We start from the raw sequence: 43,086 nt of genomic DNA, 5'->3' as shown, positions 1-43,086 counted from the left end.
TTATATAAGTTGAACTCTCTAAATTAATGACTCTCCAATTGGGTAAAGAAAGAGTAACGACTTGGAGAGAGGAAGATTTCGATGAAGGTTGAACAAAAAATCGAGCAGTTGACTGAAGCGATGAAAAACACGACAAGCACCCGGATGTACGAACGCTATCTAGCCGTACGACTTCATTTGGAAGGCCGCACCCTGAGCGAGATCGCGACGATTTTGGGACGCTCCTTTCCTGCCATTAGTGGGTATTGGAACAACTACCGTAAGACGGGTTTACAGGGACTGGAGTTTCATCCGCGTACAATCCGTCCCAAGAAACTGACGGACGAGCAAGAGGAGCAACTCCGTCAGTTGATCGCAGAAAAACGTCCTGTCGATGTTGGTTTTGAAGCTAGGTACACGTGGACGCTTAAGCTCATCCAGACCTGGATTCATCGAGAATTTGGCCCGTCCTATACGCTTCGAGGCGTATCCAAACTGCTTGCCCGACTCGGCTTCAGCTACACCAAAGCTACGTATACCTTGGCTCGGGCCAACCCAGACCAACAAGAGCATTTTCGCAACGTGACCTTGCCGGAGCTGAAGGACCAGTTGGATCAGGGCGAAATCGATCATTTGCTCTTCGAAGACGAGTCCTCGATCCGTGCTTATATGGCGCTGCAGTATAATTGGTTTCCGAAGGGACAGCAACGTAAAATCCCCACTTACGGTCAGCATCAGGGAGCGAAGCTGTTTGCTGCATTGGATTACGAGAGCGGCCACATCCTTCATCGAGAAGAAGAGGTTATGGATGCGACGGCTTTCCAACGATTCCTAGGCGCTATTCTAGAGCACTATTCGGGCAAAATTGTTGTTGTTCTGGATAACGCCCGTATTCACACCGCAGAGCAAATCCGACCTTTTCTTCGTCAGCACCCTAGACTTCGTCTGGTTCCGCTTCCCAAATACAGTCCTGAACTTAATCCTACGGAAGGGTTATGGAAGTGGATGAAGCAGGATGTGGTGAACAACGTCTTTTTTCAGAAGTTCTATGTTATTCGTTCTCACGTAACAGCATTTATCAATCGGGTGAACCACTCGCCGCTGGAAGTCATCGACCGATTACTCGTTCGAGTATAAAGATTTAAAGTTCAACTTATATAGTATGAGAATATAGATGTGCTCAAGCGCTACAATTCCGACTAATATAGAAGCAATAATGGACAATACCTCCTTGGATGATTGGTATTTTATTTTTCCATTAATACTAACATAATATTCAAAAGTCTAACAGCAAGATCACATCACTTTATAAAGTCTGTTATAAAAGCAGATCGAGCAGATCCTTGTTGCCCAGCTTTTGCGCGAGCTCCAGTGGAGTCTCTTTCGCGGTTGGATATACTTTCTTCGGATCTGCGCCTTTCTCCAGAAGCAGCTTCACAATTTCCAGAGACTCCGCATCTACCGCCTCATATAGAGAATTGTCCAGCTTAGGATCAGCCCCGTATTGCAGCAGCAGCTGTACAGCATGGAGACTCGGTTGGTAAGCGATACTCTCATCCTCTGAGTCATACAGCAGTCCACTCGCATACTCAAGCGGCGTGTATTCCTTGGTTGTATCACAGTTGCAGTCATTGGCGTCCGCACCGTTTTTCAGCAGCAGCTCGATCATCTCAACTGCGCGATTACCTTTGTCGTCTACAAAACTTGTTGCAGCAAGCAGCGGAGCACTGAACTGCTTCAGTCCATCCGACTTGGCGCTTACCCCTGCCGTAATCAGCTCTTGGACAATTTGCAGCCGGTTGGAATTGACCGCCGTCCATAACAGACTGCCGTTTTCCTTCTCGAGCGCTGCGAAATCCGGCTTAGCTGCCAACATCATTTTCAAAAGCTCCAAATCAGATGCTTCCGTTGTCTCAGGGTAGTCGCCTTGGGCTGTCTCACGGTAAGGCAGCGAAGCTACCTCCAGCAGCGCGAGCGTCTCTTCATCTTCCATGGAAACGAGCAAATTGACGTTTGCTCCGTTGTCGAGGAACAGCTTAACGATGTCCTTATTTTTGGTAAACACACTGTTCATCCATGCTTGCTCGCTCTGCGCAGGCTTCCAGCCTTGATCCAGCATCTGATTGAGTTTATCCAGCTTACCGGCCCAAACAAAGTTATCCGCCTTAACCGCCCAGCGCGCCTGCAACTCGGTGCCTGTGAGCGGCGCCACTGAAACTTGTTGTTTTGAAGCGTTCCAGCTTACCTTGCTGTCGAGCGCCTCACCGATGAAACGAAGCGGAACGAGCGTACGTCCCTTCAGCACAAGCGATGGCTGCGAAAGGGTAACTTTCACGCCGTCAACGGTAGCCCAATTCTGACCGATCGTATGGACGATTGTCGTGAAGCCCTTCGTAGCGGTAATCTGCTTGCCGGTTAAGGATACTTTAGCGCCGAGTCCTTCAAAAATGCCGCGAAGCGGAACGAGCGTCGCCCCGTTCACGATGATGGGCGGCTGATCATAGGTTTGTTTTTTGCCGTTCAGCATGACGCTAATGGCTGGCTTGGCAGGAGCAGCACTTGCGGCAGCAGCGCCCAGACTCGCCGTAATAATAGCAGCGGCGCCAACAGCTACTACTAGGAATTTCAATGATTTCATAAACAATATCCCCTAACATTTTTATGTAAGTAGTCCACCAACTGGAAACTCCTCCCCTATTATCACGGGTTAAGCCCTTCTTGTCTATTGGAAAATCGAGAGGGCTTGTCTCTATTTCGTTGGATGAGCTTCTTGCGACCGAGCGCCGTGCAAATCTATAGCCAAACGAACCATATCCACGCAAGGAATACCGTTCTCTACAATTGGCTCCTCATAATGCCGAACGAAAAAGTCCCGATCCACGCCAACGATGCGAAAGCCGCATTTTTGATAAAGCCCCAGCTGGCCAATGCTGGAATTGCCTGTGCCGATTTCAAGCGTCCACGCTCCCAGCTCCTGCGCCCGCCCAATGGCATGCTGCACAAGTCGTTTTCCTAGTCCTTGCCCATGCCGCTCCTCCAGTACGGCTACGTTGACCAGTTCCAGCGTGCCGGGCCGAGTAGGAATTAAGACATATACGCCTAACACGGCTTCTCCCTTTTCCGACAACGTCCAGCATTCTCCGCGGCCAATATAAGAGGCAATCATGGCCTCCGAAGGATCGGCGAGCAGCAACAGCTCCATCGGAAGCTCCTCTTCCGGCGTAAGCTTTTTAAACATGAACATCTAACCTTCCTCCTCTAATCAATGGCTCAACATAGGAAAGGCGGAACGCCAGCCGGATGATGAGAAAATCCAGAACAACGATGAGGACATACCAATAATCAACATATAAACCCATACTGATGCCTCAAGGTTAAAAATAAACGGATAAAAAATTTGCATCCCCATGCCCACTACGCTATAAGAAATTCTACGGACACGAATCGATCCCTGCAAATCCCGCTCATTTGCCTTATCCGCTATTCCATCCATCCCCCAGCAAATTAACAGCATCAATAGAAGATGCAGCAGTTGCATCGCCTGAATATAAATGTGCGCATAAAGAGGAATCAGCTCATATTGTTCGATATTTCCCAGAAGACCGGGTTGAACAAGAATTAATCCAGGAATTTCCCCTGCCGCTAGCAGCAGGGCTAAAGTACGAGCCGAGCGCATAGTTCGATAAGTGGAGCTTGCCTCAGACAAAGCAGATGCTGCCAGCAAATAACCGATAACATCAGGGGAAAAATCAAATCCGCCGATGCGAAAATCAAACCAGACAAGCGTCAATCCCCATCCGAGACGCCGAAGCCATTTTGTAGATGCAGCGCTCATGGTGACTTCCTCTCGGCTTTGGCTAGCGCATAAATCTCACTTTCGGGCAAGCTCTCAAACGTGTGAATAAACTCAATCCGTTGTACGAGCTTTTGGCCCTCCTTGTTGGAGAAACTAAGCTGAATACTAGATTCATAATAGGAAGCTGCCATCGCCGCATTTCCGGCAAATTCAAAGTTGTAGCTTAAAGATAGAGGCTCTCCCTTCGCCAACTCAAAAGGAGGCTTGATGTCCTTCCCGCCAAACCCAGTCAGTTGGACTTCAACAAAACGTTTAAGCTCCTCCCCATCCGGCAAAAGCTCGATTTTCTCCAATATAAGATCCTCAGTCGCCGTTCCACCGCCCCTGCTGGTTGATTTAATTTTAATCGGCTGTTCATCGTTTTTGACCACGTTTATGTAACCTGTCGGTATTTTTTCCCAGCTTCCATCGCTATAGTTCACTGTTAAAAACTGCTGCCCTGACGGGTAGCGATTTGATGTCACTTCGTTCGGCCTCCACTCTGCCAAAGCTATCATTTGCTTTTGATAGTTGGATGGCATACTCTCACTCAGATGAAAGCGAAATTGAGGATATTCATCAAGCCCCACGGAAATTACCGTTACACCGGCATTATTATCCTCCAGATAGCGGAAGCTCAAGGAACCTTCACTGCCTTCATTAACTGTAAAATAATGCTGAAAAAAATAAGGTTTACCGAGCTGCATGCTGCTCCAATAAAGAAGATTGCCGGTCCAACTGGCAGCTATGAGCACCGCTCCGACGGCAGCTGTTATTTTCCAATTGAAAGTTTTGAGCTTGTTGAGCTTCATAGAGCCGCCTCCTTGTTCAATACAATAATACCAGTATTAACCTATTTATAGGCAGGATGGAGTCATTTATTTTGAGGATTGGATGTGGGCGGGTAGAGCGGCCATGTAGTATTGGCTACTTGAGTGAGGCCGCGGGCGCTGATTTGGCTCATTCAAGTAACTTTGACTACTTGATCAGGGCCGCGGGCGCTCAATTAGCTCATTCAAGTAACTTCGACTACTTGATCAGGGCCGTAGGCTCTGATTTGGCTCATTCAAGTAGCTTCGACTACTTGATCAGGGCCGCGGGCGCTGATTTGGCTCATTCAAGTAACTTCGACTACTTAATCAGGGCCGTAGGCTCTGATTTGGCTCATTCAAGTAACTTCGACTACTTGATCAGGGCCGCGGGCGCTGATTTGGCTCATTCAAGTAACTTCGACTACTTGATCAGGGCCGCGGGCGCTGATTTGGCTCCTTCAAGTAACTTCGACTTCTTGCTCGGGGCCGCGGGCGCTGATTTGGCTCATTTAAGTAGCTTTGACTACTTGCTCGGGGCCGAGGGCGCTGATTTGGCTCATTTAAGTAGCTTTGACTACTTGCGCAGCAAAAAAAGGCATCCCCTCGTCATCTTCCGATGACTTATAGGGACGCCCCATGTAACTTTACTAAGCTATCCGCGAGTCGGCCGACCGCCGTGATTTACCGCTCGCCTACCTATCTATCTATCTATCTACCTACCTACCTACCGTAGCTCGCCGACCGCTGCGGTTTCCGCTCCCCTACCTACTTGCCGTAGCTAGTCGGGTCTTCGCGCCAAGCTTGCAGCGACGCCAGTTGGCTGTTCGCCACAATGCCGCGCTCGGCAGCGACGTCAATCAGCGCTGAGTAGTTGGAGAGCGTCTGCAGCGGCACGCCTGCCTCCGCGAACGCACCCTCCGCGCTGGCAAACTGATAAGTAAAGATCGCCACGACGGCCAGAACTTTAGCGCCCGCCTCGCGTACAGCTTGGGCCGCTTTAATGGAGCTGCCTCCAGTAGAGATTAAATCCTCGATGACAACGACTTTTTGCCCTTCGGTAACTTGGCCTTCGATCAGGTTCTGTTTGCCATGACCCTTCGCCTTATCACGGACGTAGATCATCGGCAAGTTCAGCTTCTGCGCAACCCATGCAGCATGCGGAATACCAGCCGTCGCTGTGCCAGCAATAACTTCGGCATCCGGATATTGCTCACGAATAACTGCTGCGAAGCCCTCCGCCACCAGCTCGCGAATATCAGGGTAGGACATCGTCAAGCGGTTATCACAATAGATTGGGGACTTCAGTCCAGATGTCCATGTAAAAGGCTCCTCCGGACGAAGCGCAACCGCGCCAATGTCTAGCAGCTTGCCGGCGATCTCGCTCGGCAATTGATTCAGGCTTTTCGTTGTCATGCTTGGATCAGCTCCTCAATAATGGATTCCAATGCAGCCCTTGGATCAGTTGCCTGAGTAATCGGGCGGCCGATGACCATATAGTCCGTGCCAGCCTTTAGCGCATCCTGCGGTGTCATAACGCGGGTCTGATCACCGATGTCGGCTCCCGTTGGGCGGATGCCGGGAGTTACCGTTTGGAAAGTCGGCCCACAGGTATCTTTGACCCGCACAACTTCATGCGGCGAAGCAACTACGCCATCGAGGCCGGATGCAATGGTAAGCATGGCATAACGAGTGACTGACTCCGCAACCGTACCGAGAATACCGATTTCGTCGTTTAGTACTTCGTCGCTAGTGCTCGTCAGCTGCGTCACAGCGATGACGGTCGGGCGGACGAGCGACGGATCGGCGACAAGAGCCTCTTCCACACCATCCATCGCCGCTTCCATCATGTCGCGTCCGCCTGCAGCATGCACATTGAACATGTCCACGCCGAGACGGGTGACGCTGTTTGCGCCGCCTTTGACTGTGTTGGGGATGTCATGCATTTTCACGTCAAGAAACACGCGATAACCGCGCGCCTTGAGCATCCGCACAAAGTCCGGACCAGCCGTATAAAACAGCTGCATGCCGACCTTCATGTAACAAGGAATGCCCTCTAGCTGCTTCAACAACGCCTCGGCCGAGGCGGCGTCAGGATAATCCAGCGCCACCATCACTTTGCCGGCAGCCTGCTCGCGGCTCAAGATTGTTGTACTCATCGCTTGTTCCTCCTAGAAATTAACCTTGGCATAGAGAAAGGCCATCCGCCGGGAGGACGGCCTGCCGTCCCTGCTTTCGGGACTTGCAGGCCGCGAGCTCCGGCGCTGGCCGTACATCTAGAATTATTGCAGAACCGGCATTGGGTTCGAGCTGAAGTTGATCGTTTGCAGCATGTTCAGCAGCGCACGGACCGTATCAAGCGACGTCATGCAGACGATGCCATTCTCGACCGCTTCACGGCGGATGCGGAAGCCATCGCGCTCCGGCGTTTTGCCCTTGGTCAACGTGTTGAACACGAACTGCGCTTGGCCGCTGCGGATGAGATCGAGGATATTCGGTGTACCCTCGCTCAGCTTGTTGACGCGTTGCACGTTAATGCCCGCTTGCTCCAGCGCGGATGCTGTACCGCCCGTGGCGATGATTTTGTAGCCGATTGCGTAAAAGCCTTTGAGCAGCTCAATCGCTTCATCCTTATCCTTGTCGGCTACGGTAGCGATGATCGAGCCCTTCAGCGGAATTTTCATACCCGCTCCGATAAGACCTTTATAAAGCGCTTTGGCATACTGCTCATCGCGACCCATAACCTCGCCAGTGGACTTCATCTCCGGTGTCAACGTTGGGTCGACGCGGCGCAGCTTAGCAAAGCTGAACACCGGAACCTTGACGGAGACGAAGTTATCTTCCGGCCACAGGCCGTCGACATGACCGAGCTCAGCCAGCTTCGTGCCGAGAATCGCGCGCGTCGCCAGATTTGCCATCGGCAGATTTGTCACTTTGCTGAGGAATGGAACTGTACGCGAGGAGCGCGGGTTAACCTCGATCACATACGCCTTCTCATTATGGATGACGAACTGGATGTTCACCAGGCCGATAATGTTCAGTGCTTTAGCGATTTTGATCGTGATCTCAATGATCTGCTCCTTGATGTCCGCTGACAGCGACTGCGGCGGATACACCGCGATGGAGTCACCGGAGTGGACGCCTGCACGCTCAACATGCTCCATGATGCCCGGAATGACAACCGTTTCGCCGTCGCAGATCGCGTCGACTTCAGCTTCTTTGCCAAGCATGTAACGGTCGATCAGCACCGGATGCTCCGGATTGATTTTGACCGCTTCCTTCATGTAACCGACCAGTTCTTCATCGGAGTAAACGATCTCCATTGCACGGCCGCCTAGTACGTAGGACGGGCGAACTAACACTGGATAGTTGAGACCGTTTGCGATCACGAGCGCTTCCTCAAGGTTCGTCACTGTGCTGCCTTCCGGCTGCGCAATGTTCAAACTGCGAAGCAGCGCTTCGAACTTCTTGCGGTCCTCGGCCATGTCGATGCTCTCCAGGCTGGAGCCCAGGATGCGCACGCCGGCTTTGGCCAGCGGAGCAGCCAGGTTGATCGCCGTTTGGCCGCCGAATTGTACGATGACACCAATCGGTTTCTCCTGCTCGATGACGTTCATAACGTCTTCCAGGAACAGCGGCTCGAAATACAGCCGATCGGAAGTGCTAAAGTCGGTAGATACCGTCTCCGGGTTGTTGTTGATGATCACAGCCTCATAACCGGCCTTTTGGATCGCCCATACCGCATGCACAGTGGAGTAGTCGAATTCGATGCCTTGGCCGATGCGGATCGGGCCAGAGCCAAGTACGAGCACCTTCTGCTTATCGGACTCGATAACTTCGTTCTCTACCTCGTAGGTCGAGTAGTAATAAGGCGTGCTCGCTTCGAACTCGGCGGCGCAGGTGTCGACCATTTTGTATACCGGACGCATCCCCTGCTCCAAACGATAAACGCGAATGCTATGCTCGTCGATCATCGTCGTTTGGCCACCTTCGCGGCGCAGCTCGGCGATCGAACGGTCGGAGAATCCTTTGCGCTTCGCTTGGTAAAGCAGCTCGTTCGTAAGTCCTGGCGCGCGGCGCAGCTCGTCCTCAAAGGCAACGATGCCTTCGATTTTGTCGAGGAACCACCAGTCTACCTTCGTGAGATCCTGAATATCGGACAGCGCCCAACCGCGGCGGAATGCCTCGGCGATCAGGAACATGCGCTCGTCATCCGGCTTTTCCAGACGAGTGCTGAGCGTCTCATCGTTCAGCTCATGCGCATCCTTCAGATGGAAGCGATGGGCCCCGATTTCCAGTGAACGAATCGCCTTGTGCATCGATTCCTCGAACGTCCGGCCGATTGCCATAACTTCGCCAGTCGCCTTCATCTGCGTGCCGAGCTTGCGATTCGCGCCAGTGAACTTGTCGAAAGGCCAGCGCGGGATTTTGCTTACAATGTAGTCCAGCGTCGGCTCAAAGCAGGCGTAAGTCTGGCCTGTAACCGGGTTCACGATCTCGTCGAGCGTATAGCCAACAGCGATTTTTGCAGCCATCTTGGCGATCGGGTAGCCCGTTGCTTTGGAAGCCAGCGCCGAGGAGCGGCTGACGCGCGGATTCACTTCGATGACGTAGTATTGGAAGCTGAACGGATCAAGTGCAAACTGCACGTTGCAGCCACCCTCGATATTCAGCGCACGGATGATTTTGAGCGAAGCGGAACGAAGCATCTGGTACTCGCGGTCCGACAGCGTCTGGCTCGGCGCCACGACGATGGAATCACCTGTATGCACGCCGACTGGATCAAAGTTCTCCATATTACACACGACGATACAGCTGTCGTTCGCGTCGCGCATAACTTCGTACTCAACTTCCTTCATGCCAGCGATCGATTTCTCGATTAGGCACTGGCCGATCGGGCTGTAGCGGATACCAGCAGCAACCGTCTCAAGCAGTTCTTCCTCAGTGGCGCAAATACCGCCGCCAGTACCGCCGAGCGTATAGGCCGGGCGCACGATGATCGGGTAACCAATCTCGCCCGCAAAATCAACCGCTTCCTGCACAGTCGTCACGATCACGCTCTCCGGAACTGGCTGCTCCAGTTCGCGCATCAGATCGCGGAACAAGTCGCGATCTTCGGCTTTTTCGATGGCCGACAGCTGTGTGCCGAGCAGCTTCACATTCTCGCTCTCCAGTACGCCGGCGCGTGCCAGCTCCACAGCCATATTGAGACCCGTTTGTCCGCCAAGCGTTGGCAGCAGGCCGTCAGGCCGCTCCTGACGAATGATTTGGGAGACAAAATCAAGCGTAATCGGCTCGATATAAACTTTGTCCGCCATATTCGTGTCGGTCATGATCGTAGCCGGGTTGCTGTTAATCAGCACAACCTCATAGCCCTCTTCCTTCAACGCCTGGCAAGCTTGCGTGCCGGCGTAGTCGAACTCTGCGGCTTGGCCGATGACAATCGGGCCGGAGCCGATAACGAGAATCTTTTTGAGCAGGTTATTTCTGGGCATACTGCAGCTCTCCTTTGGACGCTTCCGACAGCTGGGCTTGACGCGGCTTGGAAGGGTTAATGCGGCGATGGTTGCGGATCAGCTCCAGGAATTCGTCGAACAGGTAGCTGGAATCGAACGGCCCCGGGGCCGCCTCCGGATGATATTGGACCGAGAAAGCCGGATACTCATTATGTTTCAGGCCTTCAACCGTTTTGTCGTTGTTGTTGATATGGGTCACGCTCAGCTTCGTGCCGGCGATGCTCGCCTCAGGTACGGTATAGCCGTGGTTCTGGCTCGTAATATAGCAGCGTCCAGTAGCCAACTCTTTCACAGGGTGATTGCCGCCGCGATGGCCGAACTTCAGCTTCTCCGTGTCAGCGCCGCATGCGAGAGCGAACAGTTGGTGGCCGAGGCAAATGCCGAAAATCGGGTACTCTCCAAGCAGCTCACGGATCGTTTCTACCGCATGAGGAACATCCTGCGGGTCGCCAGGGCCGTTGGACAGCTGAATGCCATCCGGATTCAGGCGGCGAATCGTATCCGCGGAGGCGTCATGCGGCACAACAACAACGTCGCAGCCGCGCTTGGTCAGCTCGCGCAAAATACCGCTTTTGGCACCGTAATCGATCAGTACGATACGCTCACCATAACCAGGGCTTGTGAACACTTGCTTCGTAGAGGTGCGTGCAACTTGGTCGCGCATTAACACTGTGCTAGTCAGTTGCTCCAAAATCTCCTCCACACGCTCGTTGCCGGTCGTGATGAGACCTCTCATTGTGCCGAAGTGACGCAACTTGCGGGTAAGCATACGCGTATCGATTTCGCTAATCGCCGGAATGTCATGCTCCTTGAGCAGCCAGTCCAGCGATACTTGAGCGCGCCAGTTACTCGGGATCGGCTCGTGGCGGCGTACCGCAAAACCATGAATGAATGGAGCTACCGTTTCAAAATCGTCGCGGGTGATGCCATAGTTGCCGATAAGTGGGTAGGTCATCGTCACGATCTGGCCGCAGTAGGATGGATCGGAGAGCACCTCCTGGTAGCCTGTAATGCCTGTATTAAATACGACCTCGCCGGGTTTGGAAGTTTCTGCACCGAACGACTGGCCCGCAAATACGGTTCCGTCCTCAAGAATCAGTCTCGCTTGCATCCGTATCACTCCTTATGCTGTATGGTGGGACCAGACGACGCTACCGCCGACCACGGTGGCTTGGGGCCAACCGTAGAGCTTCCATCCGCCGAACGGCGTGTTATTGCTTCTGGATTTAAAAGTTGCTGGGTCGACTGCACGCTCTTGCTCAAGGTCGATAATCGTTAGATCGGCGGGAGCTCCAAGCTCCAAGCAGCCCGAATCGAGACCGAATACCGAGGCAGGAACCTTAGTCATGCGATTCAAAAGGAAACCGAGCGACCATTTGCCGGTGCGCACAAACTTCGTGTAGAGCAGTGGGAAGGCCGTCTCGAAGCCGACGATGCCAAATGGCGCGAGCTCCATGCCGCGAGCTTTCTCCTCGGCGCTATGCGGTGCGTGGTCGGTGACGATCATGTCGATCGTGCCGTCCTCCAGCCCTTGGATAACTGCCTCAACGTCGCGCGGGGTGCGCAGCGGCGGGTTCATTTTCCAATTGGAGTCCATGTCGGGGATATCCTCATCACTCAGAACAAGGTGATGGGGGCAAACTTCAGCTGTAATTCTCACTCCGACCGACTTCGCGAGGCGAATGAGGCGCACCGACTGCTCGGTGCTTACATGGCAGACATGGTAGTGGACACCGGTGGACTCTGCCAGCAGTGCATCGCGGCCAACATGAATCGCTTCGGACTCATTCGGAATGCCCTTGATGCCATTGTCACGAGCGAATTTGCCCTCAGAAACGTACAGGCCTTCAACCAGACTATCATCTTCGCAATGCGCGATTATCGGCATTCCCAGTGACTGAGCGAGCGTCATGGCGTCCTTCATCATCTGTGCTCGCTGCACGCCGACTCCGTCATCGGTGAAGCCGATAGCTCCGGCTGCTTTGAGTGCGGCAAAATCCGTCAGCTCGCGACCGAGCTGGTTTTTGGAGATGGCGGCATAAGGTAGTACCTTTACACCGTTGCCCTGCTCGCGCGCCTTGTCCAGAATATATTTCACCGTCTCCGGCGTATCGATGACTGGACGTGTGTTCGGCATGCAAGCGATCGTCGTGAAACCGCCTGCTGCTGCGGAAGCCGTTCCGGTGATGATATCTTCCTTATGCTCAAAACCCGGATCGCGCAGGTGCACATGCATATCGATAAAACCCGCAGACAGGAGCTTTCCAGCTGCATCCAGCGTTTCTTCAACTGCAACTGCGGGAGCCTCGCCTACTTTGATCTCCGCAATTAAGCCATCCTCAATCCGAATATGCCTAGTTTCCAGCTCGCCGCTCTCCTGGTTCCAAATCCGTCCGTTTACAATCCACTTTACTGCTGCCATTCGGTTTGTTGTCCCCTTTCCGTACCGTGAAGCCGTTCGCCATTCAATTCCGCTTAACCATTCTGCTTGTATATCTGTCCATAGTTTACTTGTATAAGTTCACTTGGTCCGAGCTCCTCCTGACTGAGACAGAAACCCGTGCCAAGCTGCATTTTTCTTCTATCCTCTTAGCGCCCGCTCAATGACAGCCATTCGTATCGGAACACCGTTCGCCATCTGCGGGAAAATGCGGGACTGTGGATGCTCCACCAGATCGCTGTCGATTTCAACATCGCGGTTCACTGGAGCCGGGTGCATGATAATCGCATGTGAAGCAAGCTTGGCCGCCCGCTCTACCGTCAGCCCATACTGCTCGCGGTATTCCTCTGCCGAGCGAATCATTCCGCTCTCATGGCGCTCCAGCTGCACGCGCAGCATCATTACGACATCCGCCTTCAGCGCTTCATCGATGCTGATGTAAGGTACATTCAGCTCATCCGCCCGCATACTGTCCGGTGCGCAGAAACTTACTTTTGCGCCCATCGCTGTCAGCCCCCAGTAGTTGGAGCGAGCTACGCGGCTATGCTTGACGTCACCGACGATCACTACGTTCAGTCCGTTCAAGCTGCCGAACTGTTGGCGCATCGTGTAAAGGTCAAGCAGCGCCTGCGTCGGATGTTCATTGTTGCCGTCGCCTGCGTTGATCAGCGGCACCTTGATGCGCTCGGCCAGCTCTTGCAGCACGCCAGCTGGCTTCAGCCGGATGATGCCGGCGTCGATGCCCATCGACTCCAGCGTTTTAACCGTGTCGTAGATCGATTCGCCCTTCTGTACGCTTGACGCCGCTGCGCTGAAGTTCAGCACTTCGGCTCCCAGTCGCTTCTCCGCAACTTCAAAGCTGAAGCGAGTGCGGGTGCTATTTTCGAAAAACATGTTAGCCACGAATCGCCCCGCCAGTACCGGCTGGACTTTCTCTGACTGCTGTTCCCAGTAAGCGGCCCGAGAAAGGATCGCCTCAATTTCCTCTCGATTCAGCCCCTTCAGGCCGAGCAAGCTTTTGTGTTGTACCTGCATGGTTGACATGTGCCTCATCCTCCTTGTTGCTCTGTGATGGTCACGTTGTCTTCCCCGTCCACTTCCTGAAGGGATACGCGGATACTCTCTTGCTTGGAGGTTGGCACATTTTTACCCACGTAGTCGGGCCGAATCGGCAGCTCGCGATGGCCGCGATCCAGCAGCACGGCTAGCTGAATCGACTGCGGCCTGCCCAGATCCATCAAGGCATCCATAGCTGCGCGAATCGTCCGCCCGGTGTACAGCACATCGTCGATCAAAATGACGCGTTTGTCGTGGATGGACAGCGGCTGGCCGGAGGTATCCGCCATTGCTGCATTGGCGCTGCCGCCCTCGCCGCGACGATCGTCGCGGTAGCCGGTAATGTCCAGCTCGCCGCATATAACCGGCGTGCCCTCGATTTCGCGGATCTGCTCCGCCAGACGGTGGGCCAGATAAACGCCTCTCGTCCGTATGCCGACGAGGACGCAGCCGTCGATTCCTTTGTTCTTTTCGACAATTTCATGGGCGATCCGAGTTAGTCCCCGGCGAATTGCCGTCTCGTCCATGATGGCGCGTTTTTCTCCTGCTAGCATAGGATTTCGAGCTCCTTCGACGTCCGCTTGTGCGCACGCATGGGTTGGTATGGCCTTATCCTCCCTCAGCTGGGCAAAAAAAATCTCCCTGCCGAGTTGCTCAGCAAGGAGATAGGGGGAAGGTATAAGCCGCGCGGAAGCCGCCCAGCGGTCGCGGATATGAACATGTACGGCTCGGCAAGCGCAACAAGGCGCTGCCAGCGGACATGGTTCACACTCCGTGCTGGTCAAAAGCTACTTCCGGACGACGGCTTATAATCACGCTACCTTGCCAGCCTCTCTGGACTGAGTTAAAGGTACTGCCGTTATCGGTACTGATTATCCCATGTGAAGGTTAGCGAAGTCAACCCTATCTCGCGAGAAGAAATGGTGTATAATTATTCATTATACTGAATGTTTATATGTATGTAAAGAGAAAAATGGGGCTGCTCCCAGCGTCATTAACCTGACATCTGGGAGGGCCCCATTTTAAGAGGTTGTTCAAAAAGGCCACCATTGATCACGATGTAAACCAGGAAACGAACTCGACATCGAATCTTGTATTCACCTTCGAAGTCCGGTGCTCATGTAGTTTGCCTACATTCCGCTCCTCCTTCTTCTGGTTCATACAACCTTCTCGGTGCTGATTGGCGACCTTTTTGAACACGCATTTTAAAATTAAAGACTAAGCTTGCGAATGCGCTCTACTGCTTTTTCGGTATTCTCGCGGCTGCCAAAGGCAGTCAGGCGGAAATACCCTTGACCGCTGCGGCCGAAGCCCACGCCAGGTGTACCGACGATGTTCGCCTCAGACAACAGCTTGTCGAAGAATGCCCAAGAATCAAGACCGTTTGGCGTTTTGAGCCAAATGTAAGGAGCGTTAACACCGCCAAATACTTCCAGACCGAGCGAACGCAGACCATCACGAATAATTCCAGCATTGGTCATGTAGTAATCAACGAGGCTGCGGATTTGCTCCTTGCCCTGGGCTGAATAGATCGCTTCCGCACCACGTTGAGTCACGTAGGATACGCCGTTGAACTTCGTCGTGTGACGACGGTTCCACAGATCATTGATGAATACAGTGTTGCCATCCTTGTCAAAACCTCTCAGCTCGCGCGGCACAACGGTGTACGCACAACGTACGCCAGTAAAGCCAGCTGTTTTGGAGAAGCTGCGGAACTCGATAGCTACCTCGCGCGCACCTTCAACCTCATAAATGCTATGTGGCACATCCGCTTCCGTAATGAACGCCTCGTAAGCCGAGTCGAACAAGATCAGGCAGTTGTTTTCGCGTGCGTAGTCAACCCATACCTTGAGCTCGTCTTTTGTCAACGTCATGCCAGTCGGGTTGTTAGGGTAGCACAGGTAAATAAGATCAACTTTGCGGTCAGGCAGCGAAGGCTTGAAGTTGTTCTCCGCCGTGCAGTCGAGATAAACGATATTCTCGTAACGGCCGATGTCGCTGTTGAAGGGACCGGAGCGGCCCGCCATAACATTCGTATCTACATAAACCGGATAAACCGGATCTTGAACAGCTACGACTGCATCTTGGCTGAAAATTTCTTGAATATTGCCGACATCGCATTTGGAACCGTCGCTGACGAACACTTCGTTCGACTGGATATCCACGCCGCGAGCCCTATAGTCGTTCTCGATGATTGTATTCACCAAGAAGTCATAACCTTGCTCTGGGCCATAACCGCGGAAAGAACCCGGCGCAGCCAGCTCGTCGATTGCCGCATGCATTGCTTTGGTAACAGCATCCGGAAGACCGCGTGTCACGTCGCCAATGCCGAGGCTGATAATTTCTGCCTGCGGATTTTCCTCGATAAACTTAGTGCGCCGCTTGGCGATCTCAGAGAACAAATAGCTCCCTTGAAGATTAAGGTAATTGGAGTTAATGGAAGTCATAGGTCAAATCACCTTTCCTTATTTCAAAATAAACCCGGGCGATCAAGCGCCCGGGTCATAATCGCATTATTTAAGCATAGCGCAGGCAAGCCTGCATGCTAATAGAACATTGCGTGGAAAATTTGCATTTTTACGATGCAGCTGCCCTGACGTTCAAGTATTCACGTATGGACGGTGGTCCATGCATGAAAGTCATTTTAGCGATTACGCAGATTGGTCAGCACATGCTGCATATCTCCTGGAATCGGCGCTTCAAACTCCAACCGCTCTCCGCTGCGCGGATGGGTGAAGCCAAGCAGCGCAGCATGCAGCGCTTGTCCTTTGAGCGCTACCGTTTTGTTGCGGCCGTAAATCGGATCGCCTGCCAAAGGATGGCCGATATACTTCAGATGAACGCGGATTTGATGCGTGCGTCCCGTTTCCAATTGAAGATCAACCAGCGTGTAATCGCCCAGTCGTTCGATGACCTGGAAATGCGTCACCGCATGTTTGCTGCCTTTTATAGTGACGGTAAACATTTTGCGATCCTTGTCATCGCGCCCGATAGGTGCATCGATTGTTCCGATATCATGCTGAAGATTATCATGAACGAGCGCAATATACTTGCGCGTAACAGTATGCTCCTTGAGCTGCTCCGCCAGCGACAGATGCGCCAGATCATTTTTAGCGGCCATAAGCAGGCCGGAGGTGTCTTTGTCGATTCGGTGGACGATTCCCGGACGCATAACACCGTTAATGCCGGACAAATCCTTACAATGATACATTAGCGCGTTTACGACAGTCCCGCCGGAGTGGCCAGGAGCCGGATGCACGACCATACCTCGAGGTTTGTTGATCACGATCACATCGCTATCCTCGTACACAATGTCCAGCGGAATATTTTCCGGAACGATCTCCGCCGCCTGCGGCTCAGGTATAATAACAACAAGCTGATCGCCTGCAGCAAGCTTTTGGTTGGCTTTTACAGTGCGACCACCAATCGTAGCCGCCCCAGCGCTAATCCAATCTTGCACCTGGGTCCGAGAGATTGCAGGGTCGGCCAGCTTGTCCGTAATAAATTTGTCCAAGCGCTGTTTAGCCTCGCTGCTCTCAATCGTCCATTCCAACTGATTATCGCTTTCCTGCTCTTCTACGGATTCCGCCTCGCGGCCTAAACCCGCTTCTGTTTCTGTATCTTTCACTGTCATTATTCAGTCCTCTGTGTGTAGTATTTCCTTCGGTTGATCTTTGCCCTCGTTGTTACGGGCAGCCTTCCTTGCGCGGCGATCCTCAAGCAAAGTGTCCACAATGATCATAATCACGCCAATCGTAAGCGACGTGTCGGCCAAATTGAACACTGCAAAGGAATACGAACCGAAGTTGAAGGAAAGGAAATCAACCACATGGCCGTAAAGCAGCCGATCGATAAAATTGCCTATCGCACCTCCGAGCACCAGACCCAGCGCTGTAAACAGCCAAGTGTTTCCTGATTTGCGTTGTTGATGGATATACCAGGCAATTCCCGCAACCACCAGCGGTGTGATAATGAGGAAAAACAGCTGCTGGCCCTCCAGGATGCTGAATGCAGCTCCTGTGTTTCGAATCGAAGTAATAATAAAGAAATTTCCAATTACTTTAATTTGCTCATACAGCTCAAGCCGATTGATAATAATCAATTTAGCGAGCTGATCCACCAGAATGGCTGCGATCGCAACCAAATATGAATACCCCTTAATCTTCAAGCCTTTCCCTCCTCGTCCGTCTCATTGTAGCATAACCATTCCAGGCGGAGCCAGCCTTCCAAGGGCAGTCGTGACATGAGCTTTCAGCTTCTGAATGCCAGCTTTTTCATAATCGAGGAACTAGATTTGCATGTGTCTCATCGTGCTTTTTGAAGGGGAGCATTTCTTCCATAGAAGCCCATCTGTAAAGCAGGCCCAACTCGTCCACACTAACACCAGTAAAAAGAAACCGCCAGCCGTTTGCAGCGGCTGCTGAAAGGTGTGTGCAAAACGATGACTCATTCTCCAGCCTTTATCGACCGGATGAAGCAGCGGCTTCTGCTTGAACGGGAGGAGCTTATCCGCCACAAAGAGCAATCCGAGCATAGCGGACTTCAGAATGCCTTGCGCGATGAGACCGGCGAGCTCAGTACAATCGACAATCATCCCGGTGATGTCGCGACGGAAATGTTCGAGCGAGGCAAAGACCTGGCACTGGAAGAGCAATTCGATCTTCATCGCGACCGGGTGGAGGCCGCACTGAGCTCCATTGACAATGGCAGCTATGGACTTTGCATCTCCTGCGGAAAAGAGATCCCTGAACAGCGGCTTGAGGCGCTTCCAGACACACAGTACTGCGTTGATCATTCTCCACGCCAGCATACGTCTCATCGCCGGCCTGCAGAGGAAGCTGTGCTCTTGCCTCCTTTCGGAGATTCCGACCGGGACGGCAAAGACGATCCAGGTTTTGATGGTGAGGATGCCTGGCAAGTTGTCGAGAGCTGGGGCAACTCGGATTCTCCTGCGATGCAGGAGCAGCCTGGTGATAATTATGATCGGCTGGGCATTGAAGCAGTGGAGAATGACGGCTATGTGGAGGATATGGAGAGCTTCCTGGCGACGGACATCACTGGCCGCCATGTGAGCGTGATCCGCAACCGGGAGTACAGCAGCTACATGGAGCGCGGCGAAGGTGAGGAACTGGGCGAGGAGTAGCTGTCTCCGCTACATGTAGGGTAAATACCGCTTCGCGGAAGAACCGTGCCACCGTCCAGGACAAATACCGCTTCGCGGACAGACCCTCCTTCCGATTCTCTGGAGCCCAGATTCCTTTGATTCCATACCCCGCTAGGGTAGGAATCCGGCCTCCAAGTGAACCGCTGCCGCTTCTACAGGAGGGTTCCGTCCGCTTCGCTCCACTGTCCTGAAAACCCTGCTTCCACCCCCTTTTTTATAGGGGTGGGCTCATCTTCAGATACGCCTCTGAAGCTTCGCTGTTGCCGAGCTTCGCTCGGTGAACAGCCTTTCTTTCAGCCGCGAAATCTCGGCTGATAAAAATTGAGCTGTTGTTTTCAGAGAAGAAGAGCCACGGGTTATTACTCGGCTGCCAATGCGAGATGTGTGGCATATGTGGCTATACAAACTCAATACTGCTTGCCGTCCAGCTGAATTTGCACGATTCTCACAATATCCGCAATATAATCGCCAATTATTGGCAAATTGAGCTGTCCAAGAGCTTGCAGTATATATAAAATTGCCGTTGCAAAAAAAGCTAACCCAATCACGGAACCGATGCCTCTGGCAATGCCGACCATCAGATTGCGCCAGATCAGCGTGAGCGGACGGTTTAGAAGTTCCACATACTCCGCCATCTGCGATTTTTCCAGATCGGCGGCTATTTTTTCTAGCCGGTCTTGCAGAAAACTAATCTGCTCCCGCTCGCTGACAGCCTCTCTTCGTGTGTCTTCACCCATCTAAACTTCCCTCCATTCTGCTCATCTCCAACCTAATAAAGCCTCCCTATCCATCCGTTAGCAAAAGCGGAAGGCCGAAGAGGCTTATTTCTGTCTTCTCCAGCCTAAAGGCTAGTATGTCCCGTAACAGTTGGATAATTCTTACTACCAGGATGCCTTGGACAATGACTGTAGCTGCAGTTGATGCAGTCGCAGTCCAGATCCAGTTCCAATCCCAGCTCCAACTTCATCTCCAACTCCAACTCAAGTTCCAGTTCCAGTTCCAGTTCCAGTTCAAGCTCCAGCTTCTTCTCCAGTTCCTTCTCCAGTTCCAGTTCCAATTCAAGTTCCATCTCCAGCTTAAGTTCAGTCCAGTCCAATCCAGTTCAGTCCAGTCCAGTTCCAGTTCCAATTCAAGCTCCAATCCAGCTCCAGCTTCATCTCCAGCTTAAGTTCAGTCCAATCCAGTTCCACTTGCAGTTCCACTTGCAGTAGTGCTTCGCACCACCCGCCGCGGCAAGCGGCATGTCGCCTTTTACGTATGCAAAAGGCGCCCCCCACCCCAATAAAAAAACAGGGGTGAGAGACGCCTATGAGAGAGCTTGTGCGGCGGAGCGGAGGGAGGCGAATCCTTTCGTAGAAGCGGTAGCGGTCCTCTTGGAAGTCGGATGCCTACACTTTAGTGTGTTAGGCGATCAGGGCATCCGACTTCCAGAGGGATCGGAGAAAGGATCGGCTCCTGTAGCGACGTTCCGCACTAGCTCTCGAATCCCGCACCAGCTCTCGAATCCCGCACTAGCTCTCGAATCCACTCTACTAACTCGCGGATATCACCCCTGAATCAGAACGCCAAACTCACGCTCACCCAGCGAAACTCTTTCCATACCAGCTTCACTTCCAAACCTAACGCTGTTCAGCAGAACGCTGTCCTGCAGCAGGCCGTCATAGGTTTTAAGAGCCTCGGTCAGGCTTTCATCTGTATCAAGCAGCAGGTCAACACGCTTCTCGATCGGCAGATCGAGCTTTTTGCGCGTATCTTGAACGGCGCGGATAACCTCGCGGACCCAGCCCTCTTGCTCCAGCGCCGGCGTAATGTCCGTGTTCAATGCCACGGTCAGGCCGCTACCGGAAGCGGAAGCGAAGCCAGCTTTGGCCTGCTTCTCAACAAGCAGCTCATCCAGCGCGACAGGAAGATCTTCGCCGTCCGGCGTTGTGAAGACGAAGCTGCCAGCCGTCACGATTGCCCGTGTTCCAGCAGCGTCGAGACCTTTGAGATACGCCTGGACTGGGCCGACGTTTTTGCCGAATTTTTTGCCCGCAACTTTGAGGTTCAGCTTCAGGGTGAAGTCGACAAACCCGCTGTCGGAGTCCTCAACGACGATTCCCTTCACGTTGATCTCGTCCTTGATGATTTCCTCGTAGTCCGTCAGCGTGAACTCGCCGCTCAGAGAGACAATCAGCTCGGACAGCGGTTGGCGAGTTTTGATGCCGGTTTCGTTACGCACATTACGCGCAAGCTCAACGATCATACGCGCCGTCCCCATGTCACGCTCCAGCTCTGCATCGATAGCAGACTCGTCTGCAACAGGATAATCATCCAGATGCACGCTTCCTTTGCCGCCAAGGTTGCCGTAAACTTCCTCTGCGAGCAGCGGAGCATACGGAGCGATCAGGCGGGACAGCGTCAACAGCACATCGCGCAGCGTGCAGTAAGCATCCAGCTTGTCGTCCGTCAGGCCGCTTCCCCAGAAGCGATCGCGTGAACGGCGGATGTACCAGTTGCTAAGCTCGTCGACGAATGCCTCGATAGCTTTGGCGGAATTGAGGAAATCCCAGCCTTCGAGCCCGCTAATGACTGTGCGCACGAGCGAGTTAAGGCGGGAAACAATCCAGCGGTCCAGCTTGACGGAAGATACGCGGCCCTGATGCTCAGTCGGATCAAATCCATCGATGGTTGCATACAGCGCGAAGAAGGCATGTGTGTTCACGATCGTATCGATGACTTTGGACTTCGCCTCGCCGACGATTCCGCGCGAGAACTTTTTGCTGTTCCAAGGCGCACTATCAGCAAGCAGCGCCCAACGGAAAGCGTCTGTGCCGTATTCGTTGATGATTTCCCAAGGGTCGATGACGTTGCCTTTGGATTTGCTCATTTTTTGGCCATTCTCATCGAGAATGTGTCCGGTGGAAATGACCGACTTATACGGCGCTTTGCCGTTGTACAGTGTCGATACAGCCAGCAGGCTGTAGAACCAGCCGCGCGTCTGATCAATGCCTTCGCAGATCATGTCCGCCGGATATTGCTCAGCGAAGCGCTCTTCATTTTCAAACGGGAAATGCTGCTGGGCAAACGGCATCGAACCGCTGTCGAACCATACGTCGATCACTTCCGGAGTCCGAGTCATGATGGCGCCTTCCGCAAATGGACTGCGCAGCTTCACTTCGTCCACATAAGGCTTATGCGGCTCAAAATCTTCCGCAAGCTCCGTCACGGAGCGCTCGCGCAGATCGGCAAGGCTGGATGGCGCATATTCCTTGCCTGTCGCCTCGCAAACCCATACGTTGAGCGGCGTTCCCCAATAACGATTGCGACTGATGTTCCAGTCAACCAGATCCTCCAGGAACTTGCCAAAACGACCCTCGCGGATGTGGCCTGGATACCATTCCACCCCATTGTTGTTGGCGATCAACTGATCTTTAACGGCCGTCGTCTCGATGAACCAGCTCTCGGTGGCGTAATAGATGAGCGGCGATTTGCAGCGCCAGCAAAACGGATAGCTATGCTCGTACTTCTCTTTGGAGAAGAGCAGACCTTTTTCGCTGAGCATTTTGACGATCTCGATATCCACTTCGCCATCTTTGACAAAACGGCCCGCGAGATCCGTCACTTCATCGATGTAACGACCCTGGTTGTTGACGACTGCCAGCAGGCTGATGCCGTTTTTGCGAGCGGTTTTGTAGTCATCATCACCATGTGCAGGAGCGATATGAACCATGCCTGTACCGCTTGTGTCGCTGACAAAGTCGGCGCCGATGACAACATGGCCTTTTTCAACTGGTACGTAGTTAAACGGAGCCTTGTAAGCAAGTCCGACCAGCTCAGCTCCCTTAACGCTGCCGACAATCTCAGGCTTCTCTTCGCCCTTGAACACACTTTCTACAAGCGCTTCTGCGACAAAATACACTTCGCCGTCACGCTTCACCTTGGCATACGTCAGCTCAGGATTGACGGCAATCGCCGTGTTGGCTGGCAGCGTCCAAGGGGTCGTCGTCCAAGCGAGCAGGAAGCCTTCACCGTTCTCCAACGGGAACTTGGCGGTGGCGCTGAGATCCTTGACATCCTCGTAGCCTTGAGCAACCTCATGTGAGCTGAGCGTCGTCTGGCAGCAAGGGCAGTATGGGCTAACACGGTGACCGCGGTACAGCAGACCTTTGCCATGAATCGTGGAAAGGATATGCCATACGCTCTCGATGTAGCTCGTTTTGAGTGTGACATACGGGTCATCCATGTCGGTCCAGTAGCCGATCGCTTCGGTCAGCTCGCGCCATTGGCGCTCATATTCAAACACACTATCCTTGCACTTTTTTATAAATTCCTCTACGCCGTAGTTCTCGATCTCTTGTTTGCCTGAGATACCGAGTTGCTTCTCAACGCCAAGCTCGACTGGCAAACCGTGGGTATCCCAGCCAGCTTTTCGCACAACGCGATAGCCGGACATCGTTTTGTAGCGGCCGATGAAATCTTTGATAACGCGTCCAAGCACGTGACCGATATGTGGCGCACCATTCGCGGTTGGCGGTCCTTCGTAAAACACGAAGTTCGGCTTGCCTGCACGGTTCTCGATGGATGCTTTGAATGTTTTTTCTTCATTCCACTTATTCAATACGCGTAGTTCGCGACTGCGCGCCTTTTCTTTGACATCGACTCTCTGCATGCCTCAACACTCCCTTAGGTAAATAAAAAAAGCCCGCCCCTGGAAAGGGGCGAGCGTAAACTCGCGATACCACCCTAGATCGAACGCGGGTCCATAAACGCTACTGCAGGCATCCCATAAACGGGTGCGATTGTAGTGGAAATGGGGCGTTCCTCGGCAGCGGATCGAATTGTAACCGGTCCGCGTTCCCTGTAACGGAGGACATCCGGCGCGGCTTACTGTGGCTGAATTCCATTTGGAAATCCAGACCGCTTCGGCAGCGCTTCTCGGAGAGGATACATGGCTGGGTTCCGAACGCCGACTTGCAGCACTATGGCCGGCTCTCTGAGGGACTTCCCCGCAGCTTGCTTGTTCTCGTCAATGAAGTTGATGTTCACATTGTTGGTCAAACATAAGCTTTTCTATACTACTTTATACCCTATTGGGTTAAAAGGTGTCAACCGCCAGAGGCACGACCCAGCCGAAACCTGTATGCACTATAAAAAAATCCCCCATTGTCGGGGGAAAATAAATTAGCGGTTAGACTGCTCAAGCGACAAGCTGCTAGATGCATTCTCCAGCTTATCCCAGCCATCCTGGGAGAGCAACTCCAGCTGAGCTTCAACCAGTGTACGGAAACGTGTACGGTAAATGGAAGCCTGCTTTTTGAGCTCCTCGACCTCCAGCGAAACTTTGCGAGACTTCATCAGAGAATCATTGATGATGCGGTCCGCGTTCTTCTCTGATTCCTTGATGATGAGCTGAGCCTCTTTCTTAGCATTTCCCCTCACCTCATCAGCTGCTTCCTGGGCAACGATGATCGTCTTGCTAAGCGTCTCCTCGATATTGGAGAAGTGGTTGAGCTTCTCCTGAAGATTGAGGATCTGGTTCTGCAAATCCTTGTTCTCACGGATCAGCGCTTCATAGTCCTTGATGACCTGATCCAGAAACTCATTGACCTGGTCCTCGTCATAGCCGCGGAGTCGTCTTCCAAACTCCTTGTTATGTATGTCCAATGGCGTCAGCGGCATTGGGGCACCTCCTGCTTGAATGGATTCCTGATGTTTGGGCCGTCCATGGTGTGGCTTATTCAATTCGACAGGTACAGGCAATTTCCTGCAAAGTTCACATGCCGCGAAAAAAAAAGACGTCTTCCTCCTATATCGGCAGAACTCATCTTTTCATTCAGGCCATGAACACTGTTAAAAAAAGGATGAGCCCGTCCGCCGGGGCGGAGCGCCCATCCTTATCCCTGTACTCGCCTAGACAAACTTGCCTGCGCGTACACGGATGCGCCCCTTCTTGGTTACGCCATCTACCTCCAGTAGCTTGAATCTGCCGAGTCCCTTGATCGACACGACATCTCCTTCACGCAGCTGTTTAGAGGGATCTTCCTCCGCTTTCCAGTTAACGCGGCAGCGCCCGGCGCGGATTGGATCGACAATTTTAGCGCGGCTGATGCGATACACATCGCTGGCGATGCCATCTAGCCGCATTGAGGCAACAGTGAACGCCATCTCCTCCATAGTAGCCGTCACGGGTCGAAGCTCGGACAACGGCCGTATGGCGGTCATTACGTTCACCCGATGCACCTGGCGCAAATGAATGTTAAGGAACTCTGCGATCTCCGCTGCTACAAGCAGCTGTGCTCCTTCTTGGCCGACATGAATGTCGCCGATTCGATCACGCTTGATGCCGAGACCAAGTACAGAGCCCAAATAATCACCGTGATCCAAATCCAGATGGCCGCCAGAGGGAGCTTCAACGTCCAACACGACGATGCTCATATCCTCCGCTTCGAGATAACGATACTCCGGGGCGATCAGCGCCCGCCTGCGCTCCGCTCCCTCGTAACCTCCATCAAGCCGGATTGTTATGGAAGGCTCCCGATTGGCAAGCGACTGCAAAATACTTTGCTGGCGTGGATCTAAAAAATCGGTCCGCTTGAGCTCATGGAGCCCAGCGGACCTCTCGACCCATTCCAGCACACGATCCACGAATGGCCGCTCCTCCGGAAGGAAGTGTTCAAAAAAAACTGACATCTAATCAGCGTCCGAACAAGAAGTCTAAAACTCCGATCAGACCAGCCGCCACAAAGCGAAGCGCGAACAGGGCCACAATCGGGCTAATATCAAGCATGCCACCAATCGGCGGGATGAAACGGCGGAAAATGCTGAGGTAAGGCTCGACAATTTTGCCGAGGAATTCGCCGATGAAGCTCTCTCGGGCGTTGGGGAGCCAGGAAAGCAAGATGTAACCGATAATCAAGAAGCTGTAGATCGTCTCAAGGGTTGAAATTAGGCTGACGTAATTGAATCCCAACGGTTAGGTCACCTCATCTTTGTCTGTAGTCTTCGTCTGCTAGCATTTCCGTTATGGTGCCCTGAACATCAACCGAATCCGGCGTGCACAAGAAAATATTTGGACCCAGCTTGGAGATATGGCCATTCAGCGCATAAACTGTACCGCTTAGGAAGTCCACGATGCGGACTGCAAGATCGGTACGTACACGCTGCAGGTTCACGATGACCGAGCGGCGGTTTCTCAAGTGATCCGCAATCTCCTGCGCCTCGTCATAGGAGCGCGGTTCGCTCAGTACGACACGCATATTTTTCTGGGAATGAATGCTGACGATGTTGCTGCCTTTGGATTGCTTACGCAAATCTGCCGGGGAAGTTTCAACTTCCTGCTCGTCCTGTGATTGCACCGTCTCGCGCTCGATTATCTCTTCCTCATCCTGTAAGCCAAGGAAATTCATGAACTTGTTCATCACCTTCACATCAGCTCCTCCTCTTTGCCCACCAGAATGGTTCCGAGTCGAACCCGGGTGGCGCCTTCTTCAATGGCCACTTCAAAATCATTGGACATGCCCATCGATAGCTCGGCCAGCGGCTCTAAAAACCATCCCAGCCTATTGGCCTCATCCCTCAGCTCCCGCAGCCGGCGGAAAACCGGGCGCGTCAGCTCCGGGTCTTCCTCATGCGGCGCCATCGTCATCAATCCAATCGGCTGGATCGACGGATAGTCGCGCAATCCCAGTGCCAGCTCCTGCAAGCCATCCGGGGTCAGGCCATGTTTGGACTCTTCCCCCGAGACGTTAACCTGGATGAAGCAAGGCACCGTGATGCCCAGACTGCTGGCCTTGCGGTGTATCGCTTCCGCAAGCGGAAGCCTGTCCAGCGAATGAATATATGTAAATCTGCCTACGACGTCCTTAGCCTTGTTCGTCTGCAGAGAGCCGATGAAATGCCAGATCGGTGCCTTGCTCCCGTTCTCGCTACCGCCCTCTCCATACTCATCCGCAAGCGCCAGCCACTTCTCCCGGGCATCTTGCCAGCGATTCTCACCCAGATGCCAGCAGCCTGCGGCAAGCGCCTCCTGCGTCCGCTCTAATGACACGTACTTCGTTACGGCGATCACGCCAACCTCGGAAGGATCTCTCCCAACCCGGCGGCATGCCTCCGCAATCCTTAACTCTACATCCGCCTTGCGCTCCGCGAGCGTCATCAGCGTCACCTGCCCTCCATGCCGATCCAGCTAGCCATGCGGCCCGCTCGCCCTCCCTCCATGCGGTGGGAGAAGAACAGATCGCGGCGGCAACCGGTGCACCAATCCGATAATTCGATATGCATCGGCAAAATTCCTGCTTTTATCATAATCTGTCGGTTCAACTCTTTCAAGTTAAGGAAGCCATGTCCGGGTGTGGAGTCTGTTATTACCTCCGCAAAAACTTCCACGTCCGCTTGCCGCATCTCCTCCAGCAACGGGCGAACCCGCGATAATACGTTCTCATCAACCTCATAACAGCAATCTCCGATTGACGGCCCGATGGCCGTACGGATATTCTGGGGTTTGCAGCCATAGCTGCTTCCCATTGCCTCGATCGTCCCGCGACCGATCTCCAGCACCGTGCCCTTCCAACCGGCATGGGCAAGAGCGGTCACGCGCCGCACGGGATCCCAGAAGTAAAGCGGCACACAATCCCCATAAAAGGAAACAAGCAGGACGCCAGGCTCATCGGTCATGAGTGCGTCCGTATCTTGAACGGCCGTAGTTCGGCTGTCCCGGCCGCTGCCAGCATCGGCGGGTCCCACCGCCTGCACGGCGCAGCCATGGACCTGCTCGCCGCAGGTGAAAGCCTCGAAGCTCCAGCCGATCGCTTCCGCTAGCCGCCTGCGATTTTCGAGAACTGCGAGATCGTCATCTCCGACATGCAGCCCCATATTCAGCGAAGCCCATGGCGCGACGCTGGCGCCTCCTTCACGGCCAGTGAAACCAGCTGTGAGGCCTCCTCCTTCTTTTACCCACGATTCCAACAAAAAAAGCGAAGCCTCCTTCGCCTTATCCAATCTATGCTTGGAAACAAACGGTTCCATCCGATTCTCACCTCGTGTCCAGTGTACCATGAGCCCATAAACGCTGGAAAGCCGCGCTAACGCCGGGTTAATCCCGTCGCTGCAACGGCTTGACTTGAAGGTCCTCATCTTCCAGATAAACTTTGCCGCTTGCGCTTTCCATTCTGACCAGCACAACATCCGCACCGATCTTCACAATGTTGCGCCAGGGAATGACTAGTTCTGTTCCGTTGCCGAACATGCCAAAAAATTTCGTGAGATGCGGCACTACGATGGAATCAATCCTACCCTGGCGAAGATCGATTTCCATATCGCTGATCTGGCCCAGCTTTTTACCATCCACGATATTGATGACATCCTTCGTCTGAAAGTCGGAGATTTTCATGATCATAAGCCGCACTTCCCGTCCTGGGGTGTAAGTTGCCTATTCCAGTATATGAGCAAGGACAGGGGAACAGCCCATAAAGGCATGAAAAAAGGCGCCGATCGGCGCCTTGAGTTCTCCTGCTATTAAAGCTGGACAAGTTGAACAACTGGCTGTTCAAGTTTTGACATGTTTCTGCAGCTGCTGGATGGCCGACTTCTCCAGACGAGAAACTTGAGCCTGGCTAATGCCGATTTCGTCGGCAACCTCCATCTGCGTTTTGCCCTCGAAAAAGCGCATCGAGAGAATCATTTTCTCCCGCTGATTCAACTTGTGCATCGCTTCGCGCAGCGCAATTTCTTCGATCCAGCCAACATCCTTGTTGCGATCATCGCTGATCTGATCCATCACATAGATGGGATCACCGCCGTCATGATAGATCGGCTCGAACAGCGACACCGGATCTTGGATGGCGTCCAGTGCAAAAACAACATCTTCTTTGGGCACGCCAAGCGCTTCGGCAATCTCAAGAATAGTCGGCTCGCGTGAGTTTTGATTCGTCAGCGCGTCCCGTACTTGAAGCGCCTTGTAAGCAATATCGCGCAACGAACGAGAGACGCGGATCGGGTTATTATCACGTAGATAACGGCGAATCTCGCCGATAATCATCGGCACAGCGTAAGTGGAGAACTTTACATTTTGGCCCAGATCAAAATTATCAATGGCCTTCATCAGTCCGATGCAGCCGACCTGGAACAGATCGTCTACAAACTCTCCGCGGTTATTGAACCGCTGAATGACGCTGAGGACCAGCCTAAGGTTTCCATTTACCAGTTTCTCTCTGGCAGACCACTCATTTTTCGTCTGAAGAGCAGTGAATAGCTCTCGCATTTCGACATTGGTAAGGACGGGGAGTTTGGCGGTATCCACTCCACAGATCTCGACTTTATTTCGGGTCAACGTGACTACCTCCCAAGGAGAAACATTAATAAGCATTATCTCCTTGGGCTTCATTTTTATTCCTCCAGCGGAAGCGTCAGACAAGCGGTGACAGACCCTTGGAAAGCGCATCCAGCCAACAGGATACAGGGAATTTTCGACATTATCGGGTAATAAAAAAAATGCCGCAGGCTTGGCCGCGGCAGATTGTAGGAGATCAGACTTATTTCCCTATATAGTTGAGTCTGAAATAAGAATACAGTGCGTCAGCTTTGGGATTAGTCTTCTTGACCAATCCTCTGTATGCGACGGCACGGGTCGCCTCTTCGTAAACAATCACATTGGTAACACCTTCATCACGGAAGCTTACGTAGATGAATCCATCCCCAAATCTAATATATCTTGAACCGGCTTCACCGGCCGGCAGAGAGAGCGGCTCTGCGGCTTGTTTGCCCGTTTTTGGGTCCATGAAATGGATTGTCGAACCAGAATAGTTACCTTTGTACATAAATAGCTTGCCTTCATGAAGCGTAGGCTCCAAACCTTTTTTGATCAGATCTAGCCCTTCCTGAGGCAAATTCCACGTTTCACCGCTGGCGTAATCATAACCCATGATTCGCCATTCCTTAAGTGAATCCGAGCCGCTTGAATCGGTTTTAATTGTTTTGATATTAAACATAATGATAGGTGAAGCGGCCAGCTCCCTGAATTCGGCCTTAACATCCATACTCGACCGTAAAAAGACATCAGTCGTCTCCTCTGGAACATAAATAACTTGGGACTCGACAACAGTGCCGCTCTTACGGTCAACAACATAATCGGTATATGCCCAGCCACTATTCGTATAGTCACTTACTAACAGATGAATTCGATTACCAATCAATTGAATGTCCTGAACGATAATGTTGAGATAGACTCTTTGACGCATGCTATCGTTACTTTTAACGGGAACCTTGAACTCCCTCACTTTGGAATCGGAGCGATTCAATATTCGAACTAGAACCTCTGACTTTTCTTTGTCAGCGTCTGCTCCAATAATTACTTGCTCGTCCCGATAGTAGGAATCATCCCGCTGATGGCCTCGCATGAAAGAACGATAGTCAGCAATCAATTCATTGCGCTCGCCATCATAATTATCCGTGTCCAATGAATCCTTATATCCGAAGGAAAGAAGGTTACGTTCCATCCATTGTCTTCCTCCGTCAGACGTCAACTGCGCTCCCATTCCTTGTAGTGCATACCCTCGCATCACCTCAGCGTTGCCCTCCTGCGTGACCAGCTCAAAGAGAGGTTTGCGCTCAGCAATTGCCGCTCCGGCAAAAACAATAAGCACAATCAGGCTCAGTCCGACTAATCCGATACTGTAAAAATATTTTTTCATATGTCCTCCTTCAAACCATAACCTTCGTACGGAGCAGCCATCTGCCAAGCCATAACGATAACGCCGTATTGCCGAGCATGAGTGCGATCGTAACAAGCAGCAGCTCGGAAGGGAAAAGAAAAGATCCATCGGATTCAGCCATTGACCACATCCAAGCAACCAGCGCAAAGGTAACAAGCGTATAACTCAGCCCAGCAATTAGCCCCTTCAAGCGGTAACTGCGTTCCAGCAGCACCGTCGTGAACATCAGCAGAACGAAGACAGAACCAAAGCCGTACAAAAGCAGAAATTCTTGCAGTTGCAGAGGAATGTAAAAGAATGTTTCCGAAAATCGGATTATATCGACTAGTGACACCGGGACCCGCAGTTCTTCCGGCACGCGGAAGAAATACAACATCATCTGCAAAACAACAATGATAATCTGCAGCGCCAGCAGGCTGAATATGAACACCATAAGAGCGGTAAACTTCGACAAATAAAGAGTGAACCTTGGGTAGGGGAGCATCAGCAGCCGGTAAGCAAACGTCGACTTGCCGAACCAGTCCCGATACCAGATCAAGAAAATATAAAGACTGATCACCACAATGCACATTATGACCGGTACTACCATCCAAGCTTCAGTAGTAGAGTATACCTCTCTCATTGGAAAGCTATATTCCGCGCCTAGCGATTTGCCCTCGCGGGCAGCTGATTCGTAGATTGTTTTCAGACGGTCTGACAGAAAAATCTGAGTCCCGAGCAGTTGAACGATAGCTGTCAACGCCATCAAGCCGCCCAGGATGAAACGGAACCGGTAAATTTCCATATGTACCAGCTTCAAATACGTTTTCAAGTCCGGTAAACCTCCCTCATCACGTCGATGACCGACTTGCCTTCCTCGCTGCGCATGTCTTCACAATTGAAATCACGGATGACATGACCCCCCTGCAGCAGCACGGCGCGGTCAACCAGATGCTCGATGTCGCCGATCTCATGGGTTGTAATAAGTACGCCCCGATCCTCCACGAGCTGGCTTGTGAACACATCGGCAATCATCTCACGGCTGAACATATCGATTCCGGAAAATGGCTCATCCATCAGCACATAGTCCACATCCTGCGCCATGCCGAGTACGAGGTTGAACTTTGCCGCTGTGCCCTTGGACATTCTGCCGATCCGCTCCCCACGCTCCAGCCGGAAAAAGCTCATCAGATCTTCCGCTCGCTCTGCGTTCCAGCGGGGATAAAAGTCCGCCATGAACTGCAAGCCATCGCGCAGCTTCATCGAGCCCGGCATCGTAAGCCGATCCGGGATGAAAGCAATTGTGTTATATACTTCCGGCGTCAAAACCTGACCGCCGATGCGAATGCTGCCGCCATTCAGCGGTGTAAGTCCCATAATTGCCTTGAGAATAGTAGATTTGCCGGCGCCGTTAAGACCGATTAGACAAGTAATCTGCCCTTTCTCGGCTTTGAAAGATACGCCGTTCAATACCTTCTTGCGGCGGTAAGTTTTGCGAATATCGCTGACTTCGATCATGCTCCGCCTTCCTTTCCGTTCTCAAACTCCGCGCCTGTCGGCTGCGGATGCCTCTCGTATTTCTCACGCACCAGCTCCACTAGCTCATCAACAGGAGCTTCCAAACGGCGAACGGACTGCACAAACGCCTCCACCGCCTCGCCTAACAGCTCGGAACGGATTGCCCGAAGTGTCGTGGCATCACTTGTAATCCGGCTTGGGGAATTGCCCTCGGTCACGATCAATTTCTGTTCCTCCATTTCCTTGTAGGCTTTCTGCGCCGTGTTCGGATTAATTTTCATTCGGGAAGCAAGTTCACGCCGGGACGGTACGGTCTGCCCGGCTTTCAGCCAACCAGTAGCTATTAGCTCCTTGAAATGGCGGACCACCTGCAAATACACCGGATCTCGGCTGCCAAAGGCCGCTTCCGGCCATTCTTCGTTGTTCATCTCACACCTCGCCTATTAAGTGTGTGTACTAAGTAGTTCATACACTTGATAAGTGTATTATGCCCTTCATACACCTAACTGTCAATAGTTGTTTATTTCGGATATTGCTGTATTTATAGTATATTGTTAAAACCTCCACCTAACTTCTCGGCTCTGTATTCGCCCTGCGATTCAAACCTGATTTGCTTGTCTACAATAAAAGGGCGATTCAAAACAACAATCGCAACTTACAAAGGGGATTTAGTTTAAAAATGAAGAAATTCAAGAGTTTTTTGAAATGGATTATACTCCCAATCACGATACTTATTATATCCGCATGCGGAGCTACGAACGAGACAACAACGCCAAAACCTACACCTACATCTACAGCTGCTTCTACAGCGCTTCCTTCTGCATCTCCGACAGTAACGCCTTCCGAAGACGTTGATTTCCCAAGACTTTTGCTGGATTTAGCACGGGAAGGAAAAGCAGCAGACAACGAATTTATTGTTGGCAGAAATACAATAAAGCAAGTACGACAAGAATGGGGAGAACCAGATAAGGTCGACGCGGTCGGATCGGGTATGTACGTAACGTATAACGGATATGCTTCTTCCTTTGGCTATAACCAATCAAGCGGGTTGTTGTTCGACGCTCGTTCTTACGATCTTCGACTGCAGAAGCTGACACTTGAAAGTATCCTAAAGTCCATTGGCAACCCTGACAAAACAACCGAAACCGGAACGGACGATATTTACGTTTACAACGTTAAACAAGACATTCAGTTAAAATTCATTATCCCAAAAGGAGCAAATTCGGTCGACCATACTTCCGTATTTTCGGCAGGAAGCGTCCAAAATGTATCCGAAGAAAATTATGTATTGGATATTGTGGGGAAATCAAACGCGTTATCGTCAAAGGCTTGGACGACTATGCTGGATTGGCGCAAAAGAACTAAAACTTTCGCCAAAACACATAAAAACAACGTATTTCTTAACGGTCCCAACGAGAAGAGGGTCGCCCTAACTTTTGACGACGGTCCTGATGATCAGACAACGCCGGCTATTCTTGATTCGCTGGAGAAGCATAAGGTAAGAGGAAGCTTCTTCTTTATCGGTAAGCACGTCAAACAATATCCGGATGTTGTAAAAAGAGCCTATGAAAATGGTCATTTGGTGTTAAGCCACAGTTACAATCACGTTGATTTAACTAAAAAAAATTCGGATCAAATTCATTCCGAACTGAAAGAAACCGAAGATGCAATTAAAGAGATTATTGGTAAGGCACCCGCTATGTTGCGAACACCATACGGCGAAACAGATGACAAGGTCGTATCCGCGGCGAAGCAGGACGGTTACTCCATTGTGCTTTGGTCAATAGACACGCTGGATTGGTCGCAAAAGGAAATGGACAATATCGTTAATAATGTGGTTTCTAACGTAAGAAACGGAGACATCATTCTTATGCACTCTACGAAGGAACAATCGGAAACTGTCAAAGCGCTTCCGTACATTATTGAGGCGTTACAGAAAGACGGCTATAAAATCGTCGATTTGGAAACTTTGTTGGGTATCCAAGCTTATAAGTAATTTTTCACACTATGTACCTTCCTGACTTTCTTCTGAAAGTCAGGAAGGTACTTTTAATTTACAAAGCATCTTAATGACCGTCGCACAATCAAAATTACGGACGCTCAAATTAATTATCGCTTATAAGTTATTGCTTATACGGCTGCACGGGACGAATTGGCTTCCCATCCAGCCAAGCTGCAATATCCTCGACCGCATCGGCAAAATACAGCTTATAATTACTGTCCGTCACATAGCCAATATGCGGAGTTGCCAGCACATTGGGCAAAGTCCGATACGGATGATCCGCAGGCAGCGGCTCCGTATCGAACACATCGAGACCGGCGCCGGCGATTCGCTCCTGCTGCAGATGGTCGATCAGCGCCTTCTGATCTATGATGCCAGCTCGGGAAGTATTGATCAGATAAGCGGAAGATTTCATCCGCTGCAGCTCTGCTCTACCGAGCAATCCCCTCGTCCGCTCGCTCAAAACAAGATGGACTGATACATAATCACTCTGTTCCAGTAGCGCTTCCTTAGATGACGCCAGCTCCACTCCTCCATCAGCAGCCTTCTCCGGCGTCAAATTCTGGCTCCACGCCATGACACGCATGCCGAACACTCGGCCAATCTCCGCCACGCGGCTGCCGATTTTACCTAGGCCGAGCAAGCCGAGCGTGCGGCCATTCAAATCACTGCCAACCGTGCTCTGCCAAGAGCCGCCGCCGCGCAAAGCCTCATTCTCGTGCCGTATCTGCTTGGCTAATCCGAGAATAAGCGCCCAGGTCAGCTCAATTGGCGCCTCGGATGTCCCACGCGTGCCGCAGACCGCGATGCCGAGGCGCTCCGCCGCTACCAGATCAACGGAAGCATTACGCATGCCGGTTGTCACAAGCAGCTTCAACTTCGGCAGTCGAACGAGTAACTCCTCCCGAAACGGCGTCCGCTCGCGCATGATGACAATGATCTGCTCGTCCTTTAGCAGCTTCACCAGCTCATCAACGGAGTCATAATGATCATGGTGTACACGTAGCTTAATACGTTTTTCCAATTGGCTCCAATCTCCATATTTCTTCGCTGCAAGCTGATAGTCATCCAGAATGGTGCAATTAATCTCGCTCACGACATACCCTCCTTCAAATGTTTAACTTCAGCGCTCTCTCATTCCAGTGTACAAGATAGCTGCAGACAAGCTCAAATAAGAAAAAACCGCTGCGAGTCGATAACGACTTGCAACGGTTAGAACAATCGGGGCAGCTTAAGCCTGGCTTGCTTGAGCAACATGCAGTCGGCTGTAAATGCCACCAGCAGCAATCAGCTCCTGGTGACGACCCTGTTCGGCAATACCGCTCGTATTGACGACCATAATGCGGTCAGCGTTTCTGACTGTGCTCAGACGATGTGCAATTACTAGCGTTGTGCGGCCGACAGACAGCTCCGCAAGCGCAGCCTGAATAGCTGCTTCCGTCTCGGTGTCGAGTGCGGAGGTCGCCTCATCCAAAATAAGAATCGGCGGATTTTTAAGGAACATGCGGGCAATAGACATGCGCTGCTTTTGTCCTCCAGACAGCTTCACGCCACGCTCGCCGATCACCGTGTCCATGCCTTCTGGCAAAGAGCGAATTAGCTCATCGAGCGACGCCCGGCGCGCCGCATCCCAGATTTGCTCGTCTGTCGCATCCAGATCGCCATAGGCGATATTTTCGCGAATCGTACCCGAGAACAGGAACACATCCTGCTGCACGATACCGATATTGCGGCGCAGCGATTCCACGGTGACATCGCGAATATCACGACCGTCTACTTTAATCGAACCTTCATTTACATCATAGAAGCGCGGCAGCAAGCTGCATATGGTCGTTTTACCTGCGCCGGAAGGCCCAACAAAAGCAACAGTCTCCCCTGGCTTAATGGTGAAATTGATGTTTTGCAAAATGGGACGCTCCGACTCATAGCTGAAACCGACGTTGTTGAACTCAATCGAGCCCGTGACACGGTCAATCTCCACTGCGTTGGGCGCATCCTTAATGTCCGGATCCGTGTCCATAATCTCGCAATAACGGGTAAAACCGGCAATGCCCCGCGGATAGGTCTCGATGATCGCATTAATTTTCTCAATGGGACGGAAAAACACATTAGATAACAACAGGAACGCCAGGAACTCGCCGATCTCGATGCGGCCATCAATGTAGAACCAGGCACCGAACAACAGAATCAGAATCGTAATGAGGCGCATCATCATATAGTTGAGCGTCATACTTGCAGACAGCGTTTTGTAAGCCACAAGCTTTGTTTCACGATAGTTTTGATTTTCAACGGCAAACAGCTTGTTCTCATGCTTCTCGTTGGCAAAAGATTGAACAACACGGATGCCGCCAACATTGTCTTCGATACGTGCATTGAAATTGCCGACATTGCCAAACATTCGCTCGTATGTACGGCTCATGCGTTGACCGAAATAGATGATCATCCATGCCAGCACGGGAATGATGACGAAGGTGATTATCGCCAGCTCCAGGTTGAGATACGCCATCAGGCCGAACGAGCCAATCAGCGTCATGACGGCGATGAAGGCGTCCTCTGGCCCGTGATGCGCTAGCTCTCCGATGTCGTTGAGATCATTGGTCATACGGCCGATAAGATGGCCTGTTTTGTTGTTGTCAAAAAAACGGAAGCTAAGCTTCTGGACTTTAGCGAACAAGTTGCGGCGCATGTCCGTCTCGATATTGATCCCAAGCATATGGCCCCAATAGGTGACGATATAATTGAGCAGCGCTGACAAAACATAAACTGCCAACAAACCTATGGAAGCCCAAACGATAAGGCTCCAATCGCCTCCAGGCAGTAGATCATCCACAAAGCGGTTAACAGCTAGCGGGAATGCCAGCTCCAGGAGGCCGGCGACAACGGCACAAGTGAAGTCGAGAATAAACAATCCCTTGTAGGGTTTGTAATGCGAGAAAAATCGGCGGAGCATCTCTTCACTCATTTCTGCATTTCTGCTTGATTTATGCAATAAAAACCTATATAAACCATTGTAGTGATAATCTTTCTCACCGTCAAATAATAAATGTAAAAAAGAGGGGCCGCTTAGCCCCTCTCCTCGTTATTTTGCTCCTGCTTGCACCAATAGCTGTACGATTTCGTCGAAGCCTCTTTGCCGCGCATGTTTCAGCGGAGTGACCCCTTCTTCATCGGGCAGATTTACATCTGCTCCATGCTGGATCAATAGCCGCACTGTCTCCTGCTGATTGGCATTGCCGTTATTTAACACAATTGCTTCCATCAAAGCGGTCCAGCCAAGACGATTGACATGGTTCACATCAATTTTGGTGTTCGTCAGCAGCTCCTGCACAACACCCGTATAACCGTGCTCCGATGCCGGAATCAAAGCGGTTCCGTTGTAGCGATTCGTAATGGTCGGGTCTGCCCCCGCAGCAATGGTAAGTTTTAAAATTTCAAGATTTCCTTCTGCACCTGCATATAGAAATGGGGTGTTTTTCATCTCATCTTGAATGTTTACATCAGCACCTGCCTCGAGAATAACTTTGGCCGATGCAATATCGTTATTGTAGGTCGCGATCATTGCAGCCGTTCTACCTTTGGAATCCTGAGCATTGATGTTGGCGCCGTCTTTAATTAACTTTTCGAGTGTTGCCGCATCTTTACGTTCTGCAGCCTGGAGTAATTGTTGATCCATAGTTGCCGTTTCCCCTCCTTCATTTTGTGAAGAAATTCTATTTTCCGAGGAGCAGCCCTGTAAAAAGAGCGTACAAGCTAAGGCGATAATGAGCCCAATCCTCATGAAATCATCCTCCATTCGTTCCTTTTTTGTTGCCCGCTTCTATAGAATAAAGGACAAAAAGAAACTGCAACCAGAGAAAAGATAAACAAAATATAAACTGCAGCTAATTTTTTTGAAAACCTCGTCTGAGAAGCAAGTTTCGTGCAATCAATTATGCAAAATTAGCGCCGAAAACCGTGCTTTAGCTGCCGAAGGTCCACAGTTTCTTCCTCGCATGCTAAAATAACAAAAGCTTGGCCGCTTTTCAGAACGGTACACCGCGGGAAGCGATAAGGAGGACGTTTTTTTGTACGACGTAACGATAATAGGTGCCGGTGTGGGAGGCATCTTTGCTGCTCATACATTGATGGAAAAGGGCGGCTGCCGTGTGCTGCTGCTCGATAAAGGTAAAGCACTGAATGATCCCCGCTGCCTGCGTAAGCAAAGTTTCAGATGCGATTGCAGCGATTGCTCCGCTTATTACGGCTTCGGCGGCCTCGGACGCTCCGAGGGTAAATACAACTTCACCGGCGACTTCGGCGGTGAGCTGGAGTCCATGCTCGAGACCGATGCGCTGCAGACGCTGATGAGCGAGGTCGACCGGGTGCTATGCCTATACGGTGCTGCAGAAGCGGAACCATACCGAACCCATAGCGACAAGCTAGCCCGCCGAGCCACTGACAGCGGACTCAAGCTGCTGGCCTCGACGGTCCGTCATCTCGGCACAAAGCTGTCCTATAAAGTGCTGGATGGATTCCAGCAAGCACTGGCCTCATCCATTGAAATGAGATTTGAAATCAATATCGAGTCCATCTCCAGAAACGGAGAAGGCTATCGGCTGCGCATGGTCAGTGGTGAACATGTAGATACGCACAAGCTGATTCTGGCAACCGGACGCAGCGGCAGCGGCTGGCTGACCAGCATCCTCCGTCCACTTGGCCTGGAACCAAGCGTTACCCGACTGGACCTGGGCCTCCGCTTGGAGATGCCTGGGGGACAGCTCCATTCAATATTGCAAGACACCTTCGAGACCAAGCTCCGCTATGACGGTGAAGGCTTCAGCGCGACCACCTACTGTATGAATCCAAGCGGCCGCATCATCCGCAAACACCAAGAGGGCTTGGTGATGGCCGACGGCCAGAACTTCCGGGAGCAAGGGGGCAAAAGCGGCAATCTGAATTTCAGCTTGTTCGTTCCGCAGCTGTTCCCTAGTTTAGAGAAGGCTAACGAGTACGCTCGCGAGATGATCGGAGCGATAAATCGAGGTGGCGAGCGGATTGCTGTCCAACGGCTCGCGGATCTGAGGGCAGGCCGCGCTACCTCCACTCTCACGCTCGAGGCTAACCCAGTCCGGCCTTCGCTGAAAGCTGATCCGGCGCAGCTTACGGAGGAAATGCCGGAGCTTTATATCCGGGCAACACTTGAATTTCTAGATGCGCTTGAGCTGCTGCTCGGCTGCCCCGTGGATGAGAACACGCTGCTCTATGCTTTGGACAGCAAGTTTTATGCTCCGCGCCTGGAAACCGATTCTAACTTCCAGACGGCTCTGCCCGGCCTATACGCTATCGGAGATTGCTCCGGCCGTACCCATTCCCTTTCCCAAGCAGCTGCCAGCGGTATTCAGGCGGCGCTTAGTCTAATGTGATTCCGCGTTCGTTCGTGCCGAGATTAGCCGACCTCACAGATAGACTCGGAAATAAAAGAGACGCAACTGATTCCCGGTTTAGGGAACTCAGCATGCGTCTCTTGTCGATTTCGGTGTGCCTTGCGTGATGCCTCACACCATCTTATTGAACTCCTTGCGGAGCCGCTTGATGATCCTCTTTTCCAAACGGGAAATGTAGGACTGCGAGATACCCAGCTGATCCGCGACATCCTTCTGGGTTTTCTCTTCTCCGTCGGCCAGCCCGAAGCGAAGCTCCATGATGATCCGCTCCCGCTCGGTTAATTTGTCGAGCGCTTTATGCAGCAGTTTGCGGTCGACCTGCTCCTCGATATTACGATAAATCGTATCATTCTCGGTTCCTAGCACATCGGAGAGCAGCAGCTCATTGCCGTCCCAGTCGATATTAAGCGGCTCGTCGAATGACACCTCTGTGCGAGTTTTGCTATTGCGGCGCAGGAACATTAGAATCTCGTTCTCGATGCAGCGCGAGGCGTACGTGGCCAGCTTGATCTTTTTCTCGGGATCAAAGGTGTTGACCGCCTTGATTAAGCCGATCGCACCAATCGACACCAGATCCTCGATGTGGATGCCAGTGTTCTCAAACTTACGCGCGATATAAACGACGAGCCGCAGATTTCGCTCGATCAGCATCGCGCGAATCGCGCTGTCGCCGGAGGGCAGCCGCTCTAGCAGATACTCCTCTTCCTCGCGGGTAAGAGGGGGAGGCAGCGCCTCGCTGCCACCGATATAGTAGATTTCCTGACTTTTGAGACCAAGCAGGAACAACAACCGATAATAATACAATTGAAAATTTAAGCGCAGCTTCACCATCATGGGATCCATCTCCTCGATTCAAGATCGTTCAGCCCGCCCGGTTCTCTACCAGGGAGGGATGTATAATTGCGCGGTACGAACCGTCCGCGACCAGCTTGCCGCCATCGAGCCCGATCAAAACTTTACTGGATTCACTGCGAATCCCTTCTCTTTCAATAACTACACCATCCGGCTTGATCGCCAGCATGAACTGGGTTCCCTTGTTGATTCCTCGGTAAGGGACCAGACGAATGCGATCCTGCCACTTGAACTCGTCCTCTCCGAGACCAGACACGAGCCGATCCACCTGACACTCGCGAATTCCCTTCATCCATCCCGGAGGAATATCGTCCTCCCAAAGTGAAGCTTCCATAACCATCACAGGCGTACGCGACAGCGGGTCGTACAGCTGGTTGCCCGTATCTACCAGTCCGATGCAGTGATATTCGCTTTCTCCAATAATGATCGTAACTTCAGCCAGATGAGTAAGGACAAGTTCCTTTTGCCTGCGGCCGGCAACGACAGATTTTAACAAGTACAAGCCGATGCAGACGACACAGATGACGAACCAGGCCCCCATTTCCAGCTCAGTCGAAATTCCGTTCTGCAAAAAGCGCATCGTGTTCCATACCTCGTCCGATCCAGAAAGAAGCAAATAATGGATACCGAGTACAGCCCCTGCCGCAACGAAATTGACCGCATAAAAAGCTCCGATATAACGCAGAAAGCTGCGGGTATCCTGAAAGCCGAAAGCTACCAGCAGCATGGCAAAAGAGATTGCCACCTTAACAACTACGGTGAAAAGAAAAGACAACGGCGGAAACAGCATCAGCACAACGTACACGGCTCCAATCGCAGCCGCAGCCAGCACGCGCAGCGGTCTGGCCCTCACTCCCCGAATCCAGGCTGTCAGCAGCAGCATAGAGCCGTCTACGAGCATCTCTCTCAAAAATAGCACGTCAACATATACGGCCAGCGAGGCTCACCTTCCTCTATTCGCTGTTCGAGCATACCCGGAGAACGAATGAACTCAGTATAGTTCGCCACAGGCTCAATGTCTGTCTAAACCTGCCGCTCAAAGCGCTCTATTTTTGTCGATAGCCGGGGGCTCGAAAAAAGGAAAAAACCGCCTCTCCCTGAAGGGAAAGGCGGTTCTGGAATAGATATGAGAACTAGGACTTGCGAGCCTTCATCTAGCGGTCGCCGCGCGGGCGATTGCGGAGGAAAGCTGGAATCTCCAGCTGGTCGCTGGAAGAATTGTTGAACGGCTTCGGAGTTGCAGCCGGCTGGCGCTGCTCTGGAGCCTCAGGAGCAGAGGATTGAGCGGTCGGACGGCGCATCGGCACTGGGGCTGCCTTGTGCTCGAAGCCGGTAGCGATGACCGTAACCTTAATCTCATCCTTCAGATCCTCGTCGATGATCGCACCGAAAATCATATTCACTTCAGGGTCGGAAGCTTCGATTACGATCTCAGCCGCTTCATTGACCTCGTACAGCGAAAGATTCGCGCCGCCGGTGATGTTCATGATAACACCGCGAGCGCCGTCGATGGATGTCTCCAGAAGTGGGCTTTGAATCGCCTTGCGGGCGGCTTCAGCAGCACGGTTCTCGCCAGTGGCGATACCGATGCCCATCAGCGCGGAACCGCGCTCGGTCATAATCGTCTTAACGTCAGCGAAGTCAAGGTTGATCAAGCCGGGTACGGCGATCAGGTCGGAAATGCCCTGAACCGCTTGACGCAGTACATTGTCGGCTTCGCGGAATGCTTCAAGCATCGGCGTCTTTTTGTCGACAATTTCCAGCAAACGATCATTAGGAATGATGATAAGCGTGTCGACTTTTTCCTTAAGCGCTTCGATGCCAAGCTCTGCTTGGTTGGAGCGCTTGCGGCCTTCAAAGGTGAACGGCCGGGTTACGACACCTACCGTCAGAGCGCCGCATTCGCGGGCAATCTCAGCGATAACTGGAGCTGCTCCCGTTCCGGTACCGCCGCCCATGCCTGCCGTGACGAATACCATGTCAGCGCCCTTGAGCGTGCTGGCGACGAGGTCGCGGGACTCTTCAGCAGCTTTTTTGCCGACATCAGGATTGGCACCCGCACCGAGACCACGCGTTAGCTTGTCCCCGATTTGGAGCTTATGCTCCGACTTGGCGAGATGCAGCGCCTGGGCATCCGTGTTCACCGTAATGAACTCTACTCCCTTGACGCCGTTGTCGATCATCCGGTTCACCGCATTGCTGCCGCCGCCCCCGACACCGATGACTTTAATTTGTGCCAGTTGTTCTAGGTCAATATCGAACTCCAACATTCTATTTCCCCCGATCAGATGAATTCACTGAACATATTCTTGATTCGTTCAATCATGCCGGGTTTAGCGGGGGCTGCGGTTCCCGTCTTGCGGCTTGCCTGCTTCTTGACCGCTCCCGAGCTGTGAATCGTCATGTGCTTGCTAACGTACTGGATCATGCCGACACCGCTGCCGAATGCCGGATCACGCACGCCGATGAAGTCCGGTACGGCAATCCGCACCGATGATTCAAGCTCATGCTGAGCTACGGTAAGGGTGCCCGGCAGATTGACGGAGCCTCCTGTAAGTACATAGCCTTGAACTTTGCTGCCATATCCAAGCCGACGCACTTCCTGACGGATCAGGTAGAAGATCTCAGACATACGCGGTTCAATAATGTTGGCCAAGTCCACCTGGGAAAATTCCTTCTCCACGTTGGAGCCAAGCCGCGTAATCTTAAACCGCTGATCTTCGGCAGAATCCGACACGGATGCGCAGCCGTATTTGAGCTTGATTTTCTCAGCCTGCTCCGTTTGTGTGCGCAGTCCGTAGGAGATGTCGTTGGTTACGAATT

Annotated in this window: 41 protein-coding genes (1 of these 41 running past the window's edge); 5 read left to right on the top strand and 36 right to left on the bottom strand. The window is 52.2% G+C overall.

The genetic code is table 11. The annotated features are described in order from the left end of the window. Nucleotides 1-81: 81 nt before the first annotated feature. Entirely contained in the window at nucleotides 82-1,116 is a 1,035-nt protein-coding gene (locus tag CGZ75_RS03060) for an IS630 family transposase (RefSeq protein ID WP_089522815.1), read from the top strand. A gap of 181 nt (nucleotides 1,117-1,297) precedes the next feature. Here the strand turns inward: CGZ75_RS03060 and CGZ75_RS03055 are convergent, their stop codons facing one another. The 4 genes from CGZ75_RS03055 to CGZ75_RS03040 all read right to left on the bottom strand — a co-directional run bounded on the left by CGZ75_RS03055 (nucleotide 1,298) and on the right by CGZ75_RS03040 (nucleotide 4,626). Then, the gene (locus CGZ75_RS03055; RefSeq protein ID WP_089522814.1) at nucleotides 1,298-2,617 is read right to left on the bottom strand and encodes a stalk domain-containing protein; all 1,320 of its coding nucleotides are present in this window, start codon (nucleotides 2,615-2,617) and stop codon (nucleotides 1,298-1,300) included. 111 nt (nucleotides 2,618-2,728) lie between these two features. After that, entirely contained in the window at nucleotides 2,729-3,223 is a 495-nt protein-coding gene (locus CGZ75_RS03050; RefSeq protein ID WP_089522813.1) for a GNAT family N-acetyltransferase, read from the bottom strand. An 18-nt stretch (nucleotides 3,224-3,241) separates the two neighbouring features. Then, nucleotides 3,242-3,814: a hypothetical protein gene (locus tag CGZ75_RS03045; protein ID WP_089522812.1), complete on the bottom strand. Its 573-nt coding sequence runs from the start codon at nucleotides 3,812-3,814 to the stop codon at nucleotides 3,242-3,244. Continuing rightward, the gene (locus CGZ75_RS03040; RefSeq protein ID WP_089522811.1) at nucleotides 3,811-4,626 is read right to left on the bottom strand and encodes a hypothetical protein; all 816 of its coding nucleotides are present in this window, start codon (nucleotides 4,624-4,626) and stop codon (nucleotides 3,811-3,813) included. Before CGZ75_RS03040 ends, CGZ75_RS03045 begins: the two co-directional genes overlap by 4 nt. Nucleotides 4,627-4,745: 119 nt before the next feature. Between CGZ75_RS03040 and CGZ75_RS03035 the strand changes: the two genes are divergently transcribed. Further along, the gene (locus CGZ75_RS03035) at nucleotides 4,746-5,246 is read left to right on the top strand and encodes a hypothetical protein (RefSeq protein ID WP_141136644.1); all 501 of its coding nucleotides are present in this window, start codon (nucleotides 4,746-4,748) and stop codon (nucleotides 5,244-5,246) included. Nucleotides 5,247-5,391: 145 nt separating this feature from the next. On the opposite strand, the gene pyrE is transcribed toward CGZ75_RS03035, so the two are convergent. The 10 genes from pyrE to lspA all read right to left on the bottom strand — a co-directional run bounded on the left by pyrE (nucleotide 5,392) and on the right by lspA (nucleotide 17,797). After that, nucleotides 5,392-6,039: an orotate phosphoribosyltransferase gene (gene pyrE / locus CGZ75_RS03030; RefSeq protein WP_089522809.1), complete on the bottom strand. Its 648-nt coding sequence runs from the start codon at nucleotides 6,037-6,039 to the stop codon at nucleotides 5,392-5,394. After that, on the bottom strand, nucleotides 6,036-6,782 hold the full coding sequence (pyrF, locus tag CGZ75_RS03025) for an orotidine-5'-phosphate decarboxylase (RefSeq protein ID WP_089522808.1): 747 nt from the start codon (nucleotides 6,780-6,782) through the stop codon (nucleotides 6,036-6,038). Before pyrF ends, pyrE begins: the two co-directional genes overlap by 4 nt. A 123-nt stretch (nucleotides 6,783-6,905) precedes the next feature. After that, on the bottom strand, nucleotides 6,906-10,118 hold the full coding sequence (carB, locus tag CGZ75_RS03020) for a carbamoyl-phosphate synthase large subunit (RefSeq protein ID WP_089522807.1): 3,213 nt from the start codon (nucleotides 10,116-10,118) through the stop codon (nucleotides 6,906-6,908). Beyond that, nucleotides 10,105-11,250, bottom strand: a complete 1,146-nt coding sequence (locus CGZ75_RS03015; RefSeq protein WP_089522806.1) for a carbamoyl phosphate synthase small subunit — start codon at nucleotides 11,248-11,250, stop codon at nucleotides 10,105-10,107. Before CGZ75_RS03015 ends, carB begins: the two co-directional genes overlap by 14 nt. A 12-nt stretch (nucleotides 11,251-11,262) precedes the next feature. Further along, nucleotides 11,263-12,561: a dihydroorotase gene (locus tag CGZ75_RS03010; RefSeq protein ID WP_089522805.1), complete on the bottom strand. Its 1,299-nt coding sequence runs from the start codon at nucleotides 12,559-12,561 to the stop codon at nucleotides 11,263-11,265. A 159-nt stretch (nucleotides 12,562-12,720) separates the two neighbouring features. Continuing rightward, a complete protein-coding gene (locus CGZ75_RS03005) occupies nucleotides 12,721-13,623 on the bottom strand; it encodes an aspartate carbamoyltransferase catalytic subunit (RefSeq protein WP_089522804.1) in 903 nt (300 codons plus the stop codon). Between the two features lie 5 nt (nucleotides 13,624-13,628). Continuing rightward, a complete protein-coding gene (gene pyrR / locus CGZ75_RS03000; protein WP_089522803.1) occupies nucleotides 13,629-14,189 on the bottom strand; it encodes a bifunctional pyr operon transcriptional regulator/uracil phosphoribosyltransferase PyrR in 561 nt (186 codons plus the stop codon). 657 nt (nucleotides 14,190-14,846) lie between these two features. Next, a complete protein-coding gene (locus CGZ75_RS02990; protein WP_089522801.1) occupies nucleotides 14,847-16,082 on the bottom strand; it encodes an LL-diaminopimelate aminotransferase in 1,236 nt (411 codons plus the stop codon). Between the two features lie 197 nt (nucleotides 16,083-16,279). Beyond that, nucleotides 16,280-17,269, bottom strand: coding sequence for an RluA family pseudouridine synthase (locus CGZ75_RS02985; protein ID WP_089522800.1), 990 nt, complete (start codon nucleotides 17,267-17,269; stop codon nucleotides 16,280-16,282). Nucleotides 17,270-17,272: 3 nt separating this feature from the next. After that, nucleotides 17,273-17,797 carry a signal peptidase II gene (lspA, locus tag CGZ75_RS02980; RefSeq protein ID WP_089524527.1) on the bottom strand — a complete coding sequence of 175 codons (525 nt, stop codon included), beginning with the start codon at nucleotides 17,795-17,797 and terminating at the stop codon, nucleotides 17,273-17,275. A 279-nt stretch (nucleotides 17,798-18,076) separates the two neighbouring features. On the opposite strand from lspA, the gene CGZ75_RS02975 reads away from it, so the two are divergent. Beyond that, entirely contained in the window at nucleotides 18,077-18,778 is a 702-nt protein-coding gene (locus CGZ75_RS02975) for a TraR/DksA C4-type zinc finger protein (RefSeq protein ID WP_089524526.1), read from the top strand. Between the two features lie 428 nt (nucleotides 18,779-19,206). On the opposite strand, the gene CGZ75_RS02970 is transcribed toward CGZ75_RS02975, so the two are convergent. From CGZ75_RS02970 to CGZ75_RS02900, 15 genes are all read right to left on the bottom strand, one after another. Further along, nucleotides 19,207-19,536 carry a DUF5665 domain-containing protein gene (locus CGZ75_RS02970; RefSeq protein WP_089522799.1) on the bottom strand — a complete coding sequence of 110 codons (330 nt, stop codon included), beginning with the start codon at nucleotides 19,534-19,536 and terminating at the stop codon, nucleotides 19,207-19,209. 104 nt (nucleotides 19,537-19,640) lie between these two features. Next, complete coding sequence (locus CGZ75_RS24360) at nucleotides 19,641-19,895, bottom strand: hypothetical protein (RefSeq protein ID WP_141136643.1); 255 nt, start codon at nucleotides 19,893-19,895, stop codon at nucleotides 19,641-19,643. 450 nt (nucleotides 19,896-20,345) lie between these two features. Beyond that, the gene (gene ileS, locus CGZ75_RS02960; protein ID WP_089522798.1) at nucleotides 20,346-23,450 is read right to left on the bottom strand and encodes an isoleucine--tRNA ligase; all 3,105 of its coding nucleotides are present in this window, start codon (nucleotides 23,448-23,450) and stop codon (nucleotides 20,346-20,348) included. 512 nt (nucleotides 23,451-23,962) lie between these two features. Then, a complete protein-coding gene (locus CGZ75_RS02955) occupies nucleotides 23,963-24,460 on the bottom strand; it encodes a DivIVA domain-containing protein (RefSeq protein WP_089522797.1) in 498 nt (165 codons plus the stop codon). 231 nt (nucleotides 24,461-24,691) lie between these two features. Then, nucleotides 24,692-25,471, bottom strand: a complete 780-nt coding sequence (locus tag CGZ75_RS02950) for a YlmH family RNA-binding protein (RefSeq protein ID WP_089522796.1) — start codon at nucleotides 25,469-25,471, stop codon at nucleotides 24,692-24,694. A 4-nt stretch (nucleotides 25,472-25,475) separates the two neighbouring features. Continuing rightward, nucleotides 25,476-25,751, bottom strand: a complete 276-nt coding sequence (locus CGZ75_RS02945) for a YggT family protein (protein WP_089522795.1) — start codon at nucleotides 25,749-25,751, stop codon at nucleotides 25,476-25,478. A gap of 13 nt (nucleotides 25,752-25,764) precedes the next feature. Next, nucleotides 25,765-26,208 carry a cell division protein SepF gene (locus CGZ75_RS02940; protein ID WP_089522794.1) on the bottom strand — a complete coding sequence of 148 codons (444 nt, stop codon included), beginning with the start codon at nucleotides 26,206-26,208 and terminating at the stop codon, nucleotides 25,765-25,767. Continuing rightward, on the bottom strand, nucleotides 26,205-26,936 hold the full coding sequence (locus CGZ75_RS02935; RefSeq protein WP_089524525.1) for a YggS family pyridoxal phosphate-dependent enzyme: 732 nt from the start codon (nucleotides 26,934-26,936) through the stop codon (nucleotides 26,205-26,207). The genes CGZ75_RS02940 and CGZ75_RS02935 overlap by 4 nt, the downstream gene beginning before the upstream one ends. Nucleotides 26,937-26,941: 5 nt before the next feature. Continuing rightward, on the bottom strand, nucleotides 26,942-27,748 hold the full coding sequence (gene pgeF / locus CGZ75_RS02930; protein WP_342745637.1) for a peptidoglycan editing factor PgeF: 807 nt from the start codon (nucleotides 27,746-27,748) through the stop codon (nucleotides 26,942-26,944). A gap of 124 nt (nucleotides 27,749-27,872) precedes the next feature. Further along, entirely contained in the window at nucleotides 27,873-28,169 is a 297-nt protein-coding gene (locus CGZ75_RS02925; protein ID WP_089524524.1) for a YlmC/YmxH family sporulation protein, read from the bottom strand. 156 nt (nucleotides 28,170-28,325) lie between these two features. Continuing rightward, nucleotides 28,326-29,108, bottom strand: a complete 783-nt coding sequence (sigG, locus tag CGZ75_RS02920) for an RNA polymerase sporulation sigma factor SigG (protein WP_089524523.1) — start codon at nucleotides 29,106-29,108, stop codon at nucleotides 28,326-28,328. 202 nt (nucleotides 29,109-29,310) lie between these two features. Continuing rightward, on the bottom strand, nucleotides 29,311-30,468 hold the full coding sequence (locus CGZ75_RS02915) for a hypothetical protein (RefSeq protein ID WP_089522792.1): 1,158 nt from the start codon (nucleotides 30,466-30,468) through the stop codon (nucleotides 29,311-29,313). 10 nt (nucleotides 30,469-30,478) lie between these two features. Next, nucleotides 30,479-31,300 (bottom strand): hypothetical protein, encoded by an 822-nt coding sequence (locus CGZ75_RS02910; RefSeq protein WP_089522791.1) that lies wholly within the window; start codon nucleotides 31,298-31,300, stop codon nucleotides 30,479-30,481. After that, nucleotides 31,297-31,986: an ATP-binding cassette domain-containing protein gene (locus CGZ75_RS02905; RefSeq protein ID WP_089522790.1), complete on the bottom strand. Its 690-nt coding sequence runs from the start codon at nucleotides 31,984-31,986 to the stop codon at nucleotides 31,297-31,299. Before CGZ75_RS02905 ends, CGZ75_RS02910 begins: the two co-directional genes overlap by 4 nt. Then, nucleotides 31,983-32,414 (bottom strand): GntR family transcriptional regulator, encoded by a 432-nt coding sequence (locus CGZ75_RS02900; RefSeq protein ID WP_089522789.1) that lies wholly within the window; start codon nucleotides 32,412-32,414, stop codon nucleotides 31,983-31,985. Before CGZ75_RS02900 ends, CGZ75_RS02905 begins: the two co-directional genes overlap by 4 nt. A gap of 251 nt (nucleotides 32,415-32,665) precedes the next feature. Between CGZ75_RS02900 and CGZ75_RS02895 the strand changes: the two genes are divergently transcribed. Further along, nucleotides 32,666-33,982, top strand: coding sequence for a polysaccharide deacetylase family protein (locus CGZ75_RS02895; protein ID WP_089522788.1), 1,317 nt, complete (start codon nucleotides 32,666-32,668; stop codon nucleotides 33,980-33,982). 127 nt (nucleotides 33,983-34,109) lie between these two features. On the opposite strand, the gene CGZ75_RS02890 is transcribed toward CGZ75_RS02895, so the two are convergent. The 3 genes from CGZ75_RS02890 to CGZ75_RS02880 all read right to left on the bottom strand — a co-directional run bounded on the left by CGZ75_RS02890 (nucleotide 34,110) and on the right by CGZ75_RS02880 (nucleotide 37,766). Continuing rightward, nucleotides 34,110-35,084, bottom strand: coding sequence for a D-2-hydroxyacid dehydrogenase family protein (locus CGZ75_RS02890; protein WP_089522787.1), 975 nt, complete (start codon nucleotides 35,082-35,084; stop codon nucleotides 34,110-34,112). 135 nt (nucleotides 35,085-35,219) lie between these two features. Then, nucleotides 35,220-36,938 carry an ABC transporter ATP-binding protein gene (locus CGZ75_RS02885; RefSeq protein WP_089524522.1) on the bottom strand — a complete coding sequence of 573 codons (1,719 nt, stop codon included), beginning with the start codon at nucleotides 36,936-36,938 and terminating at the stop codon, nucleotides 35,220-35,222. A gap of 129 nt (nucleotides 36,939-37,067) precedes the next feature. Next, the gene (locus CGZ75_RS02880; RefSeq protein WP_089522786.1) at nucleotides 37,068-37,766 is read right to left on the bottom strand and encodes an ankyrin repeat domain-containing protein; all 699 of its coding nucleotides are present in this window, start codon (nucleotides 37,764-37,766) and stop codon (nucleotides 37,068-37,070) included. Between the two features lie 286 nt (nucleotides 37,767-38,052). Between CGZ75_RS02880 and CGZ75_RS02875 the strand changes: the two genes are divergently transcribed. Then, complete coding sequence (locus CGZ75_RS02875) at nucleotides 38,053-39,390, top strand: NAD(P)/FAD-dependent oxidoreductase (RefSeq protein ID WP_089522785.1); 1,338 nt, start codon at nucleotides 38,053-38,055, stop codon at nucleotides 39,388-39,390. A 132-nt stretch (nucleotides 39,391-39,522) separates the two neighbouring features. On the opposite strand, the gene sigE is transcribed toward CGZ75_RS02875, so the two are convergent. The 4 genes from sigE to ftsA form a co-directional block, all read right to left on the bottom strand. Beyond that, a complete protein-coding gene (gene sigE / locus CGZ75_RS02870) occupies nucleotides 39,523-40,245 on the bottom strand; it encodes an RNA polymerase sporulation sigma factor SigE (protein ID WP_089522784.1) in 723 nt (240 codons plus the stop codon). 28 nt (nucleotides 40,246-40,273) lie between these two features. Next, entirely contained in the window at nucleotides 40,274-41,200 is a 927-nt protein-coding gene (gene spoIIGA, locus CGZ75_RS02865) for a sigma-E processing peptidase SpoIIGA (protein ID WP_089522783.1), read from the bottom strand. Nucleotides 41,201-41,417: 217 nt separating this feature from the next. Then, nucleotides 41,418-42,533 (bottom strand): cell division protein FtsZ, encoded by a 1,116-nt coding sequence (ftsZ, locus tag CGZ75_RS02860; protein WP_089522782.1) that lies wholly within the window; start codon nucleotides 42,531-42,533, stop codon nucleotides 41,418-41,420. A 14-nt stretch (nucleotides 42,534-42,547) separates the two neighbouring features. Then, nucleotides 42,548-43,086, bottom strand: partial view of a cell division protein FtsA gene (ftsA, locus tag CGZ75_RS02855; protein WP_089522781.1) — the final stretch only. The gene runs 703 nt beyond the window's last position; the window shows 539 of its 1,242 coding nt (coding positions 704-1,242); the start codon falls outside the window, past its right edge; it ends in the stop codon at nucleotides 42,548-42,550.

The organism is Paenibacillus herberti (genome assembly GCF_002233675.1).
Lineage (GTDB): Bacteria > Bacillota > Bacilli > Paenibacillales > Paenibacillaceae > Paenibacillus_O > Paenibacillus_O herberti.
The sequence above is the reverse complement of the archived record's forward strand: the minus strand, read 5'-3'. Positions and strand labels throughout refer to the sequence as shown.

Bases quoted from the DNA above. Each gene is read 5' to 3' on its own strand.
- CGZ75_RS03060 (WP_089522815.1), top strand. From the start codon at position 82: ATGAAGGTTGAACAAAAAATCGAGCAGTTGACTGAAGCGATGAAAAAC.
- CGZ75_RS03055 (WP_089522814.1), bottom strand. From the start codon at position 2,617: ATGAAATCATTGAAATTCCTAGTAGTAGCTGTTGGCGCCGCTGCTATT.
- CGZ75_RS03050 (WP_089522813.1), bottom strand. From the start codon at position 3,223: ATGTTCATGTTTAAAAAGCTTACGCCGGAAGAGGAGCTTCCGATGGAG.
- CGZ75_RS03045 (WP_089522812.1), bottom strand. From the start codon at position 3,814: ATGAGCGCTGCATCTACAAAATGGCTTCGGCGTCTCGGATGGGGATTG.
- CGZ75_RS03040 (WP_089522811.1), bottom strand. From the start codon at position 4,626: ATGAAGCTCAACAAGCTCAAAACTTTCAATTGGAAAATAACAGCTGCC.
- pyrE (WP_089522809.1), bottom strand. From the start codon at position 6,039: ATGACAACGAAAAGCCTGAATCAATTGCCGAGCGAGATCGCCGGCAAG.
- pyrF (WP_089522808.1), bottom strand. From the start codon at position 6,782: ATGAGTACAACAATCTTGAGCCGCGAGCAGGCTGCCGGCAAAGTGATG.
- carB (WP_089522807.1), bottom strand. From the start codon at position 10,118: ATGCCCAGAAATAACCTGCTCAAAAAGATTCTCGTTATCGGCTCCGGC.
- CGZ75_RS03015 (WP_089522806.1), bottom strand. From the start codon at position 11,250: ATGCAAGCGAGACTGATTCTTGAGGACGGAACCGTATTTGCGGGCCAG.
- CGZ75_RS03010 (WP_089522805.1), bottom strand. From the start codon at position 12,561: ATGGCAGCAGTAAAGTGGATTGTAAACGGACGGATTTGGAACCAGGAG.
- CGZ75_RS03005 (WP_089522804.1), bottom strand. From the start codon at position 13,623: ATGTCAACCATGCAGGTACAACACAAAAGCTTGCTCGGCCTGAAGGGG.
- pyrR (WP_089522803.1), bottom strand. From the start codon at position 14,189: ATGCTAGCAGGAGAAAAACGCGCCATCATGGACGAGACGGCAATTCGC.
- CGZ75_RS02990 (WP_089522801.1), bottom strand. From the start codon at position 16,082: ATGACTTCCATTAACTCCAATTACCTTAATCTTCAAGGGAGCTATTTG.
- CGZ75_RS02985 (WP_089522800.1), bottom strand. From the start codon at position 17,269: ATGACAGTGAAAGATACAGAAACAGAAGCGGGTTTAGGCCGCGAGGCG.
- CGZ75_RS02975 (WP_089524526.1), top strand. From the start codon at position 18,077: ATGACTCATTCTCCAGCCTTTATCGACCGGATGAAGCAGCGGCTTCTG.
- CGZ75_RS02970 (WP_089522799.1), bottom strand. From the start codon at position 19,536: ATGGGTGAAGACACACGAAGAGAGGCTGTCAGCGAGCGGGAGCAGATT.
- ileS (WP_089522798.1), bottom strand. From the start codon at position 23,450: ATGCAGAGAGTCGATGTCAAAGAAAAGGCGCGCAGTCGCGAACTACGC.
- CGZ75_RS02955 (WP_089522797.1), bottom strand. From the start codon at position 24,460: ATGCCGCTGACGCCATTGGACATACATAACAAGGAGTTTGGAAGACGA.
- CGZ75_RS02950 (WP_089522796.1), bottom strand. From the start codon at position 25,471: ATGTCAGTTTTTTTTGAACACTTCCTTCCGGAGGAGCGGCCATTCGTG.
- CGZ75_RS02935 (WP_089524525.1), bottom strand. From the start codon at position 26,936: ATGACGCTCGCGGAGCGCAAGGCGGATGTAGAGTTAAGGATTGCGGAG.
- CGZ75_RS02925 (WP_089524524.1), bottom strand. From the start codon at position 28,169: ATGAAAATCTCCGACTTTCAGACGAAGGATGTCATCAATATCGTGGAT.
- CGZ75_RS02915 (WP_089522792.1), bottom strand. From the start codon at position 30,468: ATGAAAAAATATTTTTACAGTATCGGATTAGTCGGACTGAGCCTGATT.
- CGZ75_RS02905 (WP_089522790.1), bottom strand. From the start codon at position 31,986: ATGATCGAAGTCAGCGATATTCGCAAAACTTACCGCCGCAAGAAGGTA.
- CGZ75_RS02900 (WP_089522789.1), bottom strand. From the start codon at position 32,414: ATGAACAACGAAGAATGGCCGGAAGCGGCCTTTGGCAGCCGAGATCCG.
- CGZ75_RS02895 (WP_089522788.1), top strand. From the start codon at position 32,666: ATGAAGAAATTCAAGAGTTTTTTGAAATGGATTATACTCCCAATCACG.
- CGZ75_RS02885 (WP_089524522.1), bottom strand. From the start codon at position 36,938: ATGCTCCGCCGATTTTTCTCGCATTACAAACCCTACAAGGGATTGTTT.
- CGZ75_RS02880 (WP_089522786.1), bottom strand. From the start codon at position 37,766: ATGAGGATTGGGCTCATTATCGCCTTAGCTTGTACGCTCTTTTTACAG.
- sigE (WP_089522784.1), bottom strand. From the start codon at position 40,245: ATGATGGTGAAGCTGCGCTTAAATTTTCAATTGTATTATTATCGGTTG.
- ftsZ (WP_089522782.1), bottom strand. From the start codon at position 42,533: ATGTTGGAGTTCGATATTGACCTAGAACAACTGGCACAAATTAAAGTC.